58 protein-coding genes (2 of these 58 cut by a window edge) are annotated in these 54,847 nt (G+C 70.4%); 41 read left to right on the plus strand and 17 right to left on the minus strand.

Annotation, left to right across the window (positions count from 1 at the left end):
- Positions 1-85, plus strand: partial view of a DUF3017 domain-containing protein gene (locus tag ACYVC6_RS12825; RefSeq protein WP_460714614.1) — the final stretch only. It extends 254 nt beyond the left edge of the window; only the last 85 of its 339 coding nucleotides appear in the window; the start codon falls outside the window, past its left edge; it ends in the stop codon at positions 83-85.
- A gap of 1 nt (position 86) precedes the next feature.
- On the opposite strand, the gene ACYVC6_RS12830 is transcribed toward ACYVC6_RS12825, so the two are convergent.
- Positions 87-1,085: a malate dehydrogenase gene (locus ACYVC6_RS12830; RefSeq protein WP_460714616.1), complete on the minus strand. Its 999-nt coding sequence runs from the start codon at positions 1,083-1,085 to the stop codon at positions 87-89.
- A 46-nt stretch (positions 1,086-1,131) separates the two neighbouring features.
- Between ACYVC6_RS12830 and ACYVC6_RS12835 the strand changes: the two genes are divergently transcribed.
- Positions 1,132-1,806 (plus strand): hypothetical protein, encoded by a 675-nt coding sequence (locus ACYVC6_RS12835; protein ID WP_460714618.1) that lies wholly within the window; start codon positions 1,132-1,134, stop codon positions 1,804-1,806.
- A 3-nt stretch (positions 1,807-1,809) separates the two neighbouring features.
- Here the strand turns inward: ACYVC6_RS12835 and ACYVC6_RS12840 are convergent, their stop codons facing one another.
- A complete protein-coding gene (locus ACYVC6_RS12840; RefSeq protein WP_460714620.1) occupies positions 1,810-2,754 on the minus strand; it encodes an aquaporin in 945 nt (314 codons plus the stop codon).
- A gap of 67 nt (positions 2,755-2,821) precedes the next feature.
- Between ACYVC6_RS12840 and ACYVC6_RS12845 the strand changes: the two genes are divergently transcribed.
- The 14 genes from ACYVC6_RS12845 to ACYVC6_RS12910 all read left to right on the plus strand — a co-directional run bounded on the left by ACYVC6_RS12845 (position 2,822) and on the right by ACYVC6_RS12910 (position 16,247).
- Positions 2,822-5,032 carry an NADP-dependent isocitrate dehydrogenase gene (locus tag ACYVC6_RS12845; protein WP_460714622.1) on the plus strand — a complete coding sequence of 737 codons (2,211 nt, stop codon included), beginning with the start codon at positions 2,822-2,824 and terminating at the stop codon, positions 5,030-5,032.
- A 77-nt stretch (positions 5,033-5,109) separates the two neighbouring features.
- Entirely contained in the window at positions 5,110-5,664 is a 555-nt protein-coding gene (locus ACYVC6_RS12850; protein WP_460714624.1) for a hypothetical protein, read from the plus strand.
- A gap of 38 nt (positions 5,665-5,702) precedes the next feature.
- The gene (locus ACYVC6_RS12855; protein WP_460714626.1) at positions 5,703-5,861 is read left to right on the plus strand and encodes a hypothetical protein; all 159 of its coding nucleotides are present in this window, start codon (positions 5,703-5,705) and stop codon (positions 5,859-5,861) included.
- A 13-nt stretch (positions 5,862-5,874) separates the two neighbouring features.
- A complete protein-coding gene (locus ACYVC6_RS12860; RefSeq protein ID WP_460714628.1) occupies positions 5,875-6,606 on the plus strand; it encodes a DUF6498-containing protein in 732 nt (243 codons plus the stop codon).
- A 34-nt stretch (positions 6,607-6,640) separates the two neighbouring features.
- Positions 6,641-7,858, plus strand: coding sequence for an MFS transporter (locus ACYVC6_RS12865; RefSeq protein ID WP_460714630.1), 1,218 nt, complete (start codon positions 6,641-6,643; stop codon positions 7,856-7,858).
- Between the two features lie 97 nt (positions 7,859-7,955).
- Entirely contained in the window at positions 7,956-8,087 is a 132-nt protein-coding gene (locus ACYVC6_RS12870; protein WP_460714632.1) for a hypothetical protein, read from the plus strand.
- A 76-nt stretch (positions 8,088-8,163) separates the two neighbouring features.
- Positions 8,164-9,234, plus strand: a complete 1,071-nt coding sequence (trpS, locus tag ACYVC6_RS12875; RefSeq protein WP_460714634.1) for a tryptophan--tRNA ligase — start codon at positions 8,164-8,166, stop codon at positions 9,232-9,234.
- A gap of 17 nt (positions 9,235-9,251) precedes the next feature.
- Complete coding sequence (locus ACYVC6_RS12880; RefSeq protein WP_460714636.1) at positions 9,252-9,770, plus strand: 2'-5' RNA ligase family protein; 519 nt, start codon at positions 9,252-9,254, stop codon at positions 9,768-9,770.
- A gap of 5 nt (positions 9,771-9,775) precedes the next feature.
- Positions 9,776-10,834 carry a YihY/virulence factor BrkB family protein gene (locus ACYVC6_RS12885; protein WP_460714638.1) on the plus strand — a complete coding sequence of 353 codons (1,059 nt, stop codon included), beginning with the start codon at positions 9,776-9,778 and terminating at the stop codon, positions 10,832-10,834.
- Between the two features lie 65 nt (positions 10,835-10,899).
- Entirely contained in the window at positions 10,900-11,730 is an 831-nt protein-coding gene (locus tag ACYVC6_RS12890; RefSeq protein WP_460714640.1) for a hypothetical protein, read from the plus strand.
- Positions 11,727-12,608 carry a hypothetical protein gene (locus ACYVC6_RS12895; RefSeq protein ID WP_460714642.1) on the plus strand — a complete coding sequence of 294 codons (882 nt, stop codon included), beginning with the start codon at positions 11,727-11,729 and terminating at the stop codon, positions 12,606-12,608. Before ACYVC6_RS12890 ends, ACYVC6_RS12895 begins: the two co-directional genes overlap by 4 nt.
- Before the next feature lie 106 nt (positions 12,609-12,714).
- Positions 12,715-13,545, plus strand: a complete 831-nt coding sequence (locus ACYVC6_RS12900) for a hypothetical protein (protein ID WP_460714644.1) — start codon at positions 12,715-12,717, stop codon at positions 13,543-13,545.
- Between the two features lie 46 nt (positions 13,546-13,591).
- Positions 13,592-15,430 carry a fumarate reductase/succinate dehydrogenase flavoprotein subunit gene (locus ACYVC6_RS12905; protein ID WP_460714646.1) on the plus strand — a complete coding sequence of 613 codons (1,839 nt, stop codon included), beginning with the start codon at positions 13,592-13,594 and terminating at the stop codon, positions 15,428-15,430.
- Position 15,431: 1 nt separating this feature from the next.
- Positions 15,432-16,247 carry a succinate dehydrogenase/fumarate reductase iron-sulfur subunit gene (locus tag ACYVC6_RS12910; RefSeq protein ID WP_460714648.1) on the plus strand — a complete coding sequence of 272 codons (816 nt, stop codon included), beginning with the start codon at positions 15,432-15,434 and terminating at the stop codon, positions 16,245-16,247.
- Positions 16,248-16,439: 192 nt separating this feature from the next.
- On the opposite strand, the gene htpX is transcribed toward ACYVC6_RS12910, so the two are convergent.
- Positions 16,440-17,306, minus strand: coding sequence for a zinc metalloprotease HtpX (gene htpX, locus ACYVC6_RS12915; RefSeq protein WP_460714650.1), 867 nt, complete (start codon positions 17,304-17,306; stop codon positions 16,440-16,442).
- 101 nt (positions 17,307-17,407) lie between these two features.
- Between htpX and ACYVC6_RS12920 the strand changes: the two genes are divergently transcribed.
- Entirely contained in the window at positions 17,408-18,073 is a 666-nt protein-coding gene (locus ACYVC6_RS12920; RefSeq protein ID WP_460714652.1) for an MOSC domain-containing protein, read from the plus strand.
- A 6-nt stretch (positions 18,074-18,079) separates the two neighbouring features.
- Here the strand turns inward: ACYVC6_RS12920 and ACYVC6_RS12925 are convergent, their stop codons facing one another.
- A complete protein-coding gene (locus ACYVC6_RS12925; RefSeq protein ID WP_460714654.1) occupies positions 18,080-18,250 on the minus strand; it encodes a hypothetical protein in 171 nt (56 codons plus the stop codon).
- A 211-nt stretch (positions 18,251-18,461) separates the two neighbouring features.
- A complete protein-coding gene (locus tag ACYVC6_RS12930; RefSeq protein WP_460714656.1) occupies positions 18,462-20,528 on the minus strand; it encodes an elongation factor G-like protein EF-G2 in 2,067 nt (688 codons plus the stop codon).
- A gap of 103 nt (positions 20,529-20,631) precedes the next feature.
- Here ACYVC6_RS12930 and ACYVC6_RS12935 point away from each other — a divergent pair, with 103 nt between their 5' ends.
- The 12 genes from ACYVC6_RS12935 to ACYVC6_RS12990 all read left to right on the plus strand — a co-directional run bounded on the left by ACYVC6_RS12935 (position 20,632) and on the right by ACYVC6_RS12990 (position 35,765).
- Positions 20,632-22,371, plus strand: a complete 1,740-nt coding sequence (locus ACYVC6_RS12935; RefSeq protein WP_460714658.1) for a methylmalonyl-CoA mutase family protein — start codon at positions 20,632-20,634, stop codon at positions 22,369-22,371.
- Entirely contained in the window at positions 22,368-24,572 is a 2,205-nt protein-coding gene (gene scpA, locus ACYVC6_RS12940) for a methylmalonyl-CoA mutase (RefSeq protein ID WP_460714661.1), read from the plus strand. The genes ACYVC6_RS12935 and scpA overlap by 4 nt, the downstream gene beginning before the upstream one ends.
- Before the next feature lie 138 nt (positions 24,573-24,710).
- Positions 24,711-25,703, plus strand: a complete 993-nt coding sequence (gene meaB / locus ACYVC6_RS12945; RefSeq protein WP_460714663.1) for a methylmalonyl Co-A mutase-associated GTPase MeaB — start codon at positions 24,711-24,713, stop codon at positions 25,701-25,703.
- Positions 25,704-25,802: 99 nt separating this feature from the next.
- Positions 25,803-26,990 carry an amidohydrolase gene (locus tag ACYVC6_RS12950; protein WP_460714665.1) on the plus strand — a complete coding sequence of 396 codons (1,188 nt, stop codon included), beginning with the start codon at positions 25,803-25,805 and terminating at the stop codon, positions 26,988-26,990.
- A gap of 186 nt (positions 26,991-27,176) precedes the next feature.
- A complete protein-coding gene (locus ACYVC6_RS12955) occupies positions 27,177-28,277 on the plus strand; it encodes a BMP family lipoprotein (RefSeq protein WP_460714667.1) in 1,101 nt (366 codons plus the stop codon).
- Between the two features lie 162 nt (positions 28,278-28,439).
- Positions 28,440-29,975, plus strand: a complete 1,536-nt coding sequence (locus tag ACYVC6_RS12960) for an ABC transporter ATP-binding protein (RefSeq protein WP_460714669.1) — start codon at positions 28,440-28,442, stop codon at positions 29,973-29,975.
- The gene (locus ACYVC6_RS12965; RefSeq protein WP_460714671.1) at positions 29,972-31,084 is read left to right on the plus strand and encodes an ABC transporter permease; all 1,113 of its coding nucleotides are present in this window, start codon (positions 29,972-29,974) and stop codon (positions 31,082-31,084) included. The genes ACYVC6_RS12960 and ACYVC6_RS12965 overlap by 4 nt, the downstream gene beginning before the upstream one ends.
- Positions 31,081-32,343, plus strand: coding sequence for an ABC transporter permease (locus tag ACYVC6_RS12970; protein WP_460714673.1), 1,263 nt, complete (start codon positions 31,081-31,083; stop codon positions 32,341-32,343). Before ACYVC6_RS12965 ends, ACYVC6_RS12970 begins: the two co-directional genes overlap by 4 nt.
- A 2-nt stretch (positions 32,344-32,345) precedes the next feature.
- Positions 32,346-32,759, plus strand: coding sequence for a cytidine deaminase (locus tag ACYVC6_RS12975; RefSeq protein WP_460714675.1), 414 nt, complete (start codon positions 32,346-32,348; stop codon positions 32,757-32,759).
- Positions 32,731-33,906 (plus strand): cytochrome P450, encoded by a 1,176-nt coding sequence (locus tag ACYVC6_RS12980; RefSeq protein ID WP_460714678.1) that lies wholly within the window; start codon positions 32,731-32,733, stop codon positions 33,904-33,906. The genes ACYVC6_RS12975 and ACYVC6_RS12980 overlap by 29 nt, the downstream gene beginning before the upstream one ends.
- Complete coding sequence (locus tag ACYVC6_RS12985) at positions 33,903-35,189, plus strand: thymidine phosphorylase (protein WP_460714680.1); 1,287 nt, start codon at positions 33,903-33,905, stop codon at positions 35,187-35,189. Before ACYVC6_RS12980 ends, ACYVC6_RS12985 begins: the two co-directional genes overlap by 4 nt.
- Before the next feature lie 15 nt (positions 35,190-35,204).
- Positions 35,205-35,765 (plus strand): TerD family protein, encoded by a 561-nt coding sequence (locus ACYVC6_RS12990; protein WP_460714682.1) that lies wholly within the window; start codon positions 35,205-35,207, stop codon positions 35,763-35,765.
- On the opposite strand, the gene ACYVC6_RS12995 is transcribed toward ACYVC6_RS12990, so the two are convergent.
- The gene (locus ACYVC6_RS12995; protein WP_460714685.1) at positions 35,762-36,214 is read right to left on the minus strand and encodes a MaoC family dehydratase; all 453 of its coding nucleotides are present in this window, start codon (positions 36,212-36,214) and stop codon (positions 35,762-35,764) included. The genes ACYVC6_RS12990 and ACYVC6_RS12995 overlap by 4 nt on opposite strands.
- Before the next feature lie 42 nt (positions 36,215-36,256).
- Here ACYVC6_RS12995 and ACYVC6_RS13000 point away from each other — a divergent pair, with 42 nt between their 5' ends.
- Entirely contained in the window at positions 36,257-37,411 is a 1,155-nt protein-coding gene (locus ACYVC6_RS13000) for an adenosine deaminase (RefSeq protein WP_460714687.1), read from the plus strand.
- Here ACYVC6_RS13000 and ACYVC6_RS13005 read toward each other — a convergent pair.
- Genes ACYVC6_RS13005 through ACYVC6_RS13025 form a run of 5 tightly spaced genes read right to left on the minus strand, consistent with a single transcriptional unit; the run spans position 37,398 to position 40,353 of the window.
- Entirely contained in the window at positions 37,398-37,958 is a 561-nt protein-coding gene (locus ACYVC6_RS13005) for a cysteine peptidase family C39 domain-containing protein (RefSeq protein ID WP_460714689.1), read from the minus strand. The two genes, ACYVC6_RS13000 and ACYVC6_RS13005, sit on opposite strands and share 14 nt — an antisense overlap.
- Positions 37,955-38,560: an ATP-binding protein gene (locus ACYVC6_RS13010; protein WP_460714691.1), complete on the minus strand. Its 606-nt coding sequence runs from the start codon at positions 38,558-38,560 to the stop codon at positions 37,955-37,957. The genes ACYVC6_RS13005 and ACYVC6_RS13010 overlap by 4 nt, the downstream gene beginning before the upstream one ends.
- A gap of 44 nt (positions 38,561-38,604) precedes the next feature.
- Positions 38,605-39,438, minus strand: coding sequence for a hypothetical protein (locus ACYVC6_RS13015; protein WP_460714694.1), 834 nt, complete (start codon positions 39,436-39,438; stop codon positions 38,605-38,607).
- A gap of 4 nt (positions 39,439-39,442) precedes the next feature.
- A complete protein-coding gene (locus ACYVC6_RS13020; RefSeq protein ID WP_460714696.1) occupies positions 39,443-39,778 on the minus strand; it encodes a hypothetical protein in 336 nt (111 codons plus the stop codon).
- Positions 39,775-40,353: a hypothetical protein gene (locus tag ACYVC6_RS13025; protein WP_460714698.1), complete on the minus strand. Its 579-nt coding sequence runs from the start codon at positions 40,351-40,353 to the stop codon at positions 39,775-39,777. The genes ACYVC6_RS13020 and ACYVC6_RS13025 overlap by 4 nt, the downstream gene beginning before the upstream one ends.
- Before the next feature lie 96 nt (positions 40,354-40,449).
- Here ACYVC6_RS13025 and ACYVC6_RS13030 point away from each other — a divergent pair, with 96 nt between their 5' ends.
- On the plus strand, positions 40,450-40,971 hold the full coding sequence (locus ACYVC6_RS13030) for a hypothetical protein (RefSeq protein WP_460714700.1): 522 nt from the start codon (positions 40,450-40,452) through the stop codon (positions 40,969-40,971).
- Positions 40,972-40,977: 6 nt separating this feature from the next.
- On the opposite strand, the gene ACYVC6_RS13035 is transcribed toward ACYVC6_RS13030, so the two are convergent.
- From ACYVC6_RS13035 to deoC, 3 genes are read right to left on the minus strand one after another with little or no spacing between them, the layout of a single operon-like run.
- On the minus strand, positions 40,978-41,850 hold the full coding sequence (locus tag ACYVC6_RS13035; protein ID WP_460714702.1) for an aldehyde dehydrogenase family protein: 873 nt from the start codon (positions 41,848-41,850) through the stop codon (positions 40,978-40,980).
- On the minus strand, positions 41,847-43,289 hold the full coding sequence (locus tag ACYVC6_RS13040; protein WP_460714704.1) for an aldehyde dehydrogenase family protein: 1,443 nt from the start codon (positions 43,287-43,289) through the stop codon (positions 41,847-41,849). Before ACYVC6_RS13040 ends, ACYVC6_RS13035 begins: the two co-directional genes overlap by 4 nt.
- A 7-nt stretch (positions 43,290-43,296) precedes the next feature.
- The gene (gene deoC / locus ACYVC6_RS13045) at positions 43,297-44,283 is read right to left on the minus strand and encodes a deoxyribose-phosphate aldolase (protein WP_460714706.1); all 987 of its coding nucleotides are present in this window, start codon (positions 44,281-44,283) and stop codon (positions 43,297-43,299) included.
- 23 nt (positions 44,284-44,306) lie between these two features.
- On the opposite strand from deoC, the gene ACYVC6_RS13050 reads away from it, so the two are divergent.
- Entirely contained in the window at positions 44,307-44,957 is a 651-nt protein-coding gene (locus ACYVC6_RS13050) for a hypothetical protein (RefSeq protein ID WP_460714708.1), read from the plus strand.
- A 15-nt stretch (positions 44,958-44,972) separates the two neighbouring features.
- On the opposite strand, the gene ACYVC6_RS13055 is transcribed toward ACYVC6_RS13050, so the two are convergent.
- Positions 44,973-46,640: a phospho-sugar mutase gene (locus tag ACYVC6_RS13055; protein ID WP_460714710.1), complete on the minus strand. Its 1,668-nt coding sequence runs from the start codon at positions 46,638-46,640 to the stop codon at positions 44,973-44,975.
- Positions 46,641-46,658: 18 nt separating this feature from the next.
- On the opposite strand from ACYVC6_RS13055, the gene ACYVC6_RS13060 reads away from it, so the two are divergent.
- Positions 46,659-47,222, plus strand: coding sequence for a HEAT repeat domain-containing protein (locus ACYVC6_RS13060; protein WP_460714712.1), 564 nt, complete (start codon positions 46,659-46,661; stop codon positions 47,220-47,222).
- Positions 47,223-48,004: 782 nt separating this feature from the next.
- Here ACYVC6_RS13060 and ACYVC6_RS13065 read toward each other — a convergent pair.
- Positions 48,005-48,421, minus strand: a complete 417-nt coding sequence (locus ACYVC6_RS13065; RefSeq protein WP_460714714.1) for an ANTAR domain-containing protein — start codon at positions 48,419-48,421, stop codon at positions 48,005-48,007.
- Between the two features lie 166 nt (positions 48,422-48,587).
- Between ACYVC6_RS13065 and ACYVC6_RS13070 the strand changes: the two genes are divergently transcribed.
- The 4 genes from ACYVC6_RS13070 (at position 48,588) to ACYVC6_RS13085 (ending at position 51,179) form a co-directional block, all read left to right on the plus strand.
- Positions 48,588-49,274 (plus strand): GAF and ANTAR domain-containing protein, encoded by a 687-nt coding sequence (locus ACYVC6_RS13070; RefSeq protein ID WP_460714716.1) that lies wholly within the window; start codon positions 48,588-48,590, stop codon positions 49,272-49,274.
- A gap of 15 nt (positions 49,275-49,289) precedes the next feature.
- Complete coding sequence (locus ACYVC6_RS13075) at positions 49,290-49,475, plus strand: hypothetical protein (RefSeq protein WP_460714718.1); 186 nt, start codon at positions 49,290-49,292, stop codon at positions 49,473-49,475.
- A 58-nt stretch (positions 49,476-49,533) separates the two neighbouring features.
- The gene (locus ACYVC6_RS13080; protein WP_460714720.1) at positions 49,534-50,265 is read left to right on the plus strand and encodes a class I SAM-dependent DNA methyltransferase; all 732 of its coding nucleotides are present in this window, start codon (positions 49,534-49,536) and stop codon (positions 50,263-50,265) included.
- 80 nt (positions 50,266-50,345) lie between these two features.
- A complete protein-coding gene (locus tag ACYVC6_RS13085; protein WP_460714722.1) occupies positions 50,346-51,179 on the plus strand; it encodes a S1 family peptidase in 834 nt (277 codons plus the stop codon).
- 24 nt (positions 51,180-51,203) lie between these two features.
- Here the strand turns inward: ACYVC6_RS13085 and ACYVC6_RS13090 are convergent, their stop codons facing one another.
- A complete protein-coding gene (locus tag ACYVC6_RS13090) occupies positions 51,204-51,890 on the minus strand; it encodes a serine O-acetyltransferase (protein WP_460714724.1) in 687 nt (228 codons plus the stop codon).
- Positions 51,891-52,062: 172 nt separating this feature from the next.
- Between ACYVC6_RS13090 and ACYVC6_RS13095 the strand changes: the two genes are divergently transcribed.
- The 4 genes in view from ACYVC6_RS13095 to acpS are tightly spaced (at most 2 nt apart) and all read left to right on the plus strand, a layout consistent with a single transcriptional unit that may run on beyond the window.
- Positions 52,063-52,359, plus strand: a complete 297-nt coding sequence (locus tag ACYVC6_RS13095; protein WP_460714726.1) for an acyl carrier protein — start codon at positions 52,063-52,065, stop codon at positions 52,357-52,359.
- Complete coding sequence (locus tag ACYVC6_RS13100) at positions 52,356-53,867, plus strand: class I adenylate-forming enzyme family protein (protein WP_460714728.1); 1,512 nt, start codon at positions 52,356-52,358, stop codon at positions 53,865-53,867. The genes ACYVC6_RS13095 and ACYVC6_RS13100 overlap by 4 nt, the downstream gene beginning before the upstream one ends.
- 1 nt (position 53,868) lies before the next feature.
- Positions 53,869-54,531 (plus strand): hypothetical protein, encoded by a 663-nt coding sequence (locus ACYVC6_RS13105; protein WP_460714730.1) that lies wholly within the window; start codon positions 53,869-53,871, stop codon positions 54,529-54,531.
- A gap of 2 nt (positions 54,532-54,533) precedes the next feature.
- A protein-coding gene (gene acpS / locus ACYVC6_RS13110) for a holo-ACP synthase (protein WP_460714732.1) crosses the window boundary here: on the plus strand, positions 54,534-54,847 show its 5' portion. It continues 91 nt past the right edge of the window; the window shows 314 of its 405 coding nt (coding positions 1-314); it begins with the start codon at positions 54,534-54,536; the stop codon falls past the right edge of the window.

The following is a 54,847-nucleotide window of genomic DNA, read 5'->3' on the forward strand; positions in this document are numbered from 1 at the left end:
CCGGGCGATCGATGTCGCCGTGCTCACCGCGCTGGGTGCGTTGATCTGGTTCCTGGCCGGGGACATCCCCGACCAGCCGAGCTAGCTCAAATGAGCCCGAGCTCGGTGACGGCGTTGCGCTCGTCCTCGAGCTCGGCGGTGGAGGCGTCGATCTTCGAGCGCGAGAAGTCGTCGATCTCCAGGCCCTGGACGATCTCCCAGTCGCCGTCCTTGGTGACGACCGGGAACGAGGAGATGAGGCCCTCGGGCACGCCGTAGGAGCCGTCGGAGTGGACGGCCATCGACACCCAGTCGTCGTCCGCGGACCCGAACAGCCAGTCGTGGGCGGCATTGATGGTGGCCGAGGCGGCAGAGGCCGCCGAGGAGGAACCGCGGGCCTCGATGATGGCCGCCCCCCGCTTGGCAACGGTCGGGATGAAGGTGTTCTCGATCCAGTCCTGGTCGTCGACCACCTCGGCGGCGTTGCGGCCGCCGACTCGGGCGTGGAAGAGGTCGGGGTACTGCGTCGCGGAGTGGTTGCCCCAGATCGTCATGTGGCTGATCTCGGTGACCGGCGCGCCGGTCTTCGCCGCCAGCTGCGAGATCGCCCGGTTGTGGTCGAGGCGGGTCAGCGCGGAGAACCGCTCATGCGGGATGTCGGGGGCGTTCTTCATCGCGATGAGCGCGTTGGTGTTGGCCGGGTTGCCGGTCACGCCGATCCGGACGTCGTCGGCAGCGACCGCGTTGAGGGCCTTGCCCTGGGCGGTGAAGATCGCGCCGTTGGCCGACAGCAGGTCGCTGCGCTCCATGCCCGGGCCGCGCGGTCGGGCGCCCACGAGCAGGGCGAGGTTGACCCCGTCGAACATCTTCTCGGCGTCGGCGCCGATCTCGACCTTGGCCAGCTGGGGGAACGCGCAGTCGTCGAGCTCCATGACCACGCCTTCGAGCGCCTTGAGCGCGGGCTCGATCTCGAGGAGCCGCAGCTCGATGGGACGGTCGCCGGCGAGGGAACCGCTCGCGAGACGGAAGAGGAGGCTGTAGCCGATCTGGCCGGCGGCGCCGGTGACGGCGACCTTCAGAGGAGACTGCGCGTGTTCTGAGTTCACGCCTGCCGACGCTAGCAGCGCCCGGCCGTGCGTCATGATTCGCCCCATGCGTCGCGGCCGGGTCTCCGTCGGAGTGCTCCTCGGCGCCCTCGTCAGTGTTCTCGTCCTGGCCGGCTGCGGCTCGGCCTCACCCGACTACGAGATCGCCGGGATCGACGAGCTGGTCATCCCGACGCCGTCGCCGGACCCGGACGACTTCGTGGGGTTCGTCGACAACCCGTGGCTGCCGCTCGAGCAGGGCAGCGAATGGACGTACGACGTCGACGACGGCGTGCAGGGCGGGCGGTCGACAGTCACTGTTGAGCCCTCGAACCTGCGCCTCGGGGGCGTCGCGGTGACCGTGGTGCGCACGGAGACCTTGGTGGGCAACGGGCCGGCGACCGAGCAGGTCGACTACTACGCCCAGGACCGGGCCGGCAACGTCTGGTGGTTCGGCCGGGCCGGGGTCTGGGACGTCGAGGTCGCCGGTGCCGAGGCGGGCCTGGCGATGCCGGCCGACCCCCGGGTCGGTGACGGGTGGCGGCTGGCGCTGCTCGAGGGTGTGGTCGAGGACCGGGTAACGGTGGAGCGCGTCGCCGACGGAGCCGTCGTCCTGCGGGTGGAGAGCGACCTGGAGCCGGGTGTCCTGGTGCAGCAGGTCTATGAGCAGGGCATCGGGTTGACGCGGACCTTCAACCTCGAAGGGCCGCCGGGGTCGAGCGAGCTGACGTCCGGGCCCTGAGCGTCAGTGTGGTGCGGTCGGGTCCGTGGGATCGGCCGGCGGCTGCTGGAACTGCTCCAGCGGCTTCCATTCCTGCGCCTCGTGGTCCCACTGCCAGCCGTCCTGGATGATCGGCTCGTGCGCGACGACCGTGTCGGTCGCGCCGGCGGCCCCACCGGTGCCCTGCTGGTTCCACTCCTGCTGGAGCTGGTCCGGGGCGCCGTAGCCGGGCACCGCCTCGTGCGCGCGGCGCAGGCCGGAGCCGGGGACCGGGTCGGAGCCGTGGCCGAACAGCAGCGGGTAGGTGATGCCGGCGATCGCGGCCCCGGCCAACGGCGCCAGGATGAACAACCAGAGCTGGATGACCGCGTCGGACCCGGCGAAGAGGCCGACGCCGATGGAGCGGGCCGGGTTGACCGAGGTGCCCGTCGCGCCGATCGAGGCCAGGTGCACCATCGTCAGCGCCAGGCCGATCGCCAACGGGGCGAGGGCGGGGTGCTCGTTGCGGGCGTCGGTGACCGCGAGGATCACCCACACGAACACCGCGGTGAGGATCGCCTCCAGCAGGAACGCCGCCCACACGGCGTAGCCGGAGCCATCGTCGCCGAACGAGTTCTGCGCGAGCCCGCTCACGCCCACGTCGTAGTCGGGGATGCCCTGCACGAGGATGAACAGCGTCAGGCCCGCGATCAGACCGCCCACGAGCTGGGAACCGATGTAGAGCGGGGTCTGCTTCCAGGCGATCCGGCCGCCGAGCGCGGCGCCGACGGTGACCGCCGGGTTGAAGTGCGCACCGGACACGCGACCGAAGGCGTAGGCGCCGCAGAGGACGGTCAGACCGAAGGCCAGCGCGATCCCGGCATAGTCGCCACCGCTGAAGATCGCGGCTCCGCAGCCGAAGAACACCAGTGTGAACGTCCCGATGACCTCGGCGGCGATCTTCTGCGCGGAGGTGGTGGTGTCAGCCATGTTCTGCACTCTAATCCCGCGGGAGGCCGCTTTGCCGCTGCGGAACGGCGAGTGCGAGGCTGGCCCCATGGCGAAGATCATCTACACCCACACCGACGAGGCACCGCTGCTGGCGACCTACTCCTTCCTGCCGATCATCGCGGCCTACGCCGCGAAGGCGGGCGTCGACGTGGAGACCCGCGACATCTCTTTGGCGGGCCGCATCATCGCCCAGTTCCCGGACCGTCTGACCGACGAGCAGCGGGTCGACGACGCGCTCGCCGAGCTCGGCGAGCTGGCCACCAAGCCCGAGGCCAACATCATCAAGCTGCCCAACGTGTCGGCGTCCGTGCCCCAGCTGAAGGCGGCGGTCGCCGAGCTGCAGAGCCAGGGCTACGACCTGCCCGACTACCCCGAGAGCCCCGACACCGACGAGGAGCGCGACATCCGGGCGCGCTACGACAAGGTCAAGGGGTCGGCGGTCAACCCGGTGCTGCGCGAGGGCAACTCCGACCGGCGCGCGCCGGCGTCGGTGAAGAACTACGCGCGCAAGCACCCGCACCGGATGGGCGCGTGGACCCCCGAGTCCAAGACCAACGTGGCCACGATGGGTGAGCACGACTTCTTCTCCAACGAGGCCTCGGTGGTCCTCGAGGCCGACGACACCCTGCGGATCGAGCACGTCGCCGCCGACGGCACAGTGACCGTGCTGAAGGAGGCGCTCCCCGTCCTGGCGGGCGAGGTCGTGGACGGCACATTCATGGACGTCGCCGCGCTGCGCCGCTTCCTCACCGAGCAGATCGCCCGGGCCAAGGCCGACGATGTGCTGTTCTCGCTGCACCTCAAGGCGACGATGATGAAGGTCTCCGACCCGATCCTGTTCGGCCACGCGGTGCAGGCGTTCTTCCCGACGCTCTTCGAGCAGTACGGCGAGGTGCTGAAGGCCGCCGGGATCTCGCCCAACGACGGGCTCGGCGCGCTGCTCGACGCCGCGGCGTCGCTGCCCGAGGGCGAGGCGATCGCCGCCGCCGTCAAGCAGCGTCTCGCAGAGGGTCCCGCCATCGCGATGGTCGACTCCGACAAGGGCATCACCAACCTGCACGTCCCCTCCGACGTGATCGTCGACGCCTCGATGCCGGCGATGATCCGCCAGTCCGGCCACATGTGGGGCCCCGACGGCGAGGAGGCCGACACCCTCGCGGTCATCCCCGACTCCTCCTACGCCGGCGTCTACCAGACCGTCATCGACGACTGCCGCGCCCACGGCGCCTTCGACCCGGCCACGATGGGCTCGGTGCCCAACGTCGGACTGATGGCCAAGGCCGCCGAGGAGTACGGCTCGCACGACAAGACCTTCGAGGTCCCGGCCGCCGGCACCGTGCAGGTCGTCTCCTCGTCCGGCGACGTGCTGATCTCCCACGCCGTGCAGCCGGGCGACGTCTGGCGGGCCTGCCAGACCAAGGACGCCTCGATCCGGGACTGGGTCAAGCTGGCCGTCACCCGGGCCCGCGCCACTGGCTCGCCCGCCATCTTCTGGCTGGACGAGGCGCGCGCGCACGACGCCAACCTGATCGCCAAGGTCAAGGACTACCTCGCCGATCACGACACCGAGGGTCTGACGATCGAGATCATGGCGCCGGCCGAGGCGACGGCGTACTCCCTGGAGCGGATCCGCCGCGGCGAGGACACCATCTCGGTCACCGGCAACGTGCTCCGCGACTACAACACCGACCTCTTCCCGATCCTCGAGCTCGGCACCTCGGCGAAGATGCTCTCGATCGTCCCGCTCATCAACGGCGGCGGCCTGTTCGAGACCGGCGCAGGCGGCTCGGCGCCCAAGCACGTGCAGCAGCTGGTCAAGGAGAACTACCTGCGCTGGGACAGCCTCGGCGAGTTCTTCGCCCTGGCCGCCTCGCTCGACCACCTCGCGTCCTACGCCGACAACAAGGGCGCCCAGGTCCTCGCCGACACCCTCGACAAGGCGACGGAGACCTTCCTCAACGAGGACAAGTCCCCGACCCGCAAGCTCGGCGGCATCGACAACCGCGGTTCACACTTCTACCTCGCCCTCTACTGGGCACAGGAGATCGCGGCCCAGACGGCCGACCCGGACCTCGCGGCGGTCTTCAAGCCGTACGCCGAGCGGCTCGCCGCCGACGAGAAGACCATCGTCGACGAGCTGCTCGCGGTCCAGGGGAGCCCTGCCGACATCGGCGGCTACTACCGCCCAGACGAGGCCAAGGCGGAGGCGGTCATGCGCCCGTCCGCGACGTTCAACGAGGCGCTCGCCTCACTCTGAGCCCGGGCACCGAGTCCGACGGTCGCCCGGCCGGCATCGGGTACCGCTTGCTCACCACAGGACGAGGAGGGGCCCCGATGGGTGACACAAGTGGCGACGTAGAGGCGATGCAGCGGCGCGTGGAGGCGCAGCGGACCAAGCTCGACCAGGCCGCGGAGCTCTTGGCGCTGGCGCAGAAGCGTGCGGACCGGGCGGGAGCCGAGGTGGACGCGACGGCGGGGGACTACGTGGCGGCCAAAAGGGCTCGGGACGAGGCCGAGGAGAAGGCAGCCCGGCTGCGCAAGGAGGCCAAGGCGGCCCGCCGGGTGGCCAGAGCAGCCGCCGACGAGCAGCAGCAGGCCGTGAAGGCGCTGGCCGACCAGGAGCGCGCCCACGCCAAGCGAGGCAAGAAGCTTGCCAAGGCTGAGGCGGCCCACGCGTCGGTCGTCGCCGGCCAGGAGGCCGAGAGCCTGGTCGCGAAGAAGACGCCCACCGCACGGCCCGCCCCGAGGAAGGCCCCGGCGAAGAAGACGGCGGCCAAGAAGACGGCGGCCAGGAAGACGACGGCCAAGAAGACGACGGCCAAGAAGACGACGGCCAAGACGGCCGCGACGAAGGCAACTGCGAAGAGATCGACGGCCAAGCGCAGCTGAGACGGCCTCGCGGCCCGTTGTTGTGCCACCATCCCTCTGTGTTCGAAGGGGAGAAGGACCCCGGGATCGGCTTCTGGATCGCCGTGGGCTCGGGTGTCGCCGCGGGGGTGTTCGCGGTCTACCTGGGCGGCGGGATAGTCGGCTTCCTGGTCGTGTCCGTGGTCGTGGGCGTGGCCATGGGCCTGCTGCTCAACTGAGGACGGGTCTTCGATGAACACCGTCATGCGTTTCCTCGGCATCCAGCTGGTGGCCCGCGCGGCCGCCCGCCTGCCTGGTGTCTGGGCGCGGCTGGCGACGGCCGTGGTGCTCGTTGTCGTCAACCTGCTCCCGGTCTGGGCGGTAGTCACGGAGCGCGCGGGGATGGGTGACGTGTTCATCGTCTACTGGATCGAGAACGTCGTGGTCTGGGCCTGCTGGATCGTGCGCACCGCGACCGCCGAAGGCCCTGGGAAGGGCACGGTCGCGGTCACGACCAACGGCGTTCCTCGCGACATGTCATCGGCGAAGTTCTTCGCCCTCCACTACGGCATCTTCACGCTGGTCCACGGCGTGTTCGCGGTCGTCGTGGCTGCGTTGGTCGGGCTGAAGGGGGGCCTGGGCCCGGTGGTCCTGCTGTCGCTCGCGATCACCGCGAGCCACCTCTTCTCGCTCGGGGCGAACTGGTTCGGCCGCGACGAGCGCAAGGTGGTCAGCCAGGGCAAGGCGATGGTCGCGCCGTACCCCCGGATGCTGGTGCTGCACGTCGGGATCCTCATCGCCTTCGGTGTGGCGCTCGACGGCTGGGAGCACGGCGAGAGCGGCAACGACCAGGTCGCCGCGGTCGCCTTCCTGTGCGTCCTGAAGACGTTGGTCGACCTGGCTTTCCACGTCTGGCAGCACCGCTCGCGCCAGGTCGTGCGCGAGGGTGACGGTCTGTACGGCGCACCTGTCGCCCAGGAATAGGGCGGCGGCTCCGGTCGGTTGCACGATGGTGCCGATGACCGACGTGACCGCCGATCGCCAGCTTGCGGCAGACGTGCCCACGGTCGTCGCGCCGCACGGCTACGGGCTCGCACTGCTGGCGCTGGCGTCCGGTGGTTTCGCGATCGGCACGACCGAGTTCGTGACCATGGGCGTCCTGCCGCAGGTCGCTGACGGGGTCGACGTGTCGATCCCGTCCGCCGGGCACGTGATCTCGGCCTACGCCCTCGGCGTCGTCGTCGGGGCCCCGATCCTGGCCTTCTTCGGTGCGCGGTGGCCGCGGCGCGGTCTGCTGATCGCCCTGATGGCGGCGTACGGCGTCTTCAACCTGCTGAGCGCCGCGGCGCCGACCTTCGAGGTGCTGTTCGTCGGCCGGTTCCTCGACGGGCTGCCGCACGGCGCCTACTTCGGCGTCGCGTCCCTGGTGGCCGCCAGCTTGGCGCCGCCCGGGCGCCGTGGGCGCGCCGTCGCGAGCGTGATGCTCGGCCTGTCGGTGGCCAACGTCGCCGGCGTGCCCGCCGCGACCTGGCTCGGTCAGCATGTCGGCTGGCGCGCGTCGTACGTCGCCGCCGCGCTGCTTTCCCTCCTGGCCGTCGCGCTGGTCGTGGCGTTCGTCCCGTCCTGTCCCGGGCACGGCGACGCGACCGGAAGACAGGAGCTGCGGCTCTTCTTCCGCAACGGCCAGGCCTGGTTGGTCCTGCTGGCCGGCGCCATCGGGTTCGGCGGCCTGTTCGCGGTCTTCTCCTACATCGCCCCCACCGTGACCGACGTGGGTGGCCTGCCCGGGTCCACGGTGCCGCTGTTCGTGCTCGCCTTCGGGCTAGGGATGGTCGTGGGCACGTGGCTGGCCGGGGAGCTGGCCGCCTGGTCGGTGTTCGGCTCGCTGATCAGCTCGGGCATCGGCTCGGGGCTCATCCTCGTCGTGTTCTGGTTCGCCGCTCCGCACGGCTGGGCGCTGCTGCCGGTGGTGTTCACGGTGACCGTCCTGGGGTCGGTGCTCGTGGTCAACCTCCAGCTCCGGCTGATGGACGTCGCGGGGGAGGCACAGACGCTCGGCGCGGCGATGAACCACGCGTCCCTCAACGTCGCCAACGCGCTCGGTGCCTGGCTCGGCGGCCTGACGATCGCGGCCGGCTACGGCTACCGATCGCCGGCGCTGGTCGGGGTCGCGCTCTCGGTCGCGGGCGTGGCGGTGCTGCTGTTCTCCTGGGCGGCGGCGCGTCGATCCACCTAGTCGCAGCTGGGGGAGGCTGCCCTGAAAGATCGACCTGCCTGCTGGACATGGGCAAGGAGTAGGGGTCGCGTCGGCCCCCATCTCGCGCGGAGGTCCGATGAGCTCGTTCCCGATACCCGTCGTCCACGGTGACCAGCACCGCTGGGAGCTCCGGCTCGAGGAGTTCGAGGAGGGGCACGTGGTCCGACGGTTCGAGTGCGTGGAGTGCGGGGCGGTTCGCTTCGACTGAGCTGCTGGCGTGGGCCGTCCGGGTCTCGAGCACCCAGATCCAGCCTGCCGCCGGCCCGTCGGGAAGAATGCCGCGCATGTCGACCGCCTCGCCCACGACCGAGCCCGAGGTCAGTGTCCCGGCCGCTGCGTCCGGAGGCGGGCGTCCGCGGGTCCTGTCCGGCATCCAGCCGACCGCGGACTCCTTCCACTTCGGCAACTATCTCGGGGCCCTGCGGCAGTGGGTCGACCTCCAGCAGGACTACCAGCCGTTCTTCTTCATCGCCGACCTGCACGCGATCACGGCCGACTACGACCCCAAGCTGCTCCGCGAGCGCACCCTGCGGGCCGCCGCCCAGCTGCTGGCGATGGGCATCGACCCGGCGCGCTCGTCGATCTTCGTGCAGAGCCAGATCCCGGCGCACGCCCAGGCAGGCTGGGTGCTGCAGTGCTTGACCGGGTTCGGCGAGGCGCGCCGGATGACCCAGTTCAAGGACAAGTCGGCCAAGGGCGGCGAGGGCTCGGCCAGCGTCGGCCTCTTCACCTACCCCATCCTCCAGGCGGCCGACATCCTGCTCTACCGCCCCCACTACGTGCCGGTCGGGGAGGACCAGCGCCAGCACCTCGAGCTGACCCGTGACCTCGCCCAGCGCTTCAACAGCCGCTACAAGAAGACCTTCCGGCTGCCTGAGCCCTACATCCTCAAGGCCACCGCCAAGATCTGCGACCTCCAGGATCCGACCTCCAAGATGTCGAAGTCGGCGTCCTCGCAGTCCGGGATCATCGAGATGCTCGACGAGCCGGGCGCCTCGGCGAAGAAGATCCGCTCGGCGGTGACCGACTCGGGCTCGGAGATCCGCTTCGACCCGGACGACAAACCCGGAGTCAGCAACCTGCTCACCATCTACAGCTCGCTGACCGCCCGAAGCATCCCGGACCTCGAAGAGGAGTACGCCGGCAAGGGCTACGGCGACCTCAAGAAAGACCTCGCCGAGGTCGTCGTCGACTTCGTGACGCCGTTCCGCGAGCGCACTCTGGAGCTGCTCGACGCCCAGGACCACCTCACCGACGTGCTGCGGCAGGGCCGCCAGGTGGCCGACGAGGTGGCGGAGGCGACCTTGCGCGACGTCTACCAGCGGGTGGGGTTCGTGGCCCCCGCCAAGGTCTGAACGGCTAGGTTGGCGCGATGCCCACCATCGGAGTCGCCGTGGCGATCCCCGAGCCCTGGGCCACCGAGCTCCAGGACTACCGCGCGGCGGTCGGGGACACCACCGCGGCGATGATCCCGACGCACATCACGCTGGTCCCGCCGACCGAGGTCGACGACGAGCAGCTGGACAAGATCGAGGACCACCTGGCGGCGACCGCCGACGAGATCGGCTCGTTCCTCGTCCACCTGCGCGGCACGGGCACCTTCCGGCCCACCTCCCCGGTCGTCTTCGTCTCGCTCGCCGAGGGCATCTCGCAGTGCGAGCGGCTGGCCGAAGCCGTCCGCCGCGGACCGCTGGCCGTCGACCTGGCCTTCCCCTACCACCCCCACGTGACCATCGCCCACCACCTCAGCGACGAGCAGCTCGACCGAGCCTTCGACGAGCTCGCCGACTTCGAGTGCACCTTCGACGTCGAGGACTTCAAGCTCTACGTCCACGACGAGCACCTCGGCTGGCGTCCGACCCGCTACTTCGCCCTGCAGCGGGGTACCTGAGCCGCATGGCGTCCCTGAAGCAGCGGGTGACCTCCAGGGTGCACGAGCTGCGGGCGGAGCATCCGCGCCTCGACCACGCGGTGCGGACGCAGGAGCACTACGGCGAGGTGAAGGCCGGACAGCAGGCCGGTGCCGTGACCTACTTCGGCTTCCTGTCGGTCTTCCCCATCCTCGCCCTGGCGTTCTTCGTCATCGGCTACGTGTCCAAGGTCGTCCCCGAGAGCCGGGACACGCTCGTCGAGGCGATCGACTCGATGCTGCCGGGGATCATCGGCACGGACGACAACCAGCTCCAGCTCAAGGACATCGAGGACGCCGCCGGCGCGGTCGGCCTCATCGGCCTGGTCGGTGTCCTCTACTCCGGGCTCGGCTGGCTCTCGGCGCTCCGCGACGCCCTCATCACCGTCTTCGTGCTGCCCGACCGGGAGCAGCCGAACTTCCTCATGGGCAAGGTCAGGGACCTGCTGACCCTGACGGTGATCGGCGTGGTCCTGCTCGTGGCCGTGGCGGTGACCGGTGTGGTCGCCGGGTTCTCCGAGGACCTGCTGGACTTCGTGGGGCTGTCCACGGAGCTGGGGTGGCTGGTCAAGCTGCTCACGATCGCCCTTGGTCTGCCCGTCAACACGCTGCTCTTCCTGGTCATCTTCAGGCTGCTCGCCGCGCCCGACCTCCCGTTCCGCGCCATGCTGTCCGGAGCCGTGCTCGGGGCGGTCGGCTTCGAGATCCTCAAGCAGGCGAGCACCCTGCTCATCACGACCACCGAGGGCCAGCCCGCCTTCCAGGCGTTCGGCATCGCCCTGATCCTCGTGGTCTGGATCAACTACACCTCGCGGGTCACCCTGTACGCCGCGTCGTGGGCCTGGACGCACCCGCTGGCCGTTCAGGAGCGCGTGGTCGACCCGGCCGAGCCGGTCCAGGGCCCGCCGCTGCCGTCGATCGAGGAGCTGCCGACCTCCGGATCCGACGAGCCGGGCACCTCACGCAAGGGCGCCTTCGCCGCGGGAGCGGTGGCCGGCGCGGCCGCCGCGGCGGTCGTCAAGGGTCGATCCTCCGACAAGTCCTGACTCACGCGAACCGAACCGGGTCTGGCTGCATCACACCTCTTGACCGCATCAACCGAGGAGGAACCATGCGCGCCCCACTGACCCTCGCCGGCCTGGCGCTGTTGGCGGCTGGCACGGCCGCTCCGACGTACGCCGAGGCCGTCGCTGCGGCCGAGGAGTGCCAGGGCAAGCCGGCGACCATCGTCCAGTCCGAGGGGACCGTGACGGGCACGGACGGGAACGACGTGATCGTCGGGGGCCGGGAGACGAAGGTCCGGGCCGGCGCGGGAGACGACACGGTCTGCGTGACCGGTGGGCGGGTCGAGGGCGGCGACGGCCACGACTCCGCCGAGATGCGCGGTGGCGAAGGCGCCGACTTCATCGACCTGCGCAACGTCGAGGACGTGGACGTCGACACCGGCGGGGGTCCGGACCACGTGCGGCTGGAGCACAACGAGCGCTACGGCGGCTCCGCCGGAGCGGTCGACGAGGGCGACGGTCTGGACATCCTGTCGGTCGTGATGACCCGGAGTGGAACGAACATCTACCTACCGCGCGGGTTCGTGGAGTCGGTGGGAGGAATCACGGCGACAGCCGGCGTCGAGAACGTCTTCGCGTCGGGACGGTGGGTCCGCATCTACGGGAACCGCGCGGACAACAAGCTGTGGGCCGACGGGTGCCGAATCACCATGATCGGCGGCGACGGGGACGACGTGCTCCGCGTCGTCGAGGACCACTGGATCACCAAGAACTGCCACGACCGGCAGCAGTGGCTCCGCGGCCGAGGGGGCGACGACCGGTTGTTCGGGGGTCGTCTGGGCGACATTCTGCAAGGCGGCTCGGGAGCCGACACGGCCGTGGGCAACCGCGGCGTCGACCGGTGCCAGGCCGAGCGCGAGAGGAGCTGTGAGCGATGAGAACAGCCGTTCTCGCCGGACTCTCCCTGGTGGCCGCCGGGCTCCCGTTCGCAGCCCCCGCCCAGGCCGCCGTTGAGATGTGCCAGGGCGAGGCGGCGACCATCGTGTCCACCGCGGGTGCCCAGATCGTCGACGGCACCGAGGGTGACGACGTGATCGTGGTGCGCGACGACACCGATGGCCGTGTCTACGCGCTCAACCTCTTCGCCAAGGGCGGTGACGACCTCATCTGCGTCAGTGGTGAGCTGCAGAGCGACGTGGTCGGTGAAGGCGGCGCGCTGATCTACGGCGGCGACGGGGACGACTCGCTGGAGGTGCGTGGCTCGAACGCGCGAGACACGCTGTTCCTGGACGCCACCACCGAGAAGGTCGACATCCAGCTGCTCGGCGGGTTCGACGACCTGCGGTTCCATGGCGCGGTCGGCTCCGGCACCGCCGACGCCGGCAAGGGCGGTGGAACGTTGAAGCTGATCGCTTTCGACGAGATCCGCTTGGATCTCGGTGATGAGAGGCTCAAGCTCGACGGGACGTACGAGTACGAGGTCGCCGGCTTCTCCCGGGTGGTCGCGACCGGCCGTCGGGTGATTCTGCGCGGCGACTCCCGCGCCAACGGCTTCACTGCCGTGGGCTGCCGGACGACGCTCAAGGGCAGGGGTGGCGACGACTTCCTCAAGGCCTCGACCAACAAAAGTTTCGAGGACTGCACCCCCCAGGGCGCACATCTGTTCGGTGAAACGGGCGACGACCGCATGACCGGCACGGGACGCGACGATGCCCTGATCGGCGGCCCTGGCCGTGACAAGGCCGTCGGCAGACGAGGAATCGACAAGTGCGTCGCCGAGGTCGAGCGCAGCTGCGAGCGGTCTCGCGGAATGTGACATTTCCCCGGTTAGGCGGTCCTGACGTTCCAGCACTTCCCGCGAGCGTTTACGTTGTGCAGACTGCGGCGGGCAGCACAGGGCTGCACATCTTGCGGAGGTGGTCATGGCGTCGACTGACGCTCGCGAGTCGACAACAGGTTCTATGGGAGCAGGGGTCGGGGGACCGACCCGTGCCGATGTCGGGGTTCGCACCCTGCGCGGCGACCGCTGGTGGCTGGCCCCGCTGACGACGTTCACCGTCTTCTTCGGGTTCATCGTCTACGCGACGTTCCGGGCCTTCTGGGGGAAGTACTACTTCGCCGAGCCCTACCTCTCGCCGTTCTACTCCCCGTGCCTGGGCGACTGCGTCGAGGGCTCCTCCGACTTCGGCCAGCCCTTCAAGGGCTTCCCGCTGTCGGCGGCGCTGATCATCCTGATCTTCCCGCTGGGCTTCCGGATGACCTGCTACTACTACCGCAAGGCCTACTACCGGGCCTTCTGGCTCTCTCCGCCCGCCTGCGCCGTCGCCGAGCCGCACGGCTCCTACTCGGGCGAGACGAAGTTCCCGCTGATCTTCCAGAACATGCACCGCTGGTTCTGGTACGCCGCGGTCGCGGTCGGTCTGATCCTCACCTACGACGTGTTCCTCGCCTTCGGGCCCGCCGAGGGTGAGTCGGAGGGGATCCACATGGGTCTCGGCACGCTGATCCTGCTGGTCAACGTCGTCCTCATCTGGCTCTACACCCTGGGCTGCCACTCGTGCCGCCACATCATGGGCGGGCGCCTGCGGCACTTCTCCAAGCACCCGGTCCGCTACAAGCTCTGGACCTGGGTCTCGAAGCTGAACGGCAACCACGCCCGCTACGCGTGGCTCTCCCTCTTCTCCGTCGCGATCGCGGACTTCTACGTCTGGATGGTCGCGGCCGGCCACATCACCGACCCGCGCTTCTTCTGAGGAAAAGGTTCGAATGTCCCAGGAAAACGAAGGACAGCGTCACCCGATGACCGGGAACATGATGTCCGGCAGCGAGCCGGGCGGCATGGAGCGTCACCAGTACGACGTGATCGTGGTCGGCGCCGGCGGTGCCGGACTGCGCGCGGCGATCGCCGCGCACGACGCCGGCGCGAAGACCGCCGTGGTGTGCAAGTCGCTGCTCGGCAAGGCGCACACGGTGATGGCCGAGGGCGGGATCGCGGCGGCCATGGGCAACCGCTGGCCCGAGGACAACTGGGAGGTGCACTTCCGCGACACCATGCGTGGCGGGAAGATGCTCAACAACTGGCGGATGGCCCAGCTGCACGCGCAGGAGGCGCCCGAGCGGGTGCTGGAGCTCGAGGACTGGGGTGCGCTCTTCGACCGCACCGACGACGGGCTCATCTCCCAGCGCGACTTCGGCGGCCACAAGTACGCCCGGCTCGCCCACGTCGGCGACCGCACCGGCCTGGAGATGATCCGCACGCTCCAGCAGCGCACCGTCGAGCTCGGCATCGACGTGTTCATGGAGTGCACGGTCACCGACCTGTTCAAGGACGGCTCCGGCAAGATCGCCGGGGCGTTCGGCTACTGGCGGGAGACCGGTCGCTTCATCCAGTTCGACGCCCCGGCCGTGATCCTCGCGACCGGCGGCATCGGCAAGTCGTTCAAGGTGACCTCCAACTCGTGGGAGTACACCGGCGACGGCCACGCCCTGGCGCTGCGCGCCGGCGCCTCGCTGATCAACATGGAGTTCATCCAGTTCCACCCCACGGGGATGGTGTGGCCGCCCTCGGTGAAGGGCCTGCTGGTCACGGAGTCGGTCCGCGGCGACGGCGGCATCCTGAAGAACTCCGAGGGCAAGCGGTTCATGTTCGACTACATCCCGGAGTTCTTCAAGGCCGAGACGGCGGACACCGTCGAGGAGGCCGACGCCTGGTACGAGGACAAGAAGAACAACCGGCGGCCACCCGAGCTGCTGCCGCGTGACGAGGTCGCGCGGGCCATCAACTCCGAGATCAAGGCCGGCCGGGGATCACCGCACGGCGGCATCTACCTCGACATCGCCTCGCGGCGCACGCCGGAGTTCATCAAGAAGCGGCTGCCGTCGATGTACCACCAGTTCAAGGAGCTGGCCGACGTCGACATCACCCAGGAGCCGATGGAGATCGGCCCCACCTGTCACTACGTCATGGGCGGCGTCGAGGTCGACCCGGACAGCCAGGAGAGCGCGGTCAAGGGCCTCTACGCCGTAGGTGAGTGCTCCGGCGGCATGCACGGCTCCAACCGGCTGGGCGGCAACTCGCTCGGTGACCTGCTCGTCTTCGGCAAGCTGGCCGGCGAGCACGCCGCCCAACAGGTCGCCGGGCTCGGCGCGAACCGCCCGGCGGTGGCCGCGGACGACGTCAAGGCGGCCGAGGCGAGCGCGCTGGCACCGTTCGAGGTCGAGGGCGGCGAGAACCCCTACGCGATCCAGCACGACCTGCAGCAGTCGATGAACGACCTGGTCGGCATCATCCGCGACGGGTCCGAGCTCGAGCAGGCGCTCCAGGACCTCGAGGCGTTCAAGCAGCGGGCAAAGTCGATGGTGGTCGAGGGCCACCGGCAGTACAACCCGGGCTGGCACCTCTCCATCGACCTGCGCAACATGCTCCTCGTCTCGGAGTCGATCGCGCGTGCGGCGCTGGCCCGCGAGGAGTCCCGCGGCGGCCACACCCGCAACGACTTCCCAAAGACCGACCACGAGGTCTGGGGCAAGAAGAACCTGATCGTCAACCTCAACGAGAGCGGCGACGGGGTCGTGCTCAGCGAGAAGCCGCTGCCGGTGATGCCGGACGAGCTCAAGAAGTACTTCGAGGAGAGCTGAGATGGGTTACAACCTCAAGATGCGCCTCTGGCGGGGCGACAAGAGCGGCGGCGAGCTCAAGGACTACGAGGTCGAGGTCTCCGAGGGCGAGGTCGTCCTCGACGCCATCCACCGGGTCCAGGCCGAGCAGGCCGGTGACCTGGCGGTCCGCTGGAACTGCAAGGCCGGCAAGTGCGGGTCGTGCTCGGCGGAGGTCAACGGCAAGCCGCGCCTCATGTGCATGTGCCGGCTCTCCGACTTCGACCAGGACGAGACGATCACGGTCACCCCGATGCGCACCTTCCCGGTCGTGCGTGATCTGGTCACCGACGTCACCTTCAACTACGAGAAGGCGGCCGAGCTGCCGTCGTTCTCCCCGCCGCCGCGCGACGACGACGGCAAGCGCCGGATGGCCCAGGTCGACGTCGAGCGGGGCCAGGAGTTCCGCAAGTGCATCGAGTGCTTCCTGTGCCAGAACGTCTGCCACGTCGTGCGTGACCACGAGGACAACAAGCCGGCCTTCGCCGGCCCGCGGTTCTTCATCCGCTACGCCGAGCTCGACATGCACCCCCTGGACACCAACGACCGCCGCGAGCTCGCCCAAGGTGCCGCCGGCATCGGCATGTGCAACATCACCAAGTGCTGCACCGAGGTGTGTCCCGAGGGGATCAAGATCACCGACAACGCGATCATCCCGATGAAGGAGCGCGTGGTCGACAAGAAGTACGACCCCCTGGTGTGGCTCGGCTCCAAGATCGGCATCCGCAGCAAGGACACCGAGTCGCGCGTGCCCGCCAAGCAGGGCAAGGCCGGCCACATCAAGCGCCCCGCGCGGTGAACGAAGCGAGCGCAGCGAGCGAGTGAGACGCGCGAGCGCGGCGCTGGTCGAGGAGGCCCGCCAGGGCCGTCGCGAGACCGGGTGAGCCGGTGCTGGCACTGAACCCACGCGGTCCAGTCCCAGCCTCCGTCACCTCATCTCGTGACAGGCGCTGCGCGCCTTCCTCGATGACCGCCGGGCTCGCGAGTCTCGCTAGCGCTCGCCTCGCGGTGCCCTAGCCATCGCCTCGAGGCGCTGGATCCGGTCGGCCATGGGCGGGTGGGTGCTGAACAGCCGGGCCGCACCGCCGCCGCGGAACGGGTTGGCGATCATCATGTGGCTGGCGGCGACCAGGCTCTGGGTCTGAGGGAGCGGATAGCGGCTGGTGCCGTGCTCGAGCTTGTAGAGCGCGGACGCCAGGGCCAGCGGGTCGCCGGTCAGGGTCGAGCCGTCCTCGTCGGCGTCGTACTCGCGGGTGCGGCTGATCGCCATCTGCACGACCCCGGCGGCGAGCGGGCCGAGGATCATCATGCCGATCGCGGCGATCGGGTTGACCCCGCGATCGCGGCCGCCGCCGAAGAACAGGCCGAACTGGGCCAGGAACGTGATGGCGCTGGCCAGGGCCCCGGCGACCGAGGCGGTGAGGATGTCGCGGTTGTAGACGTGCATCAGCTCGTGGCCCAGGACGCCGCGCAGCTCGCGCTCGTCGAGGAGCTGGAGGATGCCCTCGGTGCAGCAGACCGCGGCGTTCTGCGGGTTGCGGCCGGTGGCGAAGGCGTTCGGCGCGTCGGTGGGGGAGACGTAGAGGCGCGGCATCGGCTGCTGCGCCTTCGCCGACAGCTCGCGCACGATCCGGTACATCGCCGGCTGCTCCTGCTCGGTGACCGGCCGCGCGTGCATCGCGCGGAGCGCGAGCTTGTCGGAGTTCCAGTAGCCGTAGGCGTTCATGCCGAGCGCGACCACCAGGGCGATGATGAGCCCGCCGCGGCCGAACAGGCTGCCGACCAGGATCACGGCAGCCGACAGTCCACCCAGGAGCAGGGCGGTCTTGAGTCCGTTGAAATGTCGATGCCCGTTCATGTGAGGTGAACGCGGGGGATCTGCGCTTTCGTTCCGTCGATCCTGAGAAGTCCCCGAGAAAATCGACGGCGGCCCCGGGTTCTCGCTCCTACCCTCGGTACGTGTCTGCCCGGGTCCTCACCGTGAACCTTGCTTCCTCGGCGGAGCCGAACCCGGCGAAGGGCGTCGGCCGCACCGGGCACGGCAAGGCTCCTGTCGAGTCAGCAGTGCTCCGGGCTCCCGGACCCAAGCGCGGCGGGCGTGGCAGCGGGCTGGTCGGGGACGTCATCTCCGACCTCCAGCACCATGGAGGGGACCGGCAGGCGGTCTATGCCTACGCCCGCGAGGAGCTCGATGCCTGGGAGACGCGGCTCGGCCGCGAGCTGTCCAACGGGACGTTCGGCGAGAACCTGACGACGAGCGGCCTCGACGTGGACGGCGCCTTGATCGGCGAACGCTGGCGCGTCGGGGACGAAGTGGTTCTCGCGGTCTGCGGGCCGCGGGTGCCCTGCGTGACCTTTGCCTACCGGATGAGACTGCCCGGCTGGCTCAAGACCTTCACCGAGGTCGGGAGGAGCGGCGCGTACCTGTCCATCGAGGCGGGCGGCACGGTCCGTCCCGGTGACGCGATCCAGGTGCTCAGCCGGCCCGAACACTCGGTCGACGTCGCCCTGACGTTCCGAGCGTTCATGGGTGACCTCGACGCCGCGCGCGCGGCGATCGCCGGGAAGTGTCTGCCTGACGACGAGGTCGAGTGGCTGCGGGACCGCGTCGTCCGCCGCTCCTGACCCCGGTCAGCCGGTGAGGTCGTCGGAGGTGATGTCCAGGAGGTATCTCTCGGTCGGGCCGTACGACGCGACATAAGTGAGTGCGCCGCAGCCTTCGTCCGCCAGTCGCACGATGTCGCCGCGGTCCGTGCGAGCGAAGACCTCGAACCCCGAGCCCCCGAGCGGATCCTCGGACACGTCGTCGCCACACATGCCTGCCTCGGCATCCCGCCAGGCGGAGTCGAGCCGCTCGACGGCGTCGGCGTCCAGCTCGACGGCCTGCCGGTCCTCGCTTCAAGGCGGTGCGCCACAGGTCGCGCCCGCGTGAGGCGACGAACTCCTCGAAGGACACGTCGCTCATCTGCGTTCCTCCACGCCCACCTGGACGAGGTGGGGAGGCCGATGGTTGTCAGCGGGTCGGGACCGGCTCGTAGCCGGCGAAGGTCCGGGTGAACGAGCCCGCGCCGTGGGTCGCCGACCGTAGGTCGACCGGATAGGTGATGAGCTCGGCCGCCGGCACGTGGGCGCGCACGATCGCGAGGCCCCCGTCGGTGTCCTGGCCGAGCACGCGGCCCCGCCGGGCCGCGAGGTCGCTCATCACGGTGCCCACGAGCTCGGCGGGCGCGGTCACCTCGATCTCGTCGACCGGCTCGAGCACCTGGATGCCGATCGCTGCGGCCGCCTCGCGAAGCGCCAGGGCCCCCGCGCTCTGGAACGCCATGTCAGAGGAGTCCACGCTGTGTGCCTTGCCGCCGGTCAGAGTCACCTTGACGTCGACCATCGGCTGGCCGCCGCACCCCTTCGCCAGCTGGGCCCGCACGCCCTTCTCCACCGAGGGGATGAACTGCTTGGGCACCGAGCCCCCGACCACCCGCTCGGCGAACTCGAAGCCCGCACCGCGGGGGAGCGGCTCGACCTCGATCTCGCACACGGCGTACTGCCCGTGGCCGCCCGACTGCTTCACGTGCCGGCCCAGGGCCTTGCCCGACCCGGCGAGCGTCTCCCGCATCGGGACCCGGACGTCGACCCTGTTGACCGTCACGCCGAACCGGTCGGCGAGCCGCTCCAGCGCGGCGTCCGCGTGGGCCTCACCCATCGTCCAGAGCACGACCTGCTCGCCGCTGATCTCGACCCGCAGCGACGGGTCCTCGGCCGCCAGCCGGCCGAGCGCCGTGGAGAGCCTGTCCTCGTCGGACCTGGTGGCCGCCTCGATGCCGACCGGGAGGAGCGGGGTCGGGAGGGTCCACGGGCGGAGGACGCGTGGGTCGTCGACCGACGACAGCGTGTCGCCGGTCTCGGCCCGGGTGAGCCGGCCGACCGAGGCGATGTCGCCGGCGACGACCCGCTTGGCGGGGGTGAGCTGCGCTCCGAACGGGTAGGAGAGCGAGCCCACCCGCTCGTCGTCGTCGTGGTCCTGGTGGCCGACGGCGTCGCCGAAGAACGAGGTGAGATGCCCCGAGACGTGCACCGGGAGGTCCGCCTCGAGGGAGCCCGAGAACACCCGGACCATGCTCACCCTGCCGACGTAGGAGTCGCTCGAGGTCTTGACGACCTCGGCGAGCAGCGGTCCGCCGGGGTCGCAGGTGACCGGGTCGGTCGGCTTGCCCTCGGGCGTGTAAGCCTCCGGCGGCGGGTGCTCCGACGGCGCGGGGAACCCGCGGACGATCAGGTCGAGCAGCTCGGCGCAGCCCACACCGCTGGAGGAGCACACCGGGACGACCGGGAAGAACGTGCCGCGCGCCATCGCCCGGTGCAGGTCCTCCAGCAGGGCGGCCTCGGTGACGGTCTCGCCGCCGAGGTAGCGGTCCATGAGCCCCTCGTCGTCGGACTCCTCGATGATCCCCTCGATCAGCGCGTTGCGGGCCTCGGTGTGTTCCTCGGGGACCTCCGGCGCGAGCAGCCCGACCAGCGCCGTCACCTCGACGCCCGACATGACAGGCACGTCGAGCGGCAGCACCTTGTCGCCGGTGCCTCCGAACGCCGCCTGCGCAGCGGCCAGCACGCCGGCGTAGTCGGCCCTGGCGTGGTCGAGCTTGGTGACCACCACGGCCCGAGGCATCCCGACCTCTGCGCACTCGCGCCACAGCTCGGTGGTCACGGCGTCGATGGGCTCGTTGGCGGCGGTCACGAACAGCGCGCAGTCCGCGGCCCGGAGCCCGGCCCGGAGCTCCCCGACGAAGTCGGCGTAGCCGGGGGTGTCGATGAGGTTGACCTTGACGCCCTCGTGGACGAGGGGGGCCACTGCCAGCGCCATCGACCGGCCGTGGGCACGCTCACCCGGCTCGAAGTCGGCGACCGTGGTGCCGTCCTCGACGGTCCCGGCCCGGCTCAGCGCGCCGGACCTGACCAGGAGTGTCTCCAAGAGGGTCGTCTTGCCACCTGAGCTCGGGCCCACCAGCACGACGTTGCGGATCGCGTCGGGCTCGAGGGCCTCGAGATCTTGTCTGCCGCCGCTGCGACCACCCTTCTCCGCCATGGCCCCAACGTTGCCTCTCATCGTCCGGTGTGACAACCGCTGCCGCATTGGAATGATCACACTTCGTGGCCCGGCCCGAGGGTCGGCTCCTACCCTTCAGCCTGTGACTGACCCGACCGTCGAGGGCGGGCTCGACGAGCCGGCCGAGCTGGAGCCCGTGCAGGGATCCCTGGCCCTGGCCTCCCCGGAGGACGGTGCCCACGGCCGCGCCGATTGGGAGCGCGCCGCCGCCGCGGTGCTCCGCAAGGCCCGGCGGCTCACTGACGAGGACGACGACGCCCTGGTCTGGCAGAAGCTGACCCGGACCACGCTGGACGGCATCGGGATCACCCCGCTCGGCACCCCCGACCTGCTCGACGGCCTGCGGACCTCCGGGCGCCCGACCCGCACCGGCGACTGGGACATCCGGGCCCACCTCGGCGTCGTCGACGCGAGGACCGCCCATGAGGAGGCGATGACCGACCTGGAGAACGGCGTCACCTCGCTGTGGCTGCGCCTTGACCCGGGCGCCGATCTCGACGCGCTCCTGGACATCCTCCTCGACGGGGTCTTCCTCGACCTGGCCCCGGTGGTGCTCGAGGCCACCGCCGACCCGCTGGCCGCCGCCCGAGCGTTCGTGGCCTACGCCGAGGACGTCGAGCTGCATCCGGCGACCAACCTGGGCATCCCCGCGGCCCAGGCCACGACCGACGCCGCCGAGCTGGCCGGCGGGGCGGGGGTCCTGGCGTTCGTCGTCGACGCCACCACCGTGCACGACCGCGGCGCCTCCGACGTCCAGGAGCTCGCCCACTCGATGCACGTCGCGGCGGCGTACCTCCGGAAGCTCACCGAGTCGGGCCTCACCGTCGACGACGCGGCCGCGCTCGTGGAGTTCCGCTACGCCGCCACCGACGAGCAGTTCCCGACCATCGCCAAGCTCCGCGCCGCACGCCGGCTGTGGGCGCGCGTGCTCGAGCTCAGCGGCGCCGCTGCCGCGCACGAGCAGCGCCAGCACGCGGTCACCAGCCGGCCGATGCTGAGTGCCTACGATCCGTGGGTCAACATGCTGCGCACCACCGTCGCCGCCTTCGCGGCCGGCGTCGCGGGAGCCGACGCGGTCACGGTGCTGCCCTTCGACAGCCCGCTGGGCCGCCCGGACGCGTTCGGCCGCCGGATCGCCCGCAACACCAGCTCGCTGCTCATCTCCGAGTCGCACCTCGCCCGGGTCGCCGACCCGGCCGGTGGTGCCTACGCCGTGGAGAAGCTCACCGACGATCTCGCGGTCGCGGCCTGGGAGCTGTTCGGCAGGCTCGACGACGGCGAGGACCTCGGCCCGCTGATTGAGGCCACCGTCGCCGAGCGTGACAAGCAGGTCGCCACCCGCAAGCGCCCGCTGACCGGGCTCACCGAGTTCCCCCACCTCGGCGAGGAGCGCCCGGTGCGGGACGCCGACCCGCTGGCTTCGGAGGTCCGCCGCTACGGCGCGGCCTTCGAGTCACTGCGTGACGAGCCCCCGGCCGCCTCTGTATTCCTGGCCACGATGGGCACCGTCGCCGCGCACACCGCCCGGGCGACCTTCGCCGCCAACCTGTTGGCAGCGGGCGGGGTGGCTGTCGACGTGGCCGGGCCGACGGAGACGGCCGAGGACCTGGTTGCGGCCTACGACGGACAGGCGGTCGTCTGCCTGGCGGGCAGCGACGGTGCGTACGAAGCCTGGGGGAGCGAGGCGATCTCGGCACTCCGTGAGGCCGGCGCCTCCTGGGTCGTGGTGGCCGGCAAGCCACGTGACGACGCGGATGACTCGTGCGCGATGGGCGTGGACGCCCTCGCGTTCCTCAACCGGACCAGGGAGAAGCTGGCATGAGCGTCCCGAAGAGCTTCGCCGGGCTCGGGCTGGGTGCCTCCCGGGCGGAGGTTTCGAGGCTCGCTGCGCTCGCACCTCAACCACCGGAGGCCGAGCCGTGGCTGTCGCCTGAGGGCATCGGCATCCTCCCGACGTACGGCCCCGAGCACCTCGAGGGCCTGGACGCCCTCGACACCTGGCCGGGCCTCAGCCCGTTCCTGCGCGGTCCCTACCCGACGATGTACACCACCCAGCCATGGACGATCCGGCAGTACGCCGGCTTCTCCACCGCCGAGGAGTCCAACGCGTTCTACCGCCGCAACCTCGCGGCCGGCCAGAAGGGCCTCAGCGTCGCGTTCGACCTGGCGACCCACCGCGGCTACGACTCCGACCACCCGCGGGTGCGCGGCGACGTCGGCATGGCGGGCGTGGCGATCGACTCGATCTACGACACCCGGACGCTCTTCGACGGCATCCCGCTCGACGAGATGTCGGTGTCGATGACCATGAACGGCGCCGTGCTGCCCGTGCTCGCCCTCTACATCGCCGCTGCCGAGGAGCAGGGGGTGAAGCCGGAGCAGCTCAGCGGGACCATCCAGAACGACATCCTCAAGGAGTTCATGGTCCGCAACACCTACATCTACCCGCCCGAGCCGAGCATGCGGATCATCAGCGACATCTTCAGCTACACCGCGCAGAGGATGCCGCGCTTCAACTCGATCTCGATCTCCGGATACCACATCCAGGAGGCCGGGGCGACGGCCGACCTCGAGCTCGCCTACACGCTGGCCGACGGCGTCGAATACATCCGCGCGGGGCTCGAGACCGGGATGACGATCGACCAGTTCGCGCCCCGGCTGTCGTTCTTCTGGGCGATCGGCATGAACTTCTTCATGGAGGTCGCCAAGATGCGGGCGGCCCGGGCGCTGTGGTCGCGGCTGGTGCGGGACTTCAACCCCGACAACCCCAAGTCGCTCAGCCTCCGCACCCACTCGCAGACCTCCGGCTGGTCGCTCACCGCGCAGGACGTCTTCAACAACGTCGGCCGCACCTGCATCGAGGCGATGGCCGCGACTCAGGGCCACACCCAGTCGCTGCACACCAACGCGCTCGACGAGGCGATCGCGCTGCCCACGGACTTCTCGGCGCGGATCGCGCGCAACACCCAGCTGTTGCTCCAGCAGGAGAGTGGCACCACCGGGACCATCGACCCCTGGGCCGGGTCCTACTACGTCGAGCGGCTGACCCACGACCTCGCCGAACGGGCCTGGGCCCACATCCAGGAGGCCGAGCAGGCCGGAGGGATGGCCAAGGCGATCGAGCAGGGCATCCCCAAGATGCGCATCGAGGAGGCGGCAGCCCGGACCCAGGCCCGGATCGACTCCGGGATCCAGAAGGTCATCGGCGTCAACACCTACCGGCTCGCGGCCGAGGACAAGCTCGACGTGCTGCGCGTCGACAACGACGACGTCTACCGCCAGCAGGTGGCCAAGCTCGAGCGGCTGCGGGCCGAGCGCGACGACGACGAGGTGGGCCGCACCTTGGAGGCATTGACCCGTTCGGCCGAGGCGGGCCCGACGTCCGGGGGCTCCCTGGACGGCAACCTGCTCGCGCTGGCGGTCGACGCGGCCCGCGCCAAGGCCACTGTCGGCGAGATCTCCGACGCCCTGGAGAAGGTCTACGGGCGGCACCAGGCCGTGATCCGTACGATCTCGGGCGTGTTCCGCGACGAGGCCAGTGCCGGCGACAGCCCGGGAGGCACGCTGGTCCAGCAGGTGCTCGACGCGACCGAGGAGTTCGCCGAGGCCGAGGGCCGCCGGCCCCGCATCCTGGTGGCCAAGATGGGTCAGGACGGTCACGACCGCGGCCAGAAGGTCATCGTCTCGGCGTTCGCCGACATGGGCTTCGACGTCGATGTCGGGCCGCTCTTCTCTACTCCGGAGGAGGTCGCCCAGCAGGCGGTCGACAACGACGTGCACATCGTCGGCGTCTCGTCACTGGCGGCCGGGCACCTCACCCTGCTGCCGGCGCTCAAGAAGGCGCTCGCGGAGGCGGGGCGCGACGACATCATGGTCGTCATCGGCGGCGTCATCCCGCCCGACGACGTGCCCACGCTGAAGGAGATGGGGGCGGCCGCGGTGTTCCTGCCCGGCACGGTCATCGCCGAGTCCGCGCTCGACCTGCTCGCCAAGCTGCGGGAAGAACTACACCACGATGGTTGAGGAGCTCGCGCTAGCGAGCGTCTCGAAACCAGGTGAGACGAGGCTGGTACCGCACCACGGTGGTTGCGTCCCAGCACCGGCTTGCGAGGTTTCGAGACAGGCGCTAGCGCGCCTTCCTCAACCACCGGAGGCGCCCTGATGCCTGACGTCCCGGCACTGGTCGAGGGTGTCCGGGCGCGGCGGCGCGCCTCGGTCTCGCAGGCCATCACCCTGGTCGAGTCGACCAAGGCCGCCCATCGCGCGGCCGCGCGCGAGCTGCTGACCGCGCTCGCCGAGGACGAGCACGCCGGGGTCCGGTCTCCGTCGGTCAGGGTCGGCATCTCCGGCGTGCCGGGGGTCGGCAAGTCGACGTTCATCGAGGCTTTGGGCTCGCGGCTGACCGGTGCCGGCCACCGGGTGGGCGTGCTGGCGGTCGACCCGTCGAGCGTCCGCACCGGCGGCTCGGTGCTCGGCGACAAGACCCGGATGGCCAGGCTCTCCGCCGACCCGAACGCCTACATCCGCCCGTCGCCGACCGCGGGCACCCTGGGCGGGGTCGCCCGCGCCACGGTGCAGTCGATGGCGGTCCTGGAGGCGGCGGCCTACGACGTCGTGCTGGTCGAGACCGTCGGGGTGGGCCAGTCCGAGATCACGGTGTCGGGGATGGTCGACACCTTCTTGTTCCTGACCCTGGCCCGCACCGGCGACCAGCTGCAGGGGATCAAGAAGGGGATCCTGGAGATCGCCGACGTGATCGCGGTCAACAAGGCCGACGGTGACCGGGAGCAGGAGGCGAGGGCCGCGGCCCGAGAGCTCGCCGGAGCCCTGCGGCTGGTCCGGGGTCGTGGCGAGTGGGCGCCGCCCGTGGTGACCTGCTCGGCCCTCCACGACGTGGGGGTCGACGAGCTGTGGCAGCAGGTGCTCGCCCACCGCGAGCACCTCGGGGCCGAGGGGCTGACCGCGAAGCGGGCCGGCCAGCAGCTCGACTTCACCTGGGCGCTGGTGCGCGACGAGCTCGAGCAGCGGCTGCGTCGTTCGGCGGAGGTGAGGGCCGTGCGTGACGAGATCCGCGCAGCGGTGCTGTCCGGCGAGCTGCCGGCCACGGTCGCGGCGGACCGGATCCTCGCGGCCTACGACCAACCCGCGGGGTGATTCCCAGGCCGCGAGGTCCAGACCATCACCCCCTGAGTTCCCCGGACACAGAGCGGGACCCCGGCCATTGTCGGCCGTGGTCCCGTTACCGTGGTGCCGATGCCCGCGGATGCCACCGACCTGATCAACGACGTCGTCGAGAAGTACGACGCCGACCTCGTCGACCTGCGCCGCGACCTGCACATGCACCCCGAGTTGTCCTGGTCCGAGACCCGCACGTCAGACCTCGTCGCGGCCCGTGTCGAGGAGGCGGGCTGGGCCGTGACCCGCGCACACCGGTCCGGCGTGATCGCCGACCTCGGCACCGACGGCCCGGTCATCGCCCTGCGCGCCGACATGGACGCCCTGCCGGTGCAGGACCTCACCGAGGACCCGTGGCGGAGCACCGTCACCGGGGTGGCTCACGCCTGCGGACACGACGTCCACACCGCTGCTTTGGTCGGCGCCGGACTGGCGCTGGCCGAGGTGGCGTCCCGCGGGCTCCTGCCCGGCCGGGTGCGCCTGCTGTTCCAGCCGGCGGAAGAGGTCATGCCGGGTGGCGCGGTCCAGCTGCTCGACGAGGGCGTCCTCGACTCGGTCGACCGGGTCTTCGCGCTGCACTGCGACCCGGGGGTCGACGTCGGACAGGTGGGGCTGCGTCTCGGCCCGCTGACCAGCGCCGCCGACCGGGTGGAGGTGCGGCTCACCGGCACCGGCGGCCACACCAGCCGGCCCCACCTGACCGGAGATCTCACCTTTGCGCTGGCGAAGGTGACGACCGAGCTGCCGGCGGTGCTCAGCCGCCGGATGGACCCTCGGGCGGGCGTCAGTGTGGTGTGGGGGAGCCTGCACGCCGGCGCCGCCCCCAACGTGATCCCCGACCACGGCCTGGTGTCCGGCACGGTCCGGATCCTCGACGCCGTCGCGTGGGCCGACTGCGAGGAGATCGTGCGGGGGGCCGTGGCCGACATCGTCCGGCCCTACGGGGTCGAGGCCAGGATCGACTACCAGCGCGGGGTCCCGCCGGTGGTCAACGAGCCGGTCTCCAACCGGATCCTGGCCCGGGCCGTGCGCTCGGTGCTCGGGGACGGCGCTCAGGTCGCCGCCCCGCAGAGCCTGGGCGGCGAGGACTTCGGCTGGTTCCTCGAGCGGATCCCCGGCGCGATGATGAGGCTGGGCACGCGCACCCCCGGCGGCGCGACCTACGACCTCCACCAGGGCAACCTGCAGGTGGACGAGCGGAGCGTCAGCATCGGTGCCAGGCTCCTTGCGGAGACCGCGCTAGAGGCTTTGGTCCACCACCACTGAGTCGCAGGTCAGTAGTCGAGAGCCCGCCCCTATCGAATCGGTAACAACTTGGGCCGCGGCGCGCGCGGGGTGTTGCTACGCGGGTTTCCGGGCTTAGGGTCGGCGAGTCTCCCGCCCTGCTCGGTGGGCACCCCGGTTTCGGGGCCATTTGGGGCAACTCTGGAACACGCACACCTAGGAGGCGTCTTGCGACGCAGTACGAGACTTGCAGCCCTGCTCACCGCAGGCATCCTTGCCCTCGCCACCGCTGGCTGCGGTGACGAGGATGACGAACCGAACGACGACGCGACCACTGGCGACGACAGCAGCGAGACCACTGACGCTCCGCCCGAGTCGGACATCAAGGTCGGCATGGCCTACGACGTGGGTGGCCGCGGCGACCAGTCGTTCAACGACTCGGCGGCTGCCGGTCTGGACCAGGCGGTCGAGGAGTTCGGCTTCGAATCCGACGAGGGTGAGGCCTCCGACGGGGAAGCCGAGTCCCAGCGCGAGGAGCGTCTGCGCACCTTCGCCGACGCCGGCTACAACCCGATCATCGCGGTCGGCTTCGCTTACAGCGCCTCCGTCGGCAAGGTGGCGGCGGAGTACCCCGATCTCAGCTTCGCGATCATCGACGACACAGCCAGCTGCGAGCCCTTCGATGGGAGTGACCCGATCCCGAACGTCGCGTGCCTCGTCTTTGCCGAGGAGCAGGGCTCGTTCCTGGTCGGCGCGGCGGCTGCGCTCAAGTCCGAGGCCGGCCACATCGGCTTCGTGGGTGGTGTCCAGGTCCCGCTGATCGAGAAGTTCCAGGCGGGCTACGAGGCCGGGGCCAAGACCGTCAACCCGGACATCACGATCGACGTCACCTACCTCACCCAGCCGCCGGACTTCTCCGGCTTCGGTGACCCGGCCAAGGGCAAGACCGCGGCCGAGGGCATGTACCAGGGTGGCGCGGACATCGTCTACCACGCGGCCGGCGGTTCCGGTGGCGGCGTCTTCGAGGCGGCGTCCGAGGCCGGAGCCTGGGCGATCGGCGTCGACTCCGACCAGTACAACACCGCCGACCCGTCGGTCCAGGACGTGATCCTGACGTCGATGCTCAAGAACGTGGACGTCGCTGTCTACAACTACCTCGCCGAGGTGGCTGGCGGCACGTTCCCGACCGGCACCAACGTCTACGACCTGTCGGTCGACGGTGTGGGCTACTCGACGAGTGGTGGTCAGATCGACGACATCGTCGCCGACCTGGACGGCTACAAGGAGCAGATCATCTCCGGGGAGATCGAGGTTCCGCTCGCTCCCTGATCGATGACCGGCTGATCAGCTGAATCATCCGGGTCCGCAGTTCTGCTTCGGCGGGGCTGCGGACCCGGAGCCGTCTCCCGGGGTCATTCCCGGCGCCGCACGCTTTGGGTAGTGTCCGGCGGAACCGTCCGTCGTCCGACGCGTCCAGGGGAGGACCTGCCTGTGTCTGCACCGACAGCCGAGGGTGTCACCGCGACCGACGCTCCCGTGACCGTGCGCCTGCGTGGGATCGGCAAGCGCTTCCCCGGCGTGATCGCCAACGACGACGTCAACATCGACGTCCGTCGCGGCACGATCCACGCCATCGTCGGTGAGAACGGCGCCGGCAAGTCCACGCTGATGAAGATCCTCTACGGCGTGCAGCCACCCGACTCCGGCACGATCGAGATCAACGACAAGCAGGTCCACCTCAAGTCGCCCGCCGACGCGATCGCGGCCGGTGTCGGCATGGTCTTCCAGCACTTCATGCTCGCCGACAACCTGACCGTCCTCGAGAACGTCGTGCTCGGCGCCGAGAGGCTGCACGGCATCGGCAACGTCGCCCGCGAGGAGATCGCCCGGATCTCCGACGCCTACGGCCTCGACATCGAGCCCGACCGGATGGTCGAGGAGCTCGGCGTCGGAGCCCGGCAGCGCGTCGAGATCCTCAAGGTGCTCTACCGCGGTGCCCGCATCGTCATCCTCGACGAGCCCACCGCCGTGCTCGTCCCGCACGAGGTCGACGAGCTCTTCGACAACCTGCGTGAGCTGAAGAAGGAGGGCCTCTCGGTCATCTTCATCAGCCACAAGCTCGACGAGGTGCTCTCGGTCGCAGACGAGATCACCGTCATCCGCCGAGGCACCACCGTCAAGACCGTGACCCCCAAGGAGGTCACTGCGCGCCAGCTCGCCGAGCTCATGGTGGGCTCAGAGCTGCCCTCGCCCAGCACCGAGACGTCCACGGTCACCGACGTCGTCCTGCTCTCGGTCAAGAACCTCACGCTCGCCGGCGCGGACGGCCGCCCGCTGCTCGAGGACATCTCCTTCGACATCCACAAGGGCGAGGTGCTCGGCATCGCCGGCGTCGAGGGCAACGGGCAGGAGGAGCTCGTCGAGTCGATCATGGGGATGCGGCATGCCACCGGCGTGGTCCTCATGGACGGCAAGGACCTCGCGCATGAGTCGACGGGGGAGCGCCGCGAGTCGGGCATCGGCTACATCCCGGCCGACCGGCAGCGTCACGGCCTGCTGCTCGACGCGCCGCTGTGGGAGAACCGGGTGCTGGGCCACCAGGGGCGCCCGCCCTGCGCTCGGGGCCCGCTCATCGACAAGCGCGCCGCCCGTGCGGACACCGAGCGGATCATCGCCGCCTACGACGTCCGCACCCCCGGCCCCGACGTGCTGGCCCGCGCGCTGTCCGGCGGCAACCAGCAGAAGCTCATCGTGGGCCGGGAGATGAGCAGCGACCCTGTCGTGCTCATCGCCTCCCACCCGACCCGAGGCGTCGACGTCGGCGCCCAGGCCGCCATCTGGGGCCACATCAAGGATGCCCGTCGCAACGGGCTCGCGGTGCTGCTCATCTCCGCCGACCTCGATGAGTTGATCGGGCTCTCGGACCGGATCGAGGTCATCCTGCGCGGCCGGCTCGTCGGCACTTTCGACCCCAACGACGTGACACCGGAGCAGCTCGGCTCGGCGATGACGGGAGCAGGCCAGTGACCCCTCGCGTGACCAAGCTGGTGCTGGCGCTCAGCGCGCCGATCCTCGCTCTGCTGATGGCGTTCCTGATCACCAGCGCGGTGCTAGCTGTGGCCGGTGACCCGGTGGGCGAGGTCTGGGGGCAGCTGCTGTCCGTCCCCGAGACGCGCAACCTCGGCAACATCATCGACAACGCCACCGTGCTCTACCTCTCCGGGCTGGCGGCCGCCGTCGGCTTCCGGATGAACCTGTTCAACATCGGGGTCGACGGGCAATACCGCATCGCCGCGTTCGTCGCGGCGGTCGTGGCCGGGGAAGCGTGGCTACCGGGCTACCTCAACACCGCGCTCGCCGTGGTCTGTGCGATGGCCGTGGGTGCCCTGTGGGCCGGCATCGCCGGTGTGCTTCGCGCGACCCGCGGCGTCAGCGAGGTCATCTCGACGATCATGCTCAACGCGATCGCCACGGGGCTGGTGGCCTACCTGCTGCGCAAGGCGGCGGTGCGCGAGACCGGCAGCAACGTGATCGCCACCAAGACGATCCCGGAGGAGAGCCGGATCCCCAACATCACCATCAGCGAGGGTCCGCCGGTCGTCGACATCTACGGCTTCGTGGTGCTGGCAGTCGTCGCCGGGTTCCTGTTCTGGTTCATTCTCAACAAGACCAGGTTCGGGTTCGACCTCAGGGCGACCGGGCGCTCCACCACCGCGGCGGTGGCGAGCGGGGTCAGCGTCAACAAGATGATGGTCGCGGCGATGATGCTCTCCGGCGCCGTGGCGGGTCTGGTCGGCCTCCCGATCCTGCTCGGCTCGTCGTTCTCCTACGGCTCGACGTTCCAGTCCGGACTGGGCTTCGCCGGGATCGCGGTCGCCCTGCTCGGCCGCAACAACGCGTTCGGCATCGCCATCGGCGCCCTGCTCTTCGCCTACCTCAACGAGCAGTCCAACCCGCTGCAGATCCTGGTCGGGGTCTCCCCGGACATCGTGGCGATCACCCAGGGCACGATCGTGCTGACCGTGGTCATCTCCTACGAGGTCGTGCGGCGCTACGGCGTCCGGCTGGAGCAGCAGGCGGTGGCTCGCGCGCTCGAGGAAGAACGTGAGCAGGAGCGGGCGGAGGTCAAGGCATGAGCGTCACCGCAGTCGCCACCGGCGTCGCCCCCACACCCGGTCCCGCCAAGAAGCGGCGCCTCCCCCGGTTCTGGCTGGTCTACGCCGCCCTGATGGCGGTGTTCGTCCTGGCGGTGCTTGAGGTCATCACCGGCGCCAACGACCTGACGTCGTCCGGCACCGTGTCCGCCACTCTGATCGCCACCATGCCGATCATGCTCGCCGGACTCGGTGGGCTCTGGTCCGAGCGCGCGGGCGTCGTCAACATCGGTCTCGAGGGGATGATGATCCTCGGCACCTACGGCGCGGGCTACTTCGGCTACCACTACGGTGCCTGGGCCGGCGTGCTGGGGGCCATCTTCATGGGCATGCTCGGCGGGCTCATCCACGCCGTGGCCACGGTCGTCTTCGGCGTCGACCACATCATCAGCGGTGTCGCCATCAACATCATCGCCCTCGGCGCGGTGCAGTACCTCGCCGCGCTGACCTTCGTCGACCTGCCGGGCGGCGGCACCACGCAGTCGCCCAAGATCCCCGACGTCCCCACACTCACCATCGGGCCGCTCAGCGACGCCCTGTTCGACCTGGAGAAGACCGACTGGTTCTTCATCTCCGAGCTGGCGGCCATCGCGCGCTCGCTGGTCAACAACCTGTCCTTCCTGGTGATCCTCGCGCTGCTGCTGCTCGTGCTCACCTGGTGGGTGCTGTGGCGCACGGCGTTCGGGCTGCGGCTCCGCTCCTGCGGTGAGTCCCCGGCGGCCGCCGAATCCCTCGGTGTCAAGGTGCTGCGCTACAAGTTCGTGGCCGTCCTGATCTCCGGCGGCCTCGCCGGACTGGGGGGCGGCATCCTCGCGATGGTGGCCTCGAGCAACTACCGAGACGGCCAGACCGGCGGTCGCGGCTACATCGGCCTCGCGGCGATGATCTTCGGCAACTGGCGACCGGGCGGGCTCCTGACCGGGTCCGGCCTGTTCGGCTACACCCAGACCCTCGGGCTGCGCCCGGGCGACTCGGTCAAGGCGCTGCTGCTGGCAGGTGCCGTGCTCGCCGTCGCCGCGGCCTATCTGCAGGCCAGGCGCAGCAGTCGGGTGTCCGCGACCGTCATGGCTGCGGTCGGGGTGCTCCTCGGCGCCGTCTACTTCATGGTCGACACCGTTCCCGACGACTTCAGTCAGATGACGCCCTACGTCATCACGCTGCTCGTCCTGGCCTTCGCCTCGCAACGACTACGAATGCCGGCCGCCGACGGGCAGATATATCGCAAGGGGAGTGCGGGTTAGCTGTGCCCCACGCCCCTGACACTCCCGACTCCGACTTCGACTGGGAGTCCCTGCGCGCCGAGGCCGTCGCGGCGATGCGGCACGCCTACGCGCCCTACTCCGGCTACTCCGTCGGGGTGGCCGGCCTGGTCGACGACGGGCGGGTCGTGTCGGGCTGCAACGTCGAGAACGCGGCCTACGGAGTCGCCCTGTGCGCGGAGTGCGGCATGGTCTCCCAGCTGCACCTGACCGGGGGCGGCAAGCTGACCCACGTCGTCTGCGTGGACGGGCAGGGCGCGGTGATCATGCCGTGTGGGCGCTGCCGGCAGCTGCTCAGCGAGAACAGCGGCCCCGGCATGCTGATGTGGACCGTCTCGGGGATCAAGCGCATGGACGAGGTGCTGCCGGATGCCTTCGGCCCCGACGACCTCGCTTGACCTGAGCTCGCCCGACGTCGTCGCGGACCCCTACCCGTACTTCGCCGAGGAGCGCGCCGCCCATCCGGTGGCCTGGCACGAGGGGTCGGGCATGTGGCTGGCCTTCGACCATGCCTCGGTGAGCGCGGTCCAGCGGGACCGCCGCCTGGGCCGGTTGTGGCGGGACCGGGAGCCGGCCGCCTACCTCGAGCCGTTCAACCTGCTGCACCGCAACCAGATGATGGAGAACGAGCCGCCGGAGCACACCCGCCTGCGGCGCCCGGTGGCCCGCGTGTTCGCCCGGGGGCACGTCGAGCGGTTGCGTCCCCGGGTCGGTGAGCTCGCGCGTGAGCTGTTGGCGGAGGTGGACCCGGCCGGCTTCGACGTGATCGGCCAGTACGCCGAGCCGCTGCCGGTGCTGGTGATCGCCGAGCTCCTCGGCGTCCCGGTCTCCTACGTCCCCGAGCTCCGGGACTGGTCCCAGGCCATCGTGCGGATGTATGAGGTGGACCCCTCGCCCGAGGTCGTCGACGCCGCGGTGTCGGCGTCCGGCGAGTTCGCCGGACTCATCCGCGAGCTCATCCGGGAGCGCACCGCCCGCCCGCGGGGCGACCTGCTGAGCGACCTTGCAACCACCGAGCTGTCCGAGGACGAGATGGTCGCCTCGGCGGTGCTGCTGCTCAACGCCGGCCACGAGGCGTCGGTCAACGTCTTCGGCAACGGGCTGACCGCGATGCTGCGCCGTGGGCTGCGCCCCGGCCCGGACGTGGCGCTCTGTGTCGAGGAGATGCTGCGCTTCGACTCTGCGCTCCAGCTGTTCGAGCGCACCGCCACCGAGCCGGTGGCTCTGTCGACGGGGGCGGGCGGGGTCACCCTCGAGGAGGGCCAGAAGATCGCCGTGCTGCTCGGGTCGGCCAACCGCGACCCCGCGGTCTTCGACGAGCCCGACGAGTTCCGGGTCGACCGCGAGCCCAACAACCACGTGGCGTTCGGCGTCGGGGTGCATTTCTGCCTGGGAGCGCCGCTGGCCCGGATGGAGCTCGTGGAGTCGGTGGGCGCGCTGTTCGCGGCCTACCCGTCCTTGGCCCTGGCGGGCGAGCCGGAGAGCCGGGGGACGTTCGTGTTGCGCGGGTTCCATAGGGTGCCAGTCGGAGGAGGAACGTCGTGAGCGAGCCGTTCAGCGCGGTCGAGGTGATCGTCCGCAAGCGCGACCGGGGGGAGCTGTCGGACCCGGAGATCGACTGGGTCGTCGACGCCTACACGCGCGGGGTGGTCGCAGACGAGCAGATGTCGGCGCTGGCGATGGCCATCCTGCTCAACGGCATGGACCGTCGCGAGATCGCGCGGTGGACCGCGGCCATGATCGCCTCCGGCGACCGGATGGACTTCGGCACCCTGTCGCGGCCGACCGCCGACAAGCACTCCACTGGCGGTGTGGGCGACAAGATCACACTGCCGCTGGCGCCGCTCGTGGCCGCCTGCGGAGTGGCGGTTCCCCAGCTGTCCGGGCGGGGGCTCGGCCACACCGGCGGGACGCTGGACAAGCTCGAGTCGATCCCGGGCTGGCGGGCGGCGCTGTCCAACGAGGAGATGTTCGCCCAGCTCGAGTCGGTCGGCGCCGTCGTCTGCGCGGCCGGCGACGGGCTGGCGCCGGCGGACAAGAAGCTCTATGCCCTGCGCGACGTCACCGGCACCGTCGAGGCGATCCCGCTGATCGCGTCGTCGATCATGAGCAAGAAGATCGCCGAGGGCACCGGGGCGCTGGTCCTGGACGTCAAGGTCGGCTCCGGGGCGTTCATGAAGCAGCTGGCGCAGGCTCGCGAGCTCGCCGAGACCATGGTCGCGCTCGGCACGGACGCCGGCGTGCACACCGTCGCCCTGCTCACCGACATGCAGACCCCCCTCGGCCTGACCGCGGGCAACGCGATCGAGGTCGAGGAGTCGGTCGAGGTGCTCGCCGGCGGCGGACCCGCCGACGTGGTCGAGCTGACCCTGGCGCTGGCCCGGGAGATGCTGGCCGGTGCCGGTCGCGGTGACGTCGACCCGGCCGACAAGCTCGCCGACGGGTCGGCGATGGACGCCTGGAAGGCGATGATCCGCGCCCAGGACGGCGACCCCGACGCGGCGCTGCCCGTCGCGCAGGAGTCTCACGTGGTCCCCGCCCCGGCCACGGGCACGCTCACCCGGCTGGACGCGCTGGCGGTCGGCGTCGCGGCCTGGCGGCTCGGCGCGGGTCGCTCGCGCAAGGAGGACCCCGTCCAGGCCGGTGCCGGGGTGCGGTGGCACGCGCGCCCGGGCGACCAGGTGACCGAGGGACAGCCCCTGATGACGCTGCTGACCGACGAGCCGGGACGCTTCGAGCGGGCCCTTGAGGCGCTGGAGGGTGGCTACGACATCGAGGACGGCGCCTCCTTCCAGCCGGCCCCGCTGTTGATCGACCGAGTTGGCTGACGGTTGACTGACGGCATGGACCTCGTCGCCGGGCAGGAGCTGCCCCTGGCCTCCGCACGCGTCACGCTCGGCATCGGCTGGGACAAGGAGCGCACCGCCGGGGCGATGGGCACCGGAGCACCCGACATCGACCTGGACGCCACCGCGGTGCAGTTCGTGGGCGACCAGCTCTTCGACCTCGCGTTCTACAACAACCTGTCCACCCGGGACGGCTCGGTCGTCCACCTCGGCGACAACCTGACCGGCGCCGGGGAGGGCGATGACGAGCAGATCACGGTCGACCTGGGCAAGGTCCACGGCCCGGTGGACACGATCGTGCTGCTGGTCAGCAGCTACCACGGGCACAGCCTGGAGTGGGTCAACCGCGCCTACTGCCGGATCTCCGACGAGTCCGGCCAGGAGCTGGCGCGCTTCCGGATCACCGGTGGCGTGCCGCAGACCGGTCTGGTGCTGGCCACCTTGAAGCGCGCCGCCCACGACCAGGGGACCGGGTGGGTGATGCGCGCGGTCGGTGAGGGCGTCGCGATCACGGTGCCGACGCAGGGGCTGGCGAAGCTGCGGCCCTACTTGGGTTAGGCGAGTAGGAGCACCACCGTCTCGGCGACGCAGGCCGGCTTGGCCTCGCCATCGACCTCGATCGTGTAGGCGACGGTGAGCTGCTTGCCGGCAGGTACGTCGGTGAGGGCGACGATCGAGGCCCGGCCGCGGATCCGGGCGCCGACCTTGACCGGCGTCGGGAAGCGGACCTTGTTGAGGCCGTAGTTGAGGCGGGCTCCGGGGGTGTCGACGCTGAAGATCTGGCTGCTCAGCCAGGGGATCAGCGACAGCGTCAGGTAGCCGTGCGCGATCGTGGCGCCGAACGGCCCGGCGGCGGCCCGCTCCTGGTCGACGTGGATCCACTGATGGTCGTCGGTGGCGTCGGCGAACAGGTCGACCCGGTCCTGGTCGATCTCGATCCAGTCGGTGGTGCCCAGCTCCTCGCCGACGGCGTCCTGGAGCTCCTCTGTGGTGGTGAACGTGCGCATGCGTGCCTTCGAGTCGGGGGAGTGGCTGACAGGATGGGCGACATGAGCGCCGTCCTCACTGAGCCTAGCCACGGTCCCCGGGCCACCGAGGACCAGGTGCGGCGGGCCCCGAAGGTGCTGCTGCACGACCATCTCGACGGAGGACTCCGGCCGCAGACCATCATCGAGCTGGCCGCCGAGATCGGGCATCCCCTCCCCGCGGGCACCGCGGACGCGCTGGGCGCCTGGTTCACCGAGAGCGCGGACTCCGGGTCCCTCGAGCGCTACCTGGAGACCTTCGACCACACCGTCGCGGTGATGCAGACGGCTCCGGCGCTGGCCCGGGTGGCCCGGGAGTGCGTCGAGGACCTCGCCGCCGACGGGGTCGTCTACGCCGAGGTGCGCTACGCCCCCGAGCAGCACGTCACAGGTGGGCTGAGCCTGGACGAGGTCGTCGCGGCGGTGCAGGCCGGCTTCGAGGAGGGGATGGCGGCTGCCCCGGCGGACGGAGGCCGACCCATCCAGGTGCGGCAGCTGCTCACGGCGATGCGCCACCAGGCCCGCTCCCGCGAGATCGCCGAGCTGGCGGTCGCCTGGCGCGACCGGGGTGTCGCCGGCTTCGACATCGCCGGCGCCGAGGCGGGCTACCCGCCCACCCGACACCTGGACGCCTTCGAATACCTCCAGCGCGAGAACGCGCACTTCACCATCCACGCCGGCGAGGGGTTCGGGCTGCCGTCCATCTGGGAGGCCATCCAGTGGTGCGGCGCCGACCGGCTCGGCCACGGCGTCCGGATCATCGACGACATCAAGGTCGCCGCCGACGGCTCGGTCGAGCTCGGCCGGCTCGCCGCCTACGTCCGGGACATGCGGATCCCGCTGGAGATGTGCCCCCACTCCAACGTGCAGACCGGCGCCGCCGACTCGATCGCCGACCACCCGATCGGGCTGCTCACCCGGCTCCGCTTCCGGGTCACCGTCAACACCGACAACCGGCTGATGAGCGGCACGTCGATGAGCAAGGAGCTCACCTCGCTGGTGGACGCGTTCGGCTACGGCGTGCGTGACCTCGAGTGGTTCGCGGTCAACGCCATGAAGTCCGCGTTCCTGCCCTTCGACGAGCGGCTCGCGCTGATCAGCGAGGTGATCAAGCCCGCGTACGCCGCCCTGGCGGCCGAGGCCGCGGGCGGCCCGGTCGGCACGCTCAACGCGGGCTGACGTCGAACCAGAGCCGGTCCCAGCGGCCGAACGTCAGGGCCCTCGACTTGACCGAGGCGCGCGTCATCTCGACCCGGGCCCCGCGGGCCGGGTCGTAGACCCACAGCGCGTCGTCGTCGGCGCGGCCGACGACGAGGACGACGTGCCGGGGCAGCCAGGCGTTGCCGACGTAGAGGCCGACCGGGCGGCCCGCGTCGACGCCGGTCGCCGCCCGGTCGAACGCCGAGCCGGGTCGGAGCACCGCGACGCGCCACCTGTAGCTGCGAGCGGGGGCGCCGGGGCCTGAGACCGCCGACAGCTCGCGGGCGACGGCCCACGGCGGGGTTCCGAGCGCGCGGGGCCAGGGCACCTGGAGCCGTCCCCCGACGAGGGCGCTGGTCGCTCGCCGGTGCGTGGTCAGCACGTCGCTGGCGAACCGATCGTCCTGGGCGTCCCGCACCGCGTCGGCGTAGGACCTGTCGAGCAGCATGCGCGCTGCCACCACGGCACTGGGTCCGCAGCTGCGCTGGTCGGGCTGCCGCATCCGGGCCCAGGGCAGGTCGGTCACGCCACCCCTTGTGCCTGGCGCCGGATCTCGGCTGCCGCCTCCTCGGGGCTGACCGGTGTGCAGCCGTGCGCGACGATCTCTGCGACCAGGCGCCGCTGCTCGCGCAGGAGGGCGAACCCGCGGCGCACCAGGACCAGGGGCGGCTTGCGGTGCTCGCGCAGATCGCGGGTCAGCCGGCGCCAGAAGGTGACGAGCGGATGCTGCCTGACGCAGTAGGCCGCGGCCAGCAGCCCCGCCTGGCCGCAGGGCCCCACGACCTGGTGGGCGAAGATGCCCTCTGCGACGAACAGCGGCGAGCCCTCGAGGTCGAGGACCTGGGAGCCCCATCTGCCGTCGCGCGCGATCTCGTAGATCGGGACCTCGGCCCGGCTGTCCCGGCAGAGCTCCGTGAGCGCGGCGAGCGCGTCCTCGAGGAGCCAGGATGCCGGGTCGTCCCAGTCCACGACGCCGGCGTTGGCACCCTCGGTGATCAGCGGCAGCGTCGGGTCACCGGCGCTCTTGTAGAAGTCATCGAGCCGCAGCACGGGGAGCCCGGACCGTTCGGCGAGCCGCGACTTCCCGGCCCCGGACGGGCCGGCGAGCACGATGACGCGGGCGGACACGGGTCATAGTCTCGCCCAGACCCGTCTCGGCGGCGTAGGGGAGGTCAAGCGGACTGCGGCGTCCACTCTCCGGGGTCGTTGATGACGTCGGAGTTGCCCTCCTCGACCATCGGCCAGCGGTTCTGGGGGAGACCGCGGGCGCCGTTGGCGAGCTGCTGCCAGCTGTTGGCGCCCGTCGTCGCCTGCTCGATCAGGTAGGCGGTCAGGATGTTGCCCAGGTCGATGATGTTCTGCCAGACGATCGAGGCCGTCGTGAAGATGGCCGGCACCTCGAAGGTGAGGATGGCGTCGGCCTCGGAGGCCGCGGCGAAGATGCTGAGCAGGTCCGCGCCCCAGCTGAGGAACTCCGTGGTGAGGTCGAGCCACAGGCTGAGGATCTGGTTGGCCACGCCCGAGGTCAGGGTCGCGCCGGCGTCCATGGCCAGAGAGAAGTCGCGGAGCGCGCCGTCCTGGGTGGTTGCGACGGTTCGGTAGTTCTCCCAGGCGAAGCCGCTCCAGTAGCCGGACAGCAGCGTCAGCTTCTGGGCCATGTCGCCCTCGGTGTAGATCTGCGCCTTCACCTCGTTGAACGCCCTGGAGTAGTCGAGGAGGTTCAGCGGCCGGCCCGCGAGGTCGCCCACGGCGTCCCACACGTTGTCGATGAGCTCGCCGATCACCCGCTCGGTCTCGGGCAGGATCTCGTCGTTCCACTTGTCGATGGCCCGGTCGATGACGTTGCTGTCGAACGGGTTGATGAACGACACGAAGTCGGCGAAGCTCCCGGCCGCGCCGTTCAGCATGTCGACGATCCGGTCGAGCTCGTCGTAGAGGTCGTCGAGGAAGTCCTGGAACGTGTCTCCGACTGTGTCTTGGAGCGCCTCGAAGGTCTGGACGGTCACTCGGTCACCTCACGTTGTTCATCGGGTCGAGCTGGGCCATCGACGTGGCGGCCGTGCTGTCGACGCCGTCGTAGTCGTTGGCCGTCGAGACCAACGCCGCGTGCAGGTAGCGGAACGTGTCGCCTGCGTCGCCGAGCGCCGAGTGCATGTCGTTGGTCCACGTGTTGTAGTGGTCGGCGACGTTGTTGAGCCCGGCGAGGAAGCCGAAGTCGTCGCCCTGCCCCACACCCGGCAGGATGGTGGCCGCGGCGGAGTCCGCCTCGCTCGCCTTCGTGGTCCAGAACTCTGCGTGGGTGCGGAGCTGGTCGCTCTGCACCCGGAACGATCCGCGGTCGGTCATGCGGGGTCACTCCTTCGTGAGTAGGCGTCGAGGAACGCCTCGGTGAGTGCCCCCGAGAGCCGGGGGGCCGTGGTCTGGGCCAGCCAGCCGGGATCCGCCGTGACCACGCCGCGGGGATTGGCCGGAGCCAGGGTCACCGTGACGCAGTCGTTGTCGGACCGGCCGGTGACCGGGCGGGACAGACGCGCCGATGACCGCGGCTGGTGCCGCACCTGGTGTCGCTCCAGCCGTTCCGGTGTCGCGCGCGCTGACACCCTCCGCACTCGGCGTGCGACCGGGCGGGGCGCGCCGGGAAGAGCGTCCGGGGGAAGAGCATCCGGGGACGGGGTCACCCGGGTCGCCAGTGCGTTGCGGTAGGCGCCGGCCAGGGCCTGGTTGAGCGACGCGTCGGTGCGCAGCCCATCGGCGACGTGCACCTGGACCGCCACCACCCGCAACAAGGGATCGATGGTCACGCGCACCGACCCGTCGGGCGCGGCGCCGGTGCTCGGCTCGTCGCTGGCGTAGACGCCTGTGGTGTCAGTGGCACGGAGCCCTTCGAGGCGGACCTGGTCGTCCGGGGCGAGCTGGGTCATGGCCCGTTACTGCCCGACCCGCCTGTCGACGAAACCTCGCAGTTCTGGCGGGCTCCTGGGGTTTCGTGACCCGGGTCAAGGGGCAGACACCGGTCCATGAGGACTCCTGTGGTCGCGGCTGTTGCGGCCGCGATCGGCTGCCTGGCAGGCGTTGTCGCCACCGTCGTCATCGTCGACCCTGACCAACAGGCCTCAGGTGTCTCGGCCACACGGGACCGGCCCGTGGACTGTGCGTCGGTCATCTCCGGCGAGGTGCTGACCGCCCTCGGCTGGGACGACGCGGCCCGCGCCGAGGAGCGGCTGGGCCGGTGCGAATGGGCCGGAGACGCGGGCAATATCACCGCAGGGCCGCGGTCCGACACGACCTATGTCGAGGCGTGCGACGAGGCAAGGGGCAAGACCGGCTACCAGGCCAGCACCTCGTGGCTGGAGGCACCCGCGATCCCGGACGGGTGCGTGGTGGTCAACGAGGCGGGGATCGGCCTCTACGAGGTGCTCGCGCAGCAGGGCGACGAACTGGTGCAGATTCGGGTCGCCGTGCTCGAGCAGAGACCTGTCGATGCCATCCGGGCCGCCCTGGTCCAGCTGGTTGAGGGGACGGCCTCGGCGTTCTCGTGACGCGCTTCAGACACCCATCGGGTGCCAGACCGTCTTGGTCTCGAGGAACGCGGTCATCGGTGTGAGGCCGGGATCGGCCGTCCAGTCCGGCTCCGCGTCGGGTGCCCGCCGGACCCGCTTGAGGTTGTCGGCGGCCGCCCGCTCGAGCTCGGTGGCGAGCTCCGGCTCACCGGCGACGCCGGTCAGGTCGATCGCGTTGACGTCGAGGTGCGAGGCGAGCCAGGGCGCCACGGTCGCCGCGGAGCCGGTCAGCAGGTTGACCACGCCGCCGGGCAGGTCGGAGGTCGCCAGGACCTCGCCGAGAGCCACGGCCGGCAGCGGCCGCTCGTAGGACGTCACGACGACCACCGTGTTGCCGGTGACGATCGTCGGTGCCACGACACTGACCAGCCCGAGCAGCGACGAGCCCTGGGGCGCCAGCACCGCGACCACTCCGGTGGGCTCGGGCGTCGACAGGTTGAAGAACGGCCCGGCGACCGGGTTGGCGTTGCCGACGACCTGGGTGACCTTGTCGGCCCAGCCGGCATACCAGACCAGCCGGTCGACGGTGGCGTCGACGACCTTGTCAGCCCGGGCGGCTGTCAGTCCCTCAGCCTGCCGGACGGTCTCGACGAACTGGGAGCGCCGGTCCTCCAGCATCTCGGCGACCCGGTAGAGGATCTGTCCGCGGTTGTAGGCCGTGCGCCCCGACCAACCGGGGAAGGCGCTGCGGGCAGCGACCACGGCGTCCCGGGCGTCCTTGCGTGACGCGAGCGACGCGTTGGCCACGAACCGGCCCTTGCTGTCGGTCACCTCGTAGGAGTGGCCGGACTCGGAGCGGGGGAACTTGCCGCCGATGTAGAGCTTGGCGGTCTTGCGTACGTCGATGCGGTCGCTCACTTGAGGTATCCCTCCAGGCCGTGGCGGCCGCCCTCGCGGCCGTAGCCCGACTCCTTGTAGCCGCCGAAGGGGCTGGTCGGGTCGAACTTGTTGAACGTGTTGGCCCACACCACACCGGCCCGGAGCTGGCTGGCGACCTGGAGGATGCGGGACCCCTTCTCGGTCCAGATGCCGGCCGAGAGGCCGAACGGCGAGTTGTTGGCCTTGGCGACCGCCTCGGACGGGGTGCGGAACGTGAGGACGGAGAGGACCGGGCCGAAGATCTCCTCGCGGGCGATCCGGTGGGCCTGGCTGACACCGGTGAAGATGGTCGGCGGGAACCAGTAGCCCTTGGCCGGCAGGTCGCACGCGACCGCCCAGCGCTCGGCGCCCTCGGCGTCCCCGACCTCGGAGAGCTCGCGGATCCGGGCCAGCTGCTCGGCGGAGTTGATGGCGCCGATGTCGGTGTTCTTGTCGAGCGGGTCGCCCATCCGCAGCGTCGACATCCGGCGCTTGAGCCGCTCGAGCACCTCGTCGGCCACCGACTCCTGGACCAGGAGCCGAGAGCCGGCGCAGCACACGTGACCCTGGTTGAAGAAGATGCCGTCGACGATGCCCTCGACGGCCTGGTCGACCGGCGCGTCGGCGAAGACGATGTTGGCTGCCTTGCCGCCCAGCTCGAGGGTGACCTTCTTGCGGGTGCCGGCGACGGCCTTCGCGATCGCCCGGCCGACGTCGGTCGAGCCGGTGAACGCCACCTTGTCGACGTCGGGATGCGCCACCAGCGCGCGGCCGGTGTCCCCGGCGCCGGTGACGATGTTGACCACGCCCGGGGGCAGGTCGGCCTGCTGGCAGATCTCCGCGAACAGCAACGCTGTCAGCGGGGTGGTCTCGGCCGGCTTGAGGACCACGGTGTTGCCGCAGGCGAGCGCCGGGGCGATCTTCCAGGCCAGCATCAGCAGCGGGAAGTTCCACGGGATGACCTGGCCGGCAACGCCGAGCGGCGTGGTGCCGTAGCCGGAGTACTCCAGCTTGTCGGCCCAGCCTGCGTAGTAGAAGAAGTGCGCCGCCGCGATCGGCACGTCGACGTCGCGGGACTCCTTGATCGGCTTGCCGTTGTCGATCGACTCCAGGACCGCGATCTCGCGGGACCGTTCCTGGATGATCCGCGCGATCCGGAAGAGGTATTTCGCCCGCTCCGCGCCGGGCATCCGGCCCCAGGTCTTGAATGCCCGGCGGGCGGCCCTGACCGCCACGTCGATGTCGGCGTCGTCGGCCTCGGCGATCTCGGCGAGCACCTCCTCCGACGCCGGGTTGACGGTCTTGAACGCATGGCCGTGGCCGTCGACGAAGTCACCGTCGATGAACAGGCCGTAGGAAGGCTTGATGTCGACGATCGCCCGTGACTCGGGGGCCGGGGCGTACTCGAAGGGGCCAGGTGTGGTCGAAGTGGTGGTCATCGCTACCTCAGTCCAGCGTCACGTAGTCGGGGCCGCTGTAGTGGCCGGTGGCCAGCTTGCTGCGCTGCATGAGCAGGTCGTTGAGCAGGGTGGAGGCGCCGAACCGGAACCAGTCCGGGTCGAGCCAGTCGGGGCCGGCCACCTCGTTGACCGTGACGAGGTACTTGATCGCGTCCTTGCTCGTCCTGATCCCGCCGGCGGGCTTGACTCCCACCATCTGGCCGGTGGCCTCGCGGAAGTCCCGGACCGCCTCCAGCATGACCAGGGTGACCGGCAGGGTGGCGGCCGGCTGCACCTTGCCCGTCGACGTCTTGATGAAGTGGCCGCCGGCGAGCATCGAGAGCCACGAGGCCCGGCGGACGTTGTCGTAGGTCTGCAGCTCGCCGGTCTCCATGATCACCTTGAGATGGGCGCTGGACCCGTCCGGCCGGACGCAGGCCTCGCGCACGGCGACGATCTCCTCGAACACCTGGAGGTAGCGGCCGGAGAGGAACGCGCCCCGATCGATGACCATGTCGATCTCGTCGGCGCCGGCCTCGACGGCGTCGCGGGTGTCGGCGAGCTTGATGTCCAGGGCCGCCCGGCCGCTGGGGAACGCCGTCGCGACCGAGGCGACGTGGACACCGCTGTCGCCCAGGGCCTCCTTGGCCGTCGCGACCATGTCGGGGTAGACGCAGATCGCGGCGGTGGAGGGGCAGGTCGGGTCTGTCGGGTCGGGCCGCACCGCCTTGGCGCACAGCGTGCGCACCTTGCCGTGGGTGTCCTGGCCCTCCAGGGTGGTCAGGTCGACCATCCGGATCGCCAGGTCCACGGCGTACGCCTTGGCGGTGGTCTTGATCGACCGCGTGCTCAGCCCCGCCGCGCGCGTCTCGGCGCCGACCTGGTCGACGCCGGGCAGCCCCTCGAGGAAGCGCCGGAGGGTCGCGTCGGAGTGGGTGACGTCCGCCAGGTCGGTGTGCGGTGATCCCGCCGCGAGCGTGGGGGTGGTGCTCATCGAGCCAGCATAGGCTGGCGGGTGTGGCCGACGAATCCCTCGAGGACCTCGAGCACTTCGCGCCGACCGGCGGTCGGATCGTGGGGGTTCTGGGGCTGCTGATCGCCGCCGGCGTCGCCGGACTGTGGGTGGGGGACCGCGATGGGGTGCCGGCACCGGTCGCGGCGGGCGCGTTGGTCGGCGGGGTCCTGGCCTGGGCCTCGCTGCTCCGCCCCCGGGTGTCGGTCTCCCGCGACACCCTGCACCTGCGGAACATGCTGGAGACGATCCATGTCCCCCTGGCCGCCATCGACCAGCTCGTCGTGCGGCAGGTGCTGGCGGTGCGAGTCGGGGAGAAGAGGTTCGTCAGCCCCGCTGTCGGGCGCAAGCTCCGCAAGGCCATGCGCGGGAAGCGGCCCGATCACGTCTTCCTGCCCCGTCTGCCCGACAGGCTGGACGACGCCGTCGGCCCGGCGGCAGCCCCCGAACGACCGCCCACGACCGTCGACTACGCCGACCATGTGGAGGAGCGGCTTCGCGAGCGGATCGCCGACGCCAGGACCCGGCACGGCGTCCGCGCCTACTCCGACGAGGCGGCGGCGCTGGCTCGCGACGTACGACGGCAGCCGTCCTGGCCGGAGATCGTGGCTCTGGTGCTCAGCACGGCGTTGCTCGTGGTGACGGTGGTCCGCTGAGTTCACGTCCGCGGGCTACAGCCCCAGGGCGACCCCGATGTCGTGCTTGAGCGCGTCGAGCCGGGTCGCCGCGGAGATCCTCGCCGCCTCGACGCCTGACTGCCCGTCCGCCGGTACGACGACTTCGAGGTAGCACTTGAGCTTGGGCTCGGTGCCGCTCGGTCGCACCACCACGCGGGCGCCCTCGGCGAGTCGGAACCGCAGGCCCTCGGTCGGCGGAAGCCCGGTCGTCTCCAGGCTGCCGAGCGCCAGGTCGTCGACCCCCTCCACGGCGAACCCGCCGAGCGACTCGGGCGTCGTGGCGCGAAGCCGGGCCATGGCCTGGCTGATCAGGGAGATGTCGGCGACCCGCACCGCCAGCTGGTCGGTCGCGTGCAGGCCGTGCGCGAGCGCCAGGTCGTCGAGCACGTCGAGCAGGCTGCGTCCGGCGGCCTTGGTCTCCGCGGCCAGCTCGCAGAGCAGCAGCAGCGCCGAGACGCCGTCCTTGTCCTTCACGTGCTCGGGGTCGCAGCAGTAGCCGAGCGCCTCCTCGTAGCCGTAGGCGAGCCCGGGGACCCGGCCGATCCACTTGAACCCGGTCAGTGTCTCGACGTAGGGCTGGCCGGCGGCGCGCGCCATCGTGCCCAGCAGCGTCGAGGACACGATCGTGGTGGCGAAGGTGCCGGTGCGACCTCGCTGGAGCAGGTGGTGTCCGAGCAGGGCGCCCACCTCGTCGCCACGGAGCATCCGCCAGCCGCTCGGGGTGGGGACGGCAGCGGCGCAGCGGTCCGCGTCCGGGTCGTTGGCGACCACGAGGTCCGCGTCGTGCTCGGCGGCCAGGGCCATCGCCAGGTCCATCGCCCCCGGCTCCTCCGGGTTGGGGAACGCGACCGTGGGGAAGTCCGGGTCGGGGCGCTCCTGCTGGCTCACCACCCGCGGTGCCTCGAACCCGGCCGTCTCGAGCACCTGGACCACCGAGGTGCCTCCCACGCCGTGCAGCGGGGTGTAGACGAGTCGCAGGTCTCGTGGCCCGTCCCCGGCCAGGTCGGCGACGTCGTCGAGGTAGTGGTCGACGATGTCCTCGCCCAGGGTCCGGGCGTCGGTGCCACGGGGCAGGTCGGTCACCGAGCCGACAGCGGCGATCCGGGCCGCGATCTCCGCGTCCGCGGGCGGGACGATCTGGCTGCCGTCACCGAGATAGACCTTGTAGCCGTTGTCCTGCGGGGGGTTGTGGCTCGCGGTGACCATCACGCCGGCGGCGCACCCCAGCTCGCGGATGCAGTAGGCGAGCACCGGCGTCGGCAGCGGCCGGGGGAGGAGCCACACCGGGATCCCGGCACCGGTCATCACCTCGGCGGTGTCCCGGGCGAAGTCGTCGCTGCGGTGCCGGGCGTCGAAGCCGACCACGACGGGCCCCGTCGCGCCGGTGTCCTTGAGGTAGGCCGCGAGACCGGCGGCCGCGCGGCTCACGACAGCCCGGTTCATCCGGTTGGGACCGGCCCCGACCGCGCCGCGCAGGCCGGCGGTGCCGAACTCCAGCGTTCCGTCGAAGCGGCCCGCGAGATCGGCCAAGGCGCCTGCGTCACCGGCGCCGACCGCGTCCAGGACGTCCGCGAGCTCGGCTCGGTCTCGCTCGTCGGGGTCGTCGGCGATCCAGGCGCGGGCCCGGGCAACGAGGCTCTCGGTGTCGGTGGTGGCTCCCATGGGGGCACCCTAGGACTTGTGACTGCGAAGCCGGCCGTGGGCGAGCTGATCGCCGGCCTGGCCGAGCGGCTCGGTGTGCCGGCGTTCGTCTCGGTGTGCACCGACCTGATGGGCGGCGCCGAGCGGGAGACGTACGTCGAGGAGCTGCGCTGTCTCACCGGGCACAACTGGCAGCCAGGTGACACAGTGTTCGACCGCGACTCCTGGCAGGACTACTGGGTGCGCACCTGGGGCGCCCGTGGCCTGCTGCACGTCTGGCACGACAGCGCCGCCCCCGCCGTCGTCGCCGGGCTCGCCGACGAGCACTGGCGGCCGGCCGAGATGTGCCTCAAGGTCGTCGCTCGTCACGACGTCGCGGGTGCGGGTGACGGGGCCGCCGCGCTGCTGAGTCACGAGCTGCCGCGGGTGCGGGCCCAGGCACTCCGGGCGCTCGGGGTGGTAGGCGACACCGAGCACGTCGAGCTGGTGCGAGCCAGGCTCGAGGACCGGGAGGAGTGGGTGCGGCGCCAGGCAGCGCGAGCCGTCGAACAGCTGGGAACGCGGCTGGACGGCGATCGGGACCCGTGGCTCGCGGGCTCGTGACGCGCAACGAGCGGCTTGGGACAGGAGATGGGACGGCGGGGCTGGACCCGTGGATGACGCTAGCGGTCGATGGTTGTCTGAGGTCGGTCCGAAGACGGACCTCTCTCCCGCGGATCTCCTGCCATGGATCTGTAGAGCCGCATCTCGTCGCGGTAGCGATATGGGAGCGGCACACCCGAGTCCGCAGCGGCGGCCGCATACGCCTCCAACGCCTCCGCCAGATCCGCGCACCGCTGCTGCCGGTCGAACCTGTTGGTCCAGATGCCGGTGCCGCTTCGGCCGGCACGAACCCCAGCCCGAGCCTGGTTGACGTTGGACAACAGGTGCACCAGCAATCGGTCATTGCGCTGCCGCGGTGTGGGCATGGTGCCATCTCTTTCAGTCGGCGCTAGTGGCGATCAGTGACTTCGGCTTGCTACACACCAGGTTTTTCCCTCTTGGCCTCGGCCGACAGGGTCAGCAGCTGTCCTTGCAGGTATTCGTCGACGTGTTGCTGGTCTTGTCGTCGCTTCCGAAGGGTGGCGCAGCCTTCGGCCGCGTTGGTCCGGGCGGTGTGCTGGCCGGTGAGTCTGGCGAGATACCGCAGGGTATGGGTGATTCTCTGGCGCATTGGTCGGCGGTCCTTCTGGGTGTTGGTTCATCTGCGAACGCGTCCTGCCCCTGGAGGGCTGGCGCGTGGTCGGGGGTTGATGTGCGGGGACACACATCTGCGTGAGCGGTGCCCCCGCACCCCCATTGCCCGCACCCATTGCGAGGATGCGGAGTCTCATGACCGGGTTCGGTCACCGGTCGGGAGGTGTTCGGCGTCGTTCGGCATCGCCTGGCTCAGGGTTGGTGTGGCGGAGCTGGACCTCGAGCCATCGGGTCAGCGTGCGGTGCCGTCGCTCGGCCTGTGGATCCGCATCGTCGATGCCCTGGACGAGTGTCTTGGCGAGTGTGTGGAGGGGGGTACGGGTCTGCCGAGCCCATCGGACCATCAATGAGAAGGCCTGGAAGGAGTCCATTCCGTAGCGCTGCATCAACGCGCCCTTGGCGCGCTCGATGGTGGCGCGGTTGGCGTCAATCGCGCGGCGTTCGGGAACGTGGCACTCAGAGGTAGCGGTCCAGGCCGAGTCTCGCCATTGGAGCAGTGCGTCGAACAAGCGGGTATCGGGGTGGCGGGAATCGTTCGTGGGGAGGAGGAGGCGGTGGACAGGCATTCCGTGTTCCCAGCGGCGCGGAGCTGTTGCGGCGATCCGATCTCAAGCCGCTGGCTGTCATCCCAACCCGATACGTTGAACTTACGCGGACGGCGTTAGCGTGTCCACAGCGGATGCACATCAGTTGTGGCAACCAGCCGCGACTGCGACCGAGGTAGGTCCGGACATGGCATCTCCCGAGAGGTTCCTCCAGCAGCTTGCCGATGCGGCTCGCTCGATGCAGGAGAAGACAAGCACGCAGGAGAGGCTCGACGAGGCCGTCCACATCGCCATCGAGATGATCGAGGGTTGCGATCTTGCCGGGATGTCCATCATCAGTCCGCGCGGTATCGATACGCCTGCTGGGAGCGGCGACGCCCTGAAGCAGCTGGACTCTCTACAGTTCGAGCTGAAGGAGGGGCCTTGTTTCGACGCCCTCCACACGTCGGAGCTCGTGCTCGGCCGCGATCTGGCTACCGACCCTCGCTGGCCCAATTGGGGACCACGTGTCGCCAGGGAGATCGGCGTCGCCAGCATCGTGAGCTACCGGCTCTTCACCGCCGCCGACACCCTCGGTGCGATGAACCTGTACTCCCTCAGGGCCGACGCGTTCGACACCGAGGACATCTACAACGGAGGGGCCCTTGCCGCCCACGTTGCTGTGGCATTGGCGGAAGCGCAGAACGTCACTCACCTTGAGACCGCGATCAACGTCCGCACCGTCATCGGGCGAGCCGAGGGCATCCTGATGGAACGCTTTGACCTCTCCCCGGCTCAGGCTTTCGCGGTACTCCGCCGGGTCTCGCAAGACCGGAACATCAAGCTCAACCGTGTTGCCGAGGAACTCGTCCGGACCAGAGAGACGCCCAACTAGAAGGGGCCGCCGCCCGTGGTCATGCATTTCGACCTGTTGTGGACAGGACCCTCCGAGGGCGGATGTCGATACCCCCACGGCGGCTACTACCTCGTCGACCACACCGGCACCCGAGCCCTCAAAGGCAGCACCGACGACCGGCCACTCGTCCTGGAGATCTACCGCAACCTGCCCGAGACCAGACTCGACTGGGCAGCCTGACCGCCCGGGACGCTAAACCGGTGGCACCAGCGGTGCACGACGGGTCACGCTGGCCTCGATGCCAAGCAGCGACTACTGGGACGCCGAGACCGCGGCACGCTACGACGACTCCTCGGCGTTCATGTTCGAGCCGGACGTCCTCGACCCGGCGGTCGACTTCCTCGCCGAGCTGGCAGGCGAGGGACCCGCTCTCGAGCTCGCCATCGGTACGGGCCGGGTCGCGATCCCTCTGACCGACCGCGGGGTGTCGGTGACCGGTATCGAGCTGTCGCAGCCCATGGCCGACGAGCTCCACAAGAAGCGCTCGGACATCCCCGTCGTGGTGGGTGACATGGCCACCAGCAGGGCGCCGGGAGAGTTCTCGCTCGTCTACGTCGTCTGGAACAGCATCGGCAACCTTCGGTCGCAGGCCGAGCAGGTCGCCTGCTTCACGAACGCCGCCCGGCACCTCGCTCCCGGCGGCCGCTTCGTCATCGAGCTGTGGGTCCCCGGCATCCGGCGGTTCCCACCCGGTCAGGTGGCCGTGCCCTTCCACGTCGGGGAGCGCCACGTCGGCTTCGACACCTACGACATGACGACCCAGCAGGGCACGTCCCACCACTACACCCGCCAGGCTGATGGTTCCGTCGAGTACGGCGCGAGCAACTTCCGCTACATCTGGCCGGCCGAGTGCGACCTGATGGCGCAGCTTGCGGGGATGGAGCTGGAGAGCCGAGCTGCCGACTGGCTCGGGAGCCCGTTCACCAACGACAGCGAGAGCCACGTCTCCGTCTGGCGCAAGCCGCTCTGACGGCGTGGTTCGACACGGGATAACCGGAGGGCGACCGGCTCGTTGTGAACTGGTCTATGCCACTCTCGGAAAGGACCACCATGCGCATCCCGTCCCGTCTCACCGTCTGCTCGGCTGCCGGCGGGCTCGCTCTCGCCGCAGGCCTCGCGAGCAGCCCGAGCCAGGCCATCGTCGGCGGCTACCAGGCCGAGGACGGCGAGTTCCCGTTCATGGCCTCGATCCAGACCAAGGGGTCCTCGGGCACCGACGGCCACTTCTGCGGCGGCTCGGTCGTCGCCCAGCGGTGGGTGCTCACGGCGGCGCACTGCATGGTGGACACCAACCCGGGAGACATCCAGGTCGGTGTGGGCCGGACCAACCTCGACGACCTCTCGACCGGGCAGACCCTGTCGGTCGACCGGATCGTCGTGCACCCCGACTACGAGGACACCGGCACCTTCGACGCGGCACTGATCCACGTCACCACCGACATCGCCGCGCCGGCGATCGCCCTGGTCCCGGTCGGCGAGGACAGCCTCGAGCAGGACGGCGCGGCGCTCACGGTGGCCGGCTGGGGGACCGAGTTCTTCGGCTCGCCGTTCATCCCGGCGGATCTCAAGGCGGTCGACGTCGAAGCCGTCGCGGACCAGAGCTGCACGACGAACGGGCTGATGGGGTTCCAGCCGCAGTCCGAGGTCTGTGCCGAGACGCTGGGTGGTGACTCCTGCCAGGGCGACTCCGGCGGTCCGCTGTTCGGCAACCTCAGCGATGGTCGCCTGGTCCAGGTCGGCATCGTCAGCTACGGACTCGGCTGCGCCGTGCCCGAGTTCCCGGGTGTCTACGGCGAGGTCAACAACCCGTCGATCCACCAGTTCGTCACCTCCACCACGGGAATCAACGCGGCGGCGGCGACGAAGGGCCGCAAGAAGCGCTGAGGCCGGCCCCCTCTCGAGCGGTGCTCAGGTCGCTGGGTCGGTTCCGGTGACGCTCGCTTCCAGGGCCAGGCGGCGCTCGGGGTCGTCGGCCATGCCGCGGTAGTAGACCTGGGCGAAGCTGCCCTTGTGCGACAGCAGCCGAGCGGGAACGCCGAGCACGACACCGCGAGGCGGCACGTCGCGCAGCAGCACGCTGTTGGCACCCACGGAGGCATCGGAGCCGACCTGGATCGGGCCGGCGATCACGGCGCCGGGGCCGACCCACACCCGGTCCCCGAGGACGGGGGTGTCCTCGTGGGCCGGGCCGTCGCCCTGCAACCCCTGGCCGATAGTGACGCTGTGGGAGATCGTGCAGTGGCGGCCGACCCGGACGGGGCCGATGACGATGTGGCCGTCGTGGGGGATCATCAGCCCGGGTCCGAGGTGGGCATGCGGGTCGATCTCGAGACCGGTGACCGCACTGAACACCCGCTGACCGATGAACGACAGCGCGCCGAGCGCCCGGCCGACCACCCGGGGCCGCACCCTGGTGACGAGCGCATGGGTGACCCGGTAGTTCGTCACCGCGAGGAGCTTGAGCGACAGCGGCACGCGCAACCGGGCCAGTGCGCCCGAGTGGCCGTCGCGCTCGGCGATCGCGACGTAGCGGTCGATGTCCTGGCGGATCGCGTCGCGCAGGCTCGCACCCTCGCAGACGCACGTGGCCGGCATGTCTCCCCTTCGCACCAGCGGCAGCTCGTGGTCTGAGCGACCACGGCGCCATTGTCGTGCACGACTCGACCGATGCGCGAAGGACCCCGGCCGATCATGGCGTGTTCGTAGTCATGCACCCAAGCCGCGAGTTCGTCGCACACGCGTGCACGCGGCGGCCTAGAGTCGTGATGTGGAAGCACGGATCCGGTCGGAGCTGGTCGACTTCATCGTCACCAACTTCCTCTTCGGCGACCGTTCACGGTCCCCGCAGGACGGTGACTCCCTCGTAGAGGGCGGCATCATCGACTCCACCGGTGTGCTGGAGCTGATCGAGTTCCTCGAGTCCCAGTTCGGGATCGAGGTCTCCGACGAGGACCCCGTGCCCAGCAACCTCGACACCGTCGCCAACCTCACTCGGTTCGTGCAGCGCAAGCAGGGCCGTGACGAGGGCCGTCCGGCCGGGACCGGGGAACGGCTCACGGGGTGAGCTCCGGGACCAACGCCGCCGACTACCTGCTCGAGCAGGGAGCAGATGGTGACGTTGCCGTCGTCGACGGCGGGCAGCACCACACCTACGCGCAGCTGCGCGTGGCCTGCGGCGCCCTCGCCGCCGAGCTGGCGGAGCTGGGCCTCCCGCCAGGCGGGCGGGTGGGTGTGCTCGGCCCCAACTCCCTGTTCTGGATCGCCGGCTACCTCGCGGCGATGAAGCTCGACCTCGTCGCCGTTCCCTTCTTCGACAAGCTCACCCCGGACGACGTCGCCCGCAACGCCGGACTCGTGCACCTCGACGCCGTGGTCGCCGACCGGCGCGCGCTGCGCCGGTTCGCCTCCGCGTTCGACGCGGACGTCCCGGTCGTCACCGACGAGGCACTCGTCACCCCGCGTGCCCCGCACTGGCCCGAAAGCGAGACGGACCCCGACGGCGACGCTGTCCTGATGTTCACCTCGGGCACGACGGCCGCCCCGCGCGCCGTGCGGGTGACGCATCGCAACATCCGCGCCAACACCGACTCGATCGTCGAATACCTCGGTCTGCGTGCGGACGACCGTGCGCTGGTGATCCTCCCGTTCTCCTACTGCTACGGCGCCTCCCTCCTGCACACCCACCTGCGTGTCGGCGCCCGGCTCGTGCTGTGCCACTCCTTCGTCTACCCCGAGACCGCCATCGACCTGCTGGACCGCGAGGCCTGCACCGTGCTGGCGGGGGTGCCCTCCACCTATCAGCTCCTCCTGCGGGCCAGCAGCTTCGCGTCCCGGCCGCTGCCGTCGCTCAGGCTGGTCCAGCAGGCCGGGGGCAAGCTGTCACCGGTGCTCATCGAGGAGCTGCGGGCCGCCCAGCCTGGAGCGCGCGTGTTCGTGATGTACGGCGCGACCGAGGCCACGGCCCGGCTGTCCTACCTCCCACCCGAGCGCCTCGACGACAAGCTCGGCTCGGTCGGCCGTGGCATCCCCGGCGTCGAACTGAGGGTCCTCGACGAGGAGGGCCGGCAGGTGCCGCCGGGCGTGCGCGGAGAGATCTATGCCCGAGGCGACAACATCAGCCCTGGCTACCTCGACGACCCGGATGCGACGGCGGCCAAGTTCACGTCCCACGGGCTGCGCACCGGCGACGTGGCGGTGGTCGACGACGAGGGGTTCATCTTCATCGTCGACCGGAGCGACGACTTCATCAAGTCGTGGGGCCACCGGATCTCGAGCCAGGAGGTCGAGGCCTGTGCGCTGCGGCTCGACGGCCTTGTCTCGGCCGCCGCGGTCGGTGTCGCCGACGACGATGCGGGCGAGGCGGTCGTCCTGTTCGTCACCCTCCGGCCGGGGGCACAGCTGAGCACCGAGGACGTCTCGGCGTTCATGCGCACCCACCTGCCCAAGCACATGGTGCCCGCGTCCGTCCGCGTCCTGGACGCGCTGCCGCTCACGGTCAACGGCAAGACCGCCAAGGCCCGCCTGCGGGAGATGGCGTCCGGTGCCGAGACGGCGGGGCAGGGAGTTGGCTGACATGGCTGGGATCCGGGTGTTCTTCGGACACCAGTCCGTCGGGCAGAACGTGCTCGACGGCGTCCGGCGCCTGGCCGACCGGGGCGAGCCCGTGCCGGTCGTCCACGACGCCCTCATCGGCGACAACGAGGACCCCCTTTCCAAGATCGCGGACTTCGACACCCGGGTGCGCGGGGGCCTCGGCGCGCAGGTCGACGTCGCCATGATGAAGCTCTGCTACATCGACGTCACCGTCCAGACCGACGTCGACGCCCTCTTCGGGACCTACCGGACGACGCTGTCGGCACTCGAGCGGGACCACCCCACCGTCACCTTCGTGCACGTGACCGTGCCGCTCACGACCGAGCGGAGTGGGCTGTCGAGGCTCCGGGCCAGGCTCACCGGCAACGACCGCTTCGGTCCCGATGAGAACGCCGTCCGCGAGCGGCTGAACGCCCTGATCCGCGACGCCTACGCAGGCCAGCACCTCTTCGACCTCGCCGCGGTGGAGTCGACGAGGCCCGACGGCACCCGGGTGAGCGGCCGGCACGACGGATCCGGCTACTTCGCCCTGTTCGACGGCTACGCGTCGGACCTCGGTCACCTCAATGACGCCGGCGCCGAGGTCGCGGCCGCGGCGTGGCTCAGGACCGTCGCCCGCGCCGCGCGCGGTGGAAGGATCTAGCGATGGCCGCCGTCGAGACCGAGGTGGGGACCGACATCGTGTCCGTCGCCCGGATCGCAGCCCTCGTCGAGGCCCGTGGGTCGACCTTCCTCGACCGGTGGTTCACCCCGACGGAGATCGGCTACTGCACCCGGATGGCCGTGCCCAGCCGCCACCTCGCCGCCCGGATCGCGGCCAAGGAGGCCGTGTCGAAGGCGCTTCCGGTGGAGCTCGACGGCCCGTTGCCGTGGCGGTCGATCGAGATCGTCTCGGGCCCGTCGGGCGCGCCCTCGGTCACGCTGTCAGGGGCACTGCAGGACGCCGCGACGCGGGCCGG

The sequence above is a fragment of the Nocardioides dilutus genome, assembly GCF_054779555.1.

What these genes read in the sequence shown, in the direction of transcription:
- ACYVC6_RS12840 (WP_460714620.1), bottom strand. Translation starts at nt 2,754, where the DNA reads ATGGCTGACACCACCACCTCCGCGCAGAAGATCGCCGCCGAGGTCATC.
- ACYVC6_RS13020 (WP_460714696.1), bottom strand. Translation starts at nt 39,778, where the DNA reads ATGACCGACCGCGGATCGTTCCGGGTGCAGAGCGACCAGCTCCGCACC.
- ACYVC6_RS12900 (WP_460714644.1), top strand. Translation starts at nt 12,715, where the DNA reads ATGGCGTCGACTGACGCTCGCGAGTCGACAACAGGTTCTATGGGAGCA.
- ACYVC6_RS13040 (WP_460714704.1), bottom strand. Translation starts at nt 43,289, where the DNA reads ATGACCACCACTTCGACCACACCTGGCCCCTTCGAGTACGCCCCGGCC.
- ACYVC6_RS12860 (WP_460714628.1), top strand. Translation starts at nt 5,875, where the DNA reads ATGAACACCGTCATGCGTTTCCTCGGCATCCAGCTGGTGGCCCGCGCG.
- ACYVC6_RS12835 (WP_460714618.1), top strand. Translation starts at nt 1,132, where the DNA reads ATGCGTCGCGGCCGGGTCTCCGTCGGAGTGCTCCTCGGCGCCCTCGTC.
- ACYVC6_RS13000 (WP_460714687.1), top strand. Translation starts at nt 36,257, where the DNA reads ATGAGCGCCGTCCTCACTGAGCCTAGCCACGGTCCCCGGGCCACCGAG.
- ACYVC6_RS12880 (WP_460714636.1), top strand. Translation starts at nt 9,252, where the DNA reads ATGCCCACCATCGGAGTCGCCGTGGCGATCCCCGAGCCCTGGGCCACC.
- ACYVC6_RS13105 (WP_460714730.1), top strand. Translation starts at nt 53,869, where the DNA reads ATGGCTGGGATCCGGGTGTTCTTCGGACACCAGTCCGTCGGGCAGAAC.
- ACYVC6_RS12885 (WP_460714638.1), top strand. Translation starts at nt 9,776, where the DNA reads ATGGCGTCCCTGAAGCAGCGGGTGACCTCCAGGGTGCACGAGCTGCGG.
- ACYVC6_RS12990 (WP_460714682.1), top strand. Translation starts at nt 35,205, where the DNA reads ATGGACCTCGTCGCCGGGCAGGAGCTGCCCCTGGCCTCCGCACGCGTC.
- ACYVC6_RS13030 (WP_460714700.1), top strand. Translation starts at nt 40,450, where the DNA reads ATGAGGACTCCTGTGGTCGCGGCTGTTGCGGCCGCGATCGGCTGCCTG.
- ACYVC6_RS12980 (WP_460714678.1), top strand. Translation starts at nt 32,731, where the DNA reads ATGCCTTCGGCCCCGACGACCTCGCTTGACCTGAGCTCGCCCGACGTC.
- ACYVC6_RS13065 (WP_460714714.1), bottom strand. Translation starts at nt 48,421, where the DNA reads ATGCCTGTCCACCGCCTCCTCCTCCCCACGAACGATTCCCGCCACCCC.
- deoC (WP_460714706.1), bottom strand. Translation starts at nt 44,283, where the DNA reads ATGAGCACCACCCCCACGCTCGCGGCGGGATCACCGCACACCGACCTG.
- ACYVC6_RS13085 (WP_460714722.1), top strand. Translation starts at nt 50,346, where the DNA reads ATGCGCATCCCGTCCCGTCTCACCGTCTGCTCGGCTGCCGGCGGGCTC.
- ACYVC6_RS12995 (WP_460714685.1), bottom strand. Translation starts at nt 36,214, where the DNA reads ATGCGCACGTTCACCACCACAGAGGAGCTCCAGGACGCCGTCGGCGAG.
- ACYVC6_RS13070 (WP_460714716.1), top strand. Translation starts at nt 48,588, where the DNA reads ATGGCATCTCCCGAGAGGTTCCTCCAGCAGCTTGCCGATGCGGCTCGC.
- meaB (WP_460714663.1), top strand. Translation starts at nt 24,711, where the DNA reads ATGCCTGACGTCCCGGCACTGGTCGAGGGTGTCCGGGCGCGGCGGCGC.
- ACYVC6_RS12930 (WP_460714656.1), bottom strand. Translation starts at nt 20,528, where the DNA reads ATGGCGGAGAAGGGTGGTCGCAGCGGCGGCAGACAAGATCTCGAGGCC.
- ACYVC6_RS12905 (WP_460714646.1), top strand. Translation starts at nt 13,592, where the DNA reads ATGACCGGGAACATGATGTCCGGCAGCGAGCCGGGCGGCATGGAGCGT.
- trpS (WP_460714634.1), top strand. Translation starts at nt 8,164, where the DNA reads ATGTCGACCGCCTCGCCCACGACCGAGCCCGAGGTCAGTGTCCCGGCC.
- ACYVC6_RS13055 (WP_460714710.1), bottom strand. Translation starts at nt 46,640, where the DNA reads ATGGGAGCCACCACCGACACCGAGAGCCTCGTTGCCCGGGCCCGCGCC.
- ACYVC6_RS13025 (WP_460714698.1), bottom strand. Translation starts at nt 40,353, where the DNA reads ATGACCCAGCTCGCCCCGGACGACCAGGTCCGCCTCGAAGGGCTCCGT.
- ACYVC6_RS12970 (WP_460714673.1), top strand. Translation starts at nt 31,081, where the DNA reads ATGAGCGTCACCGCAGTCGCCACCGGCGTCGCCCCCACACCCGGTCCC.
- scpA (WP_460714661.1), top strand. Translation starts at nt 22,368, where the DNA reads ATGAGCGTCCCGAAGAGCTTCGCCGGGCTCGGGCTGGGTGCCTCCCGG.
- ACYVC6_RS12845 (WP_460714622.1), top strand. Translation starts at nt 2,822, where the DNA reads ATGGCGAAGATCATCTACACCCACACCGACGAGGCACCGCTGCTGGCG.
- ACYVC6_RS12890 (WP_460714640.1), top strand. Translation starts at nt 10,900, where the DNA reads ATGCGCGCCCCACTGACCCTCGCCGGCCTGGCGCTGTTGGCGGCTGGC.
- ACYVC6_RS12950 (WP_460714665.1), top strand. Translation starts at nt 25,803, where the DNA reads ATGCCCGCGGATGCCACCGACCTGATCAACGACGTCGTCGAGAAGTAC.
- ACYVC6_RS12865 (WP_460714630.1), top strand. Translation starts at nt 6,641, where the DNA reads ATGACCGACGTGACCGCCGATCGCCAGCTTGCGGCAGACGTGCCCACG.
- ACYVC6_RS12850 (WP_460714624.1), top strand. Translation starts at nt 5,110, where the DNA reads ATGGGTGACACAAGTGGCGACGTAGAGGCGATGCAGCGGCGCGTGGAG.
- ACYVC6_RS12895 (WP_460714642.1), top strand. Translation starts at nt 11,727, where the DNA reads ATGAGAACAGCCGTTCTCGCCGGACTCTCCCTGGTGGCCGCCGGGCTC.
- ACYVC6_RS13080 (WP_460714720.1), top strand. Translation starts at nt 49,534, where the DNA reads ATGCCAAGCAGCGACTACTGGGACGCCGAGACCGCGGCACGCTACGAC.
- ACYVC6_RS12910 (WP_460714648.1), top strand. Translation starts at nt 15,432, where the DNA reads ATGGGTTACAACCTCAAGATGCGCCTCTGGCGGGGCGACAAGAGCGGC.
- ACYVC6_RS13090 (WP_460714724.1), bottom strand. Translation starts at nt 51,890, where the DNA reads ATGCCGGCCACGTGCGTCTGCGAGGGTGCGAGCCTGCGCGACGCGATC.
- ACYVC6_RS12870 (WP_460714632.1), top strand. Translation starts at nt 7,956, where the DNA reads ATGAGCTCGTTCCCGATACCCGTCGTCCACGGTGACCAGCACCGCTGG.
- htpX (WP_460714650.1), bottom strand. Translation starts at nt 17,306, where the DNA reads ATGAACGGGCATCGACATTTCAACGGACTCAAGACCGCCCTGCTCCTG.